The following is a 56,033-nucleotide window of genomic DNA, read 5'->3' on the forward strand; positions in this document are numbered from 1 at the left end:
GCATAACGTGCAGCCAGGCCCTGTCTGGTAAGTCAAATAACTTTAAAAATTAACGAACTGTCGCGTGTATTTCCTGATGGCTTTTCTCTACGGGCTGATTCCGATCATCCACATAAACCACGGTTGGTTTATAGCCCTTTATCTCTTCAGATGACATTTGAGCATAAGATATAATAATGACTACATCCCCAGGCTGCACCAGTCTGGCTGCGGCACCGTTCAGGCAAATCACTCCGCTTCCCCGAGGGCCTGGAATTACGTAGGTTTCCAAGCGGGCGCCATTGTTATTGTTGACGATCTGCACTTTTTCATTTTCCAGCAAATCGGCGGATTCCATTAAATCTTCGTCTATGGTAATGCTGCCAACATAATTTAAATTCGCTTCAGTTACGGTCGCCCGGTGAATCTTGGACTTCATCATTGTTCTATACATGAACAGGCACCTCATTAGAATGTAATAATATATTATCAATTAACCGCGTTCCCCCGAATTTCACAGCAAGTGCCAGCAAGATGGGCTGTGTGAGTTCTTGAATTGCTGTGTTCTCTGCCAGTGGCTCCAGCGAAGGGAAGGATACAATTTCAATATAATCGATCTCGGCCAGCGGTTGGGCTGCAATCAAATCGTGCATACGTCTGCGGATTTCACGGGGTGTTATGGATTCCCCCGAATCGTACCACTTGCGGGCTTCAAATAGCGATCTCGAGAGGACCAGCGCTTCTTCCCGCTGCTCGGCTGTAAGATACACATTCCGTGAGCTGAGCGCAAGTCCGTCAGCTTCTCTTACGATCGGACATGGGACAAGCTCCACATCCATATTGAGGTCCCTAACCATTTGGCTTAGCACGGCCAGCTGCTGCGCATCCTTAAGGCCGAAGTACGCCCTGTCGGGAGAAGCGAGATGAAGCAGCTTGGAAACCACGGTCGTCACCCCATCAAAATGTCCCGGTCTAGCAGCCCCACATAAGCCAGTGGTCAGCTCAGCAACCTGAACTTTAGTCTTCGTTGGCGTAGGATACATATCCTGAGTTCCCGGAGCAAAAATAATATCCACGCCTTCGCGTTTCGCCAAGGCCTGGTCCCGCTCCAAGTCGCGGGGATACCGGTCCAAATCTTCATTCGGTCCGAATTGAATGGGATTCACAAAGATGCTTAGTACAACCAGGTCATTCTCTTCTCTAGCTTTGCGCAGCAGGCTTGCATGACCTTCATGCAGATAGCCCATGGTCGGAACGAGGCCCACCTTCAGCTCTTTGCCCTCTCTTGCGGCCTTAAACCGCTCCTCCTTGATCGCAGAACGCAGTTCTGCTGGATTACTCATCTGAATCATGATGGGTCCCCTTCTTTCTCTTTCTTGGCACCATACAGCGCTTCAATAACGGCTTCCTCGGCCGTGAATACATTCTCCTGGGCCGGGAATGCTCCGGTCTTAACTTCCTGTACATAGGCAGATATGCCGCTCTTAATAAGCGAACCAATGTCGGCATAGGTCTTCACAAATCTCTTCTCACGGTAATCGGACGTATATTTAAGCACATCATGAAAAACAAGCACTTGACCATCACAGTGACGGCCTGCTCCTATTCCAATCGTCGGAATCGACAGCTCGCGAGTGATGAGCTCGGCCACTTCCTCCGTGACCAGCTCCAGTACAATTGCGAATGCTCCAGCCTTCTCAAGGGCCTTGGCATCCTCCATCAGCCGGCGGGCATCCTTCTCATCCTTACCTTGAACGCGGTAGCCGCCAATCTGGTTCACAGACTGCGGGGTTAGGCCAATATGACCAAGCACCGGAACGCCAGCATTTACGATAGCTGCCACCGTATCCGCAATTTCCGCTCCCCCCTCCATCTTAACGGCATGAGCGTGACCTTCCTGCATCAGTCTCCGCACCTCGCGAAGCGTCTCATCCTTACTACCGTGATAAGTCATAAATGGTAAATCAGTGACGATAAATGTCGATGTAGCCCCTCGCGCTACCGCACGGGTGTGGTACACCATATCATCCATCGTAACTGGAATTGTCGTATCATAACCGAGAACCACGTTGCCCAGAGAATCACCAACAAGGAGCATATCCACCCCTGCCTCTTCCGCAAGGCGTGCAGAAGGATAGTCATATGCGGTGATCATCGTAATTGGCACTGCTTCCCGTTTCATTTTTCTCATTTTCAAAATATTTATTGCCTGTTTGGCCGCCACAGCCTTTCCTCCTCTTCATGAATCAAAAGATAGGATTTGCTTCTCGGGCGCACAAAAAAACCTTTTAGCAGTGCGCTAAAAAGGTCCGAAAGTCCAAAAAAGAGTCACTTGGCGTTCGTCCCTTCTGTCTCGGTCCCTTCGGCTCAGAGCAGAATCCAACGTAACCGACAATAGAATCATGACGGTTATTCAATTCAGATCATCAATAATATGTCCATAAGAGTGCGATTCGCATGGTGCGATACCGCCTCTCAAGGACAGTATAACAAAAGACGTCAACGATTTCATCTATCCAAACGAATATCTCCTGAAAATATCGTGAACCTTTCTCCCTGCTCGTCCAGCAGAATTAGGGCGCCTGATTCATCTAGCGACACGGCCTGCCCTTTGACCTCCCCACGGGGAGTGTTCACAATGAGTGTCCGGTTTATGCTGACAGAAAGTGCCTCCCACAAATGGGCTATCGGACGGAAGCCTTCCGCCAGATATAAATCATACAAACCCTCGAGCTCATTCATAACCGTTCCAGCCAGCACGGCGCGGTCCATGGACTTGCCTGCTGCGATTTTGAGTGAGGTCATGATTTCCTGCAAATCTGCAGGCAACTCATCTTGGGTAACATTAACATCAATACCGATGCCAGCAATACAGTATCTGATCCGCTCTTCCTCTGTTACCGACTCCAGCAAAATTCCGCAGGTCTTGCGGCCTTGGATCAGAATATCGTTAGGCCACTTGATCCCGGCGTCCACACCAGCCACGGTCCGGATCGCCTGGCAGACGGCGACCGCTGTAAGCAGCGTCAGCTGAGGGGCTGCGGTAAGAGGAAGGGATGGGCGAAGCAGAACACTCATCCACAGCCCCTTCCCCGGCGGGGAGAACCATTTCCGGCCCATACGGCCGCGCCCTGCTGTCTGCTCCTCTGCGATCACCAGCGCCCCTTCCGAAGCGCCTTGATCTGCTAGCATTCTTGCTTCCTCCTGGGTAGAACCCGTAATCTCTACAACTTTCAAAGCTCGGCCCAAACGCTTGGTCTGTAAGCTTCCAAGCAGAGAAGCTGGGTCTAGACGATCAGGCACTCCTGTCATCAGATACCCTTTTCGTGAGACAGCCTCGAAGCTGTACCCTACTTCTCTAAGCTTATTGATATGCTTCCATACGGCTGTCCGGCTAATTTGAAGTTTCCGGCTGATTTCCTCACCGGATATGTACTCTCCCGGAGCCGAGCGGAACAGCTTAAGCAGTTCTTCACTGTGATTATTCATCATGAACACGTTCCTTTGCTTCCATCAATAATGTCTCCCGCTCATTGGGAATATCTCCAGCAGCAACTGCATGCAGCAGTTCCTTCATTAGCTTGCCCAGCCAAGGGCCTCCCCGCCGCTCAAGAACTGTAAGCACATCGCCTCCCGTAACGGCGAGATCCTTCAATTCCTGCACTTGAACCTGGCGGTACCAGTCCTGTCCCTTCCTTAACAGCAAACTGTGAACATATATAGAAGGCCCAGCCTCAAGTGAATTCCCCCCGTAAATCACCGCTTCTCTTCGCAGCCATAAACCTGCGATGGCTTGTCCATATTCTACCTGAAGCCGAGTCCAGCAGCGCCGCAGCTGGTCGAAGGCGGGATCACTCTCTTCTTCTGCGGATTCTTCAATGATCAGCGAAGCTTGACTAACGATCTGAGCGTCAAAGTCAAGAATAGCTGCAACCGTATCCGCCACAACATTTGGAAATGTCCAGCTCCTCATCAGCTCACGGGCATCATCCCCTGAACACCCCAGAGACTGAAGCAGCAAGGACCATCTCAGCTCTGGAGCTGTGATCGGAAGGCGCTCCAGATAAGTTATTAAAGTGCCTGGCTTATGCCGGGGAACCGGCGCTTTCAAAGCTTGCAGCAAACCGCTGCGGTCAAGAAATGCCAGACCGCGAAGAGGCTGCGGGCCGGCTACAATACGCTCCAATTCGGCCCGAATACGCTCTACGGCAATAAAGGAGAAGCCGTCACGCTGGCTTTGGAGGCCCCTCCACAAGCTCTTAACAAGGCGAAAGCCAAACACCGAAGCAAAACGGATCGCCCGCATCATGCGGAGGGCATCTTCCTCAAAGCGCTCCTCGGCCCGGCCTACGCAGCGAATCCAGCCCCTTTGAATATCACGCTGGCCGCCATAAGGATCTACAATTCTCCCCCGAAGGTCGCGGGCCATGGCATTCATCGTAAAATCCCTTCGGAGCAGGTCCTCTTCTATGCCGTCTACAAATTCAACACCAGCCGGCCGTCGATGATCGACATAGACGGTTTCCTTGCGAAAGGTGGTGACTTCGAACGGATTCCCTTCCAGCACCACAGTAACCGTACCGTGCTGCAAGCCGGTAGGCACGGTACGTTCGAAGATCTCCATCACCTGCTCCGGTCGTGCTGAAGTGGCAATATCCATATCATGCACAGGCCGCCCCATGATTTCATCGCGCACACATCCGCCGACAAAATACGCAGCAAAGCCGGAGTCTTCTAATCGGCGCAACACCTGTTCCCCCTGTGCAAGCATCAGGGGGTCTACCTGAGACCAAGATAAGCTCAAAATCTTATCCTCCTATTCCAAGCAGATCCAAGAGCAGAAGGCATTAAATCGCTTCCTCCTTAATAAATCGGACTAAGCGGAGTTTTCTTGCCTTCAAGAACTCGATAATAGATCTCCTCATACTGCCTTGTAATGCGCTCACTATTGAACTCTGTTCTCGCCCGCTGAAGACAGGCTTCCTTCGTGCGTGTCTCAAGCTGCGGATGGGTCAGCAGATGAATGGCATACTCTGCCATAGCCCGTGTATCCCCGATAGGAGCCAAATAACCGGTCTCTCCATGAGCCACTAGCTCGGGAATCCCTCCTGCTTGCGACCCGATCGTCGGCACACCGCAGGCCATTGCTTCAAGGGCTACAAGACCGAAGCTCTCCTTCTCCGAGGGTAAGAGGAGGACATCGGCCAAGGAAATAATCTGTGCAATTTCATCCTGCTTGCCGAGAAAATGGACGCGGTCCTCCAGACCGAGTTCCTTGATGCGCCACTGAATTTTTGGCAATTCAGGTCCTTCCCCGACAAACAATAGTCTGGAAGGGACATTCCGGCTTACCTGAGCGAATATATCAAGCACATCACTCACGCGCTTAACCGGGCGGAAGTTAGAGATATGCATCAGGATCTTCTCATCTGGAAACGCAAAGTCACTGCGCAGCGATGCGACATCTCTAGGGTAGTAGACCCGCTTATCCACAAAATTGTATGTAAGATCAATGGGTCTGGTGATATCCAGCACTTCCTGGGTTTCCCGCATTAGATCTTTGGACACCGACGTTACGGCATCGCTCTCATTAATCGCCAGACGAATCAAGTCCTTAAGCGATTCATCCTGTGCCAGCACAGTGATGTCCGTTCCGTGCAGAGTAGTTACTACCTTAAGATCCGGACCTACCATTTGCTTGGCTAAAAAGGCGCAAACCGCATGAGGCACCGCATAATGCACATGCAGAATATCCAGCTTCTCCCGCTTCGCGACCTGGGCCATCTTCGTGGCCAGAGACAGGTCATAAGGCGGATATCTAAATACGTAATAATCGTTTACTTCAACTTCGTGATAAAAAATGTTCTTATGAAATGTGCCAAGACGGAAAGGCACGCTATGCGAAATAAAATGAACCTCGTGGCCCAGTTCCGCCAGCAGCTTTCCGAGCTCAGTCGCTACCACTCCCGAACCACCGAGGGAAGGATAGCAGGTAATGCCGATTTTTAGCGAATGGCTCACTTTCGGGCCACCTCTTTTCCAAGTAGTATCCTATACCGAAGTTAACGAGTGGGCAGAAAGCGATCGATCTTGTAAGCCGTCTTGACCGCAAACCCTTCCGCATACGGAATCAGCTTCCGCTGACCTATCAGCGCGTCTCTGGACTTCACACGTTCCACATACCCCTGATTCAGTGGAGTCGCAACCACATCCGATCCAACAGAGGCTTGTCCAAATTGAGACTTATAACAATTGAGCGATCGTTCCTTCAGTTCATATTGTTCCGTTACATCTACGATTAAATCCGGGGTCACCCAGTCATTTATGAAATAGAAGAACAAATCTTCCACCTGTATTGGCGGCTCCTCAGGCATATAGCGCCGAAGCTTGGCGTTGAACACCGCCTCTTCAACCAGCTTGCTGCAGGCAATATGATCCGGATGTCTGTCCTCCCAATAAGGAGCAAAAACAATGCGCGGTGCGAAAGCCCGGATCTGTGCCGTAACTAAGGCTACATTCTCCGGGGTCAGGAATAGACCCCGATCCGGCAAACCGAGGTTACTGCGCACAGTTAGTCCGAGAACCTCTGCAGCGGCGCCAGCTTCTTTTTTTCTCAGCTCCACCGTACCGTTTGATGACATCTCCGCCTGGGTCAAATCACAAATGCCTACCTTGAGGCCTGCTGCTGTATGCTTAGCAATGGTGCCCGCCATGCCGATTTCCGCGTCATCGGCATGGGCTCCGAAAATTAAAATATCCAGCTTCTCGTTCATTTGTTCACTCTCGGCTTATGCTGCTCGACAAGCTCGCGCCATCCAAAGTCGCCGCGGTCAAGAGCGCGAACTAAAATTTCTGCAGATGCCACATTGGTAGCCACCGGAATGCCGTGCACATCGCACAAACGGAGCAGTGCCGTAATATCAGGTTCATGGGGCTGAGCCATTAACGGATCGCGCAGGAAGATCACCAGATCCATTTCATTCTGGGCAATAAGCGAGCCGATTTGCTGGTCGCCTCCCAGCGGTCCGGAAAGGAAACGATGAATTTGCAGTTTGGTTTGTTCCATAATTCGCATACCGGTAGTTCCAGTTGAGTACAGCTTCTTGTCTGCGAAAACATGTTCATAGGCAATGACAAAGTTAACTAGTTCCTCTTTCTTACGATCGTGTGCGATAAATGCTACATTTAACATGCCCGATAACCTCCATCTATTCTACAAAATGCTCAAATCCATATACCATTCCGCTCAAATCTCTAACCTTCTTGACCGCTAGGTTCACACCCGGCATATATCCTGCCCGGTCATACGAATCGTGCCGAATCTTAAGCGTCTGTCCAAATCCGCCAAAAATAACCTCCTGCTGAGCGAATACACCCGGCAGACGCACGCTGTGAATACGAAATCCGTTATAATATCCGCCGCGGGCGCCTTCGATCGTTTCTTCTTCTCTTGGGTTACCCTGCCTTAGCTCCTCACGGTGCTCTGCAATCCATTCTGCGGTCTTAACGGCAGTTCCTGATGGGGCATCCAGCTTCTGATCTCCGTGATATTCAATGATTTCAAGATGCGGAAAATACTTTGCAGCCTGGGCCGCAAATTTCATCATCAGAATGGCGCCAATCGAAAAGTTCGGGGCGATCAGCCCTCCGACTCCCTCTTCCTTGCAAAGCTTGTCCAGATCTTCAATCTGCTCAGGTGTAAACCCTGTCGTGCCCACCACAGGACTTACGCCCAGCCGAATCGCCAGCTCCGTATTGGTATATGCGGATTGAGGGATCGTAAAGTCGACCAGTACTTGAGCGCCGCTTTCTCTCAACGACTTCTCAAGCCCTTCGGTCACCTTTACCCCACAATCCGCAAGTCCAACCAGGGACGAAGCATCGACACCTAATTCGGATCGACTTACCGCTGCGACAAGCTCAAGCTCGGGGTCTTCCAGCACCATCCTTACAACTTCTTTCCCCATTCTTCCGCCCGCTCCTGCAACGGCTACCTTAATTCTGTCTGCCATCATGATCCCTCACAATTCTCTGCTTTGATGTTTGATTCAAATTGTTCTTAAAACGCTGCTCCATCTTCTTAAGCTCGACAGCGGCATAATCATCCTGCAGGAGAGCCGAAGCTTCCCACACACAGGCAAGTGCCTGGTGGAAATGCCCTAGCTCCCCATATGCCAGCGCGAGCCAAACATGTATATTAGCCGATAAAGGATCCAGCTTCACCGCCCTTTCGAGCAGGTCTGCTGCCTCCTGGGCAGTTTGGGTATCATCATCCTGGCGCTGCTGAAGCAAATGTACTGCTCTGCGGGTTAAATCTTTGGCTTCAAGCCGCTGATAATGTAGAATATAAACCTGCTGATTCGGAGAAAGCACTATGGCTCGTGCCGCATGCCGGATCGCCTTATCAAGCTTGTCACTGCGGGCATAGGTAATCGACAAGCGATAATGAAGCTCCCCGTTCTCGGGTTCCTCCTGTATAGCCCGTTTGAACCAGCGAATTGCCTGTTCAAAGTCGTTGGCCAAAATGCTTTGATAAGCCATTTGCATATAGTCTTCCGCTCTCATCTGCCATCCTCCTTTGGGTAGGCTGATGATACAGCATATGAAACCTAATACTAAAGGGTGTCCTTTTTCGTCCAGCGGTCCTTGTCCCGTGTGTTAAATTTATGCATAACCTTGTCGTGCGCTTCCGTCAGATCAATACCTAAGGAATTTGCAAAACAAATCGTTATAAACAGAATATCTCCAAGCTCAAGCTCAATCGAATTGTCAGCTTCGTCCGGTTTTTTGGGCTTTTCACCGTATATGTGATTGACCTCGCGGGCTAATTCCCCGACCTCTTCGCTCATGCGGGCAAGCATGGTCAGCGGGCTGAAGTAGCCTTCTTTGAATTGTGATATGTAAGCGTCCACTTCTCGCTGCAGCTCTGCAAGCGACTTCTCTGCCATGCGTATCCACCCCTTTATATATGTTCTATTTTGTTCCAACCCTATGTTATCGTAAAGCAGATTTGAAAACAAATCCTTTTTTATTCTACGGTAAAAAAGGTATACTAAAAATGCTTTTTGATTTTCCACGAATCACCAGTAACTGAAAAGAGGGAGATTATGATTTCATCAAGGCTGATGAACATGCTGAAAACAGCGGTGCCTATCTTGCTGGGAACCGCTGTCTACGCATTTGGATTGCTATATTTTATTATCCCCAACCAGCTCATGGAAGGCGGTGTGACCGGTATTACCGTCCTGCTCAAATATGCGTTTGGCCTCTCGCCATCCATAACCACACTGGTCCTTAACATTCCGCTATTCATTGTCGGCTGGAAAATGCTCGGAGGCAAACAGATTATATATACCGGCATTGGAATCGGTTCGCTCACTTTTTTCTTATGGTTCTTTGAGGTCCTTATAGAAAAGGGCTGGGTCCAACCATTTCAGACAGAGCATGACTACATTCTCGCATCGCTTTATGCTGGAATAACACTAGGGGCCGGGCTTGGACTGGTCTTCCGCTTTGGCGGCACAACCGGCGGTTCAGACATCATCGCCCGCATTCTCAACCGCAAATTTGGCTGGAGCATGGGTCAAGTCATCCTTACTCTCGATGTGGTGATCATCGGCATTTCTCTGTTTTTTATCCCCCTTGAGAAAATTCTCTACACCCTTGTAGCTGTGTACATTGCTTCGAAGGTCATTGATTTCATTCAAGAAGGGGCTTATGCAGCTAGAGCTTTCACGATAGTAAGCGACCACGCAGAGACGATTGCGGAGCTGATCACCAGCGAGATGGACCGGGGGGTCACACTGATTCCGGCCATTGGCGCTTACTCCAAGCAAGGCAAGCATGTTGTCTACTGCGTTGTATCGAGACAAGAAATCCGCCGGCTAAGCGGGCTGGTTAAATCAGTCGACCCCCGCGCTTTTATGGTGATCAATGATGTGCATGACGTTCAGGGTGAAGGCTTCCGTGAAGAATAGCCGCCTGAAGCAGGCGGCTAGATTGGCCGGATTCTTTTCTCGGCATCATATTTCCGATAGGCTGTATAAGCTAAGGCTATTCCTATTCCCCCTCCAATAAATAAGGTCCAAATCCATGGATTACTGTATCCTTTAATTGGAAGCATCACTGTAGTCTCTTTAGCTTTGCCAAACAAGGCAGCTATCACCCCTGTTCCCTGCTCGGCTATCCCTGTCATCTCATCAGAGCTTCCCTTCTCGAATTGCTCACTCACCGCCTCTAGGCGAGAAACCCAAGCATCCACCATCGAGATTTCTGAAGGTTCCCTTACAATGACAGCAGCCGGACGAATCCGTTCATAATGAAGCTTGAAGGACCGGACCGCACTGGCCACTTTCTCACCGCTTCCTCCCAGACTCGCCTGTCCAATTTTCTCCAGGTCGTCAGTTAGGATCTTATAATATTGCTGCCAGAGCGCTCCCTTGGAATGAGCGAGGCTGTCTGCTGCTAGACGCAGCCGGGCGGATGATTCCTCCAAAGCTTCCATAGAGGGGCTCGCCTTAGTAAGCTCTAACCGCGCATCCATGACGCATTCAGCCAAGGCATGAATCCCCTCCACCTGGGTAAGCCCTTCATAAGACAAGGCTTTGAAATGCTGCAGCACCTTCTGAATTGACTCCAGTGCCTTCACCAAATCTTGGCTTGTCACATGCTGATAAAATTCCTCTGCAGCCTGATCCAAAGCATCTGCTTGGCGCTGCTGTTCCTCTGTTGGTTTCTCCGCTGCGTAGACACTGCCATTTACTGTTACCAGCAGAGAGATCAGCAAAGCTAGCGTAGAAATGGCGGCCCTCCAAAGGCGCCGCCACCATTGATTTCCGTACATGGACATCCCTCCCTAACAGAGTGTATGCAAGCTGTTAAAGGGTTAGAATGCCGCATGCCTTGTCATCTTCTTCTCGCCTGTTTAACTGCAAGCCAAGTCGCGAGAATGCTGAACACTGTGAGTCCGAAAGTAAAATTCTGAACACCGATCAGACGGGATTCCAGTTGGACCGGAAGCCAGGGATATACTCCGTATGTATAATCTACTGTATCATTTAGCAGAGTCCAAAGGCCTGCCGTCATAATCATCCAGCTGCCAACGTGGAAAAAGCGTACAAACAGCAGCGCTTCTATCGCCATAGCCAAATGGGAAATCGTCAGCATTCCATCTTCCCACACTAATACATCCCCGTAATGCTGGCCCGCGAATATAATGGAGACTGCCCAAATTCCATATTTGACACTAGTAACTACTCCAAGGCCCTCAATTAAGGAACGTATGCCATACCAGTGTCCGATCTTGTTTTCAAATAGAAGAAATGCCAGGGAGAGTGTGAAGAACAAGCTGGCAGTAGGACTGTCAGGCACAAATATTACCGTCCATAATGGATAATGAAGTACCGTATCTTTCAGCTGAGATCCATACCAAACATATCCATACACCGTTCCCAATAAATTTGCGCCGAACAGCAGCCAGAGAATAGGCTTGCTTAATAGAAAACGCCTGCTAATTAAATAAGGTGCTCTCATGATCGTCTCCTTCTCTATCTCGCCTACTTACTTTGTCCATTATATAGGCCTTCCAGTAAACAGGCAAAGCTTCCAGGGAGGGACAAAAAAAGAAATGCCTTTTGGCATTTCTTCATGTCTCCAAAGCCTTCAGTTCATCCGTCAGAAGTCGGAAAGCCACCTCGTCGCCTTCTGCCAATGCGTTGTCGATTTCGCCGTATATTTTCTCTGCGCGGTGTTTACGCAAAGCCTCGTCCCAAATCATTTCCGCCGCCAGGGCCAACATCACTTCATAAGTAACTTTCATTTTATCCATAGGATGCACCTCCAAGCTTAATATGGTTATTGCCATCGCTTCTCATAGTTACTTCCTAAAGTCCGGCTCCTGCCGAGCCTGACAAATCACTTCAACCGCAGCCCTTCCGGCTGCAGTCATTCGTACAATCATACCTTCCTGTTCATCTTCCCCTATTCTGATCATTCCCAAATGCAGCATCATCTTGAGGATTCGCTCCTGGAAGATAGATTCAGGTGTATCATAATAGTAGGGATTGATGAACCGCTCCATGGCCACAAACAGCGAATTCGCGGATACCCAGCCTTTGCTGCCTCGATCTATCCAATATACAAGCGATAACAAATTAGGTATGGGCCCTTTATAAAGTCTTAACCAAAAGCGAATTAACTGTATCAATGGTTCCCGTCTTTCTTCTGCAAGAACGGTCTGGCCAGCTGAGGTCACAGCAAGTATACCGCCGCGTTCCTCGATCCATCTCCGGTAAGTAGCGTAATCATACAGAAATGCCAAACGGCTAGGGTAATCCTTAAACTTGCGCCCGTATCCGAACCGCCAGCCTGACCTTCCAAGCAAAGGTTCAGACACATGTAGCTTGTCCATAATCTGGGTCTGATATCTCCGGTACATCGCGCCTTCCGCATTCAGCACAATCTCATGGCGGTGAATATAATCGATCAGCAAGAACAAATCTTCCGAAGCTTGGATGGGCTCCTCGCGATAGGCAGCAGGGGCCTGTACCCGCTTCAAATCCATGAGCATTCGCTGCTCCAAGCCGGTACGAAACCCCATTTTCAGATCTTCCGGAAGCTCGAACAGAAATCGTTCATTTGTAGACCTTCCCGTAAACAGCCAGCCCTTTTGCCGAAAGCGGGTTACAAGATCCCTAGGCCTGATTTGGGTCTTGACATCTTGATCGTCAGCACTCCATTTTGCCTGGCTAGCGCATGCGAGCAGCTCCTCAAGACTGAACTGTTTTCGTCCATCAAACAGCAGCGTGTTAAGAAAGCGCAAATCCTCGGTGCCCAGCTCGTCTAGGAGCTCCTCAAAGTACTCGCGCCTGCCCATTTTCCCCAGAATGGTCTGAATCAGCTCATGCTTTGAATTGGTGTTGCACACGCATTTATAGTGATCTGCAATTTTGGTTAAAACTTCGATATCCGCGAAGGTGAGCATCTCAGCCAAGTTCATCATTCATCGCCTCGCCGTTTTAATACCATTATGGGAATTATTACAACTTTTATTCGGTTCAGGGCAAAAAAATAACCCGGGCAAGGCTGCCCGGGAATTAATTATCCAATATTTCTTCGAGATGACGAGTACAGTTATACAGCTTCAGAGCCCACTGTTCATCATCCTTCTCCAGCAAGGTTAATGACAAATTGCCGATCCGTTCTGTATGCTTATCCTGGTACAAGGCGGTATAGAGCTGTGCCAGCAGACCGCCGTGGCTAACAACCAGCACATTCTTATCATCGAATCGCTCCGCAAGATCAGCCATGAACGAAAGAGCTCTGCTCTGCACTTCAGCATCCTTCTCTTGCCCTATTTCATGCCGAGACCACTCTTTGCCCCACAGCGTTTCTCGCTCCTCAGCCGTCAACCCTTCAGCTTGTCCGAAGGAGCGCTCCAGCAGCCGAGAATCGGGATCATATACAGGAATACCCAGCCTGTCGGCGATGATCTTGCCTGTCTCCTCGGCTCGGGAGAGGCCGCTTGTAATCAGAAAGTCCCAGTGGTAAGGTTCCTTCAGAAGTCTATCTGCGAGTCGGGCAGCTTGTCTGCGTCCCTCATCATTCAGGGGAATATCCGTTCTTCCTTGTATCTTGCCAAGAGCATTCCAATCGGTTAGTCCATGTCTTATTAATCCTACAAGCACCCTATAGCCCTCCAAAATAGTTCACGTTGATAGCCGCCCTCATAGCAAACAAGGACAAACATCCTTCGTCCAGGACGTTTGCCCTCCTATTTAATTCCGTAAACGCCGTACCCGTCTCCAAGCGAATAAGGCAAGCCCCATACCAAGCATGGATACAATCATCCAATACTGCGGATATGCCGGGCCCATTCCAACTACGAACGGTTCAATTATCCCGTTGGATACACTGTTCAAATCAAAGGAAACACCGGTTCCAGAAACGCTTTTCTCACCGGCTACAGCAGTTTGAATCAGCCCTGTCGGCGCAGGCTGATCACCATGTAAAGAAGCAGGGCCTGAAGTGAAGTATACCAGAATACTGCACAGAAATACGGCTAATGAGGCCGCGATCCACACCGCCAGCCGTTTGCGAATGCGTCTGTTCGCAGTTACGGCGTCGCCACCTGGAGCAAGCCAAGGGGATTCGGCATAAATACGGTCCATCACATTGCGGTTCACTCGCTCCGCCTGTTCGTCTGTGATCTGAATAGGCATATCCATCAGGATATTCTGGCTTTCCTGCCAAATCTCATACTCCACCCGGCAAGGCTCGCAGCCAAGAAGATGCCACTCAAGCTGCTGCCGGTCCGGATGGTACTTAGGCAAGTCCCAGACCCATCCAAGTTTATCTTGGGCCTCTTTACAATTCATCTGCTTTTCATCCCTTCAAATTGCTCATAGATCGGTTCATAGAAGTAGGGTTCAAGCTGATTCTTCACACTGCTCCTTGCCCGGAACAGTAGAGATTTCACTGCACTTACGCTCTGTCCCAATATATTGGCAATCTCTTGATAATCCAATTGATCGTATTCTCGTAAAATTAATGCGGATCTTTGCTTCTCCGGAAGATTGTTAATGGCTTCCCGGACCATGACTACACGTTCATTACGCAGAATGGCCTGCTCCGGCACAATATCCGGAGGGGCGACTGGGACGTATCCGCTTTCCTCCAAAGGAACACTCCCGCTGCGATGTTTACGAAGCTCACTGAGCACTGTATTTCTTGCAATAGTATAAAGCCAAGTCGAAAAAGAAGCATCTACTTCACGAAATGAGTGCAAACTGCGAAATGCTTTGTAAAATGTCTCTGAACATAGGTCCTCTGCCATTAACTCCAGGTGGGCACTCTTCAGCATATGGTAGACGAAGGCTAAGATCTTTTTTTGATATCGCCGCATTAACTCAGAATAAAGCTCCGTATTTCCTGCTTTAATCTCACGAATCATTTGGGAATCCGTCATTGAAATGCGATCCTCCTCGCCTATTCCATGTCTTCATCCCGTTCGATTGATTTATATATATTTAGACCGAACAGGATATAAAAAGTTTCGGCAATCGTAAAAATTAATAATAATTTGTTAAAATGGAAGCCGCACGCCAAGCACCCCAGTATTATACCATAAGCCTTGGAAGGAAAAAAAGTGCACATTCGTTTCCCCTTAAGCTTCTACAAGGGATTAAATATTAATAAACCACTCTATTTGGGATAAAACGGTACAAAAGCACCATACAAAAAAAGCCAGGCAAGTGAACTGCACCTCCAACTGCTAGTTGATGTCTAACAATTGGAGACAAGTAGTTCAAACCTAGCTGTCTGCGTCCCTGTCACCTGTTACTGGACGGTCACCGCCCCGTCAATAGGGATGGCTGTACCGTTTACGTAAGGAGCTTCATCCGATAGCAGATAGGCTACCGTGACAGCAACAACCGCTCTATTCCCAATGATTATCTAATCTATGGGCAGTCATCTCCAGTCCCTGAGCTCCCATTCACGGTAGAATTGTTCAAGAAATGCTTCCATGAACGCCTGCCTTTCCAGCGCAAGCCGGCGGCCGGCGGCCGTATTCATAAGCGCTGCAAGCTTCAGAAGCTTCTCATAAAAATGATTTACAGCCGTGCTGTTTCCAGACCGATACTCTTCTCTTGTCATCTGTTCTCTTGGCGGAAGTTCGGGGTCAAAAATCACGGTTCCCTTGCTTCCGGCGTAGACAAAAGTTCGGGCAATGCCGATCGCCCCTAGCGCATCCAGCCTGTCAGCGTCTTGCACTACCTCCCCCTCCAATGTCTTCATAGGCGCACCACCGCCCCCTTGAAACGACATGGTTGATATGATGTCCATAATATGAGCTGTGTCTTCCTCGCTTACGCAATGCCCCTCCAGCCAGTCCGCAATGCTTCTCTGCGCTTCCTGCTTATCAGCAACCAACTTCTCATCAGCCAGATCGTGGAACAGAGCTGCCAGTTCACAAATGTAGCCCTTCGCCTCTTCCTGCTTAGCGAGTTTCCCCGCCAGCTCGGTAACCCGGTGAATATGCCACCAGTCATGGCCTGTGCCCTCACCTGTCATCTGCTCACGCACGTAGCTTCGCGCTTCGTTCAGTATCGCTTCCATGTTCATATCAACGCCTCTCTTATGTACCCTCTTCTTCACACACAAAGTCAATACTGGCTAGTAGAAGCATGATTAAGGATGCCAAGAAGAGAAGGAATGGTATAGTATGTTCTGCGATCTTATTCTACAAAAAAAATCTGAGTGCTGCCATCATGACAACACCGCTGACAACGGTTAATGTTAAGCTTCTAGTTTTGATCGCAACCAAAAGTGTAGGTACGATTGCTGCAATATTGTACCAGTCTGGCGCCAAACTGCCATTCGTCTGCTTAAGACAGCCCTGTACGACCAGCGCTGTAAGTATACATACAGGCACATAAGAAAGCCACTTGAGTACGGGAACAGGCAAATTGAGATTTCTAATCACCAGAAAGGGCATAATTCTTGGAATAACCGTGACTAAAGTACAGCCGGCAATGATGATCAGAATCGTCGCATCTATTCTCATTTCTCCGTCACCACCCCTATCGTTGCTACCACAACCGTAGATACAATAACTGCCAAATGCGAAGGCATAAAGAAAGAGAAAATGATCATGGCCAAGACCATGTAAATCACCAAACGCAGGTAATGCTTGAGTTTTGCAGGAATAACGCTTTCCAGCTGTAAAACAAGTAAAGCCAGGAACATAGCGGTCAAGGTAAAATCCAGGCCAAACTTCTCAGGGCTGCTGATCCACTGCCCGCAAACAGCTCCAACCACACTTGAAAGGACCCAACTAAAGTAAGCCGTTATATTCAGGCCGTTCATCCAGCGATCATTGATTGGATCTCCTTTTAGAATTTTGCTTGAAGCCATCCCGAACGACTCATCGGTAACAAGCGCACCAATCCCAATATTCTTAAGCAGCGAATACTTGGTAAAATGAGGAGCAAGTGCCGCGCTAAGAAGAAAATTGCGTAGGTTAACGATAAAAGCAGTTAAAATAATGGCCGAAGTCGGACTGCCCACGGCCAGTAGAGCACACATCATAAATTGAGCTGCTCCCGCGTAGACAAAAGCAGACATCAGTGTAATCTCAGATACGCTCAAGCCAGAAGCCGTCCCCACAACACCTAATGCAATACCGATACTGACATAACCTAATAAGGTAGGTACACAGTCTCTTACTCCTGCTGAAAAGGTTGGAGAGAGTTGCTGCTGCTGTGTAATTTCGAAAGCTTTTACCGAATTCATATCCATCCCCTTATTTCTGTTATATCAAACATTTGTATGTTATAATAAACTAAAATTGTCCCAAGAACAATAGAAGGAGGTTATTTTATGGAGGATATTCAAGCGGTCATCGCCAGAAACCTGGCTAAGCTAAGAAAAAGCAGAGGCCTTTCGCTTGATCAGACTGCGGAGTTGACCGGGGTTAGCAAAGCCATGCTTGCCCAAATTGAGAAGGGTAAATCCAATCCGACTGTATCCACCTTGTGGAAGATCGCGAACGGTCTGCAGGTATCCTTTTCGCTATTTATGAAGGAAGAGAAGCCTGTAATTAAAACAATCAACATCTCTGAGCTGGATTCTATTGATGATAATGATGGGAAGTATAGAGTCTACCCTTTCTTCCCTTACCATCCTGAGAAGAAATTTGAAATTTACATAGTTACATTAGAGCCGGGATGTGTTCATGGTGAGAAAACACATTTAGGCGAGGAGTATATTCTGATTAAGGAAGGACAGCTTACCATCCAGCTTCAAGGAGAAATTTATGTACTCGGCTCAGGGGACGCCATGCAATTTCCAAGCGGGATTCCCCACAACTACTCTAATCTGACTAAAGAGCAGGCCAGCTTTTTCCTGTTAATGCATTATCCGGAGAGTGACGAAATTTAGCATTATACCGCACTAATTACTTTTTCGGACAAAAAAAGACCGCTTACATAAGCGGTCATTGCTCATTTACAGAGCAATCATTATTGGATAGGAGTGGAGAGAAACCATACTGTACTTTTATTATATGTATACGTTTTCATTATGTCAATACTTTTTTTGAGTAGCGCTTTCATTTTTTTGAAAAAAGTTTATCGGGGGCCTTAAGCTTCGCGCCTGGACCCCGATCCTTAGACATAAACCATATACCCTAAAGCCTGAAGCGGCGCTTTCGCCCGTTCCATCTCCTGCTCATTCCGGAAAGAAAGACGCATTAACCCCGGCACATCCTCCCTGCTCTCAATAATCTGGATATTGCTCAGGTTCACCTGATGCGCTCCAAGCTCGGTCGTAATCTGGCCGATAATCCCCGGATGGTCGGGAACATCGATATAGAGATCGAACAATGGCTGAATAGCACCTTTGCGTCGTTCAGGCAGCTCGCTGCGGAATTCTCCTGCCCGTTTGAAGGCAGCTTCAATTCCGTCTCCATCCTGCCGATTCAACAAATCTCTAAACTGCTGAACCTCCTCTGTCCAATCAGCAAGCAGGTCAAGCAGAACCTCTCGATTGTTGAGCAGGATATCCCTCCACACGACAGGATCGCTGGATGCGATGCGCGTTATATCTCTGAACCCGCCTGCCGCTAGAAGTCGGTACAGGTCATTCTTTTGATGGTACCCGCGCACCTGGTTGACCAATGCGACTGCGATGATGTGAGGTAGATGGCTGATCGCACCCACAATCTCATCATGCAGCTGCGGCTGCACTCGAATGATATGTGACCTCGTATGCTGCAGCAATCCCTCCAGCTTGGCATAGGCCTCCTCTGTAGCGTTCTTCGATGGAGTCAGTACATAGTATGCATTCTCAAAGAGCAGCGACGTCGCTGCTTCCACACCAGAACGTTCCGAGCCCGCCATCGGATGTCCTCCGATAAAGTGCGCCTCTGTCATCGTAAGCGTGTTCGCACAAGCTGCTATTGAGGACTTCGTGCTTCCTACATCTGAAATGATGCAGCCTGGCTTCAGCTTGAGACTGCTAAGCTTCTTCAAATAATACTCAAGTGCGCCTACCGGCACACACAAGAATATAAAGTCGGCATCCTGCGCTGCTTCTTCAATTGAGAGGGTGGCATAATCCACAACATCACGCGCTTTAATCCGCTCCAAAACGTCAGAACGGTGGCTGTAACCAACCACCGTCAAATTCGGCTTTCCTTTAAAACATAGCGCCAAGGATCCACCGATCAAACCAACGCCAAAAATGGCTATTTTTGTTGATGTATTCATCATCTCACTCGACTTCCCAAATAAATAAAATCATATCAATGCTCTGATTAGACCTCACCTTGCTCTTGGCGCAGCGCCTGTTCCAGCACAGCGATAAACCTGCGATTTTGCTCAGCTGATCCTACAGTCACCCGAATGTGGTTCGGGTACTTTCCAAACCCGGCTCTGATAATCACACCCTGTTTCAAGAGAATCTGAAACATCTCTACGGCCAGCACGCGAACATCTACCATAATGAAATTGCCATGGGCCGGAAAATACTTAAGACCCAAACGGTCAAATTCTTTGTTTAAAAATTTGATCTGTTCAGCGTTCTTGTCCCTGCATTCCTTAACATATTCCTGGTCTCCCAATGCCGCTAGGGCCGCCACCTGTCCGAAGCGGGTTGTGTTGAAGGGTTCGCGCACTTGATTAATCAGCTTGATGACCTCGGGCTCACCTACGCCATAGCCAATGCGAAGGGCGGCAAGACCGTATATTTTGGAGAAGGTTCTCAGCACAACGACATTTTTATATTCGCTGGCCAGAGCGATGCCGTCCGGATAAGCGGAATCCGTTACATACTCGGCATAAGCCTCGTCCAGCACAACCATTACATGCTGAGGAACTAGGTCCAGGAAGCTTCTCAGCTCCGCAGAAGAAACGATGGTCCCGGTCGGATTATTCGGATTACAGATCCAGACGATCTTCGTCCGCTCCGATATAGCTTCCAGCATAGCGCTCAAATGATGAATGCCGTCCTTCAAAGGCACTTCAATGCTGACAGCCCCTTCAATATCGGCATTGCTCTTATATACCGAGAAGGTCTGATCCGCCATAACCGTCTCATCACCCGGCATAAGAAAAGCGCGGGTAATGAGTGCAATGATCTCATCCGAGCCGCAGCCGAAGATGACTTGATTCGGATTTACACCAAGGTGGCCGGACAAGACGCGGGTTAATTCGGAAGCCGCTCCATCGGGATAGATATGCATTTGGCTCATTTCCGATTCAATCGCTGCGCGAACCTTGGGAGATGTTCCGTACGGGTTCTCGTTGGATGCGAGCTTAATGACTTCTGTGATGCCTAACTCCCGTTGAACCTCTTCTACGGGCTTACCCGGCTGATAGACCGGGAGATTCACAACTTGCGGTTTAGGTTGCATAGTTAGTTACTCATCCTTTCTTGTCACCGGCTGGTCTTCTGGATGACTTCGTTATTCCTTTAATTGTGCCACAAAGCGATGAATTTGCAAGAGCCCCTCCGCACGGGTATTTGGCTCTGACAGCAACGCTAAATTCTCTTCGACTTTACGCACAATTGCACTGCCTACAACGACACCGTCACAAATTTTAGAGAAACGGCGAACCTGTTCCCCGCTGGAAATCCCAAAACCAACAGCTACAGGAAGCTCGGTCTGCTCCTTGACGGATGCAATGAAGGCATCAACACCCTCGTGAAAAGACGCCCGCTCGCCAGTTACGCCTAATGAAGATACACAATAGATAAAGCCGCGAGCCTGCTTTAGGATGCGATCAATTCTTCCGCTGGAGGTCGGCGCTACAAGGGGAACCAGATGGATGCCCGCACGATCAGCCTGCTTCAGAACCTCCTCTGCTTCTTCCACAGGAAGGTCCGGTATAATGAGTGCGCTGATCCCCCCCTCTTCCATCCGTTGGAAGAAATGGTCCAGCCCCAGCTGAAGTACCGGATTATAATAAGTAAATAGTACAAATGGGAGCTGAACTCCCCGTGCTCTGCACTGGCGTGCCGTTTCGATACACGTCTCTATCGTAATCTGATGCTTCAGTGCCCGTTCGGATGCCCGCTGAATCACTGGACCATCCGCGAGCGGGTCCGAATAGGGAACCCCAAGCTCTACGATGTCCGCTCCAGCCTTTTCCAGCTCAGCAATTAGCTCTACTGTCGTAGAGGGATCAGGATCTCCAACGGTTAGAAATGGAATGAGAGCCGTCTTGCCCTCTTCCTTCAGTCTTGTAAAAACAGCGTCCATTAAGTTCATGACTGTCCGCCTCCCAGGTAAGACATAATGGAATCCACGTCTTTATCGCCTCTTCCAGACAGACAGATCACTACGATTTGGTCGGAGGACAGCTTAGGTGCGCGTTTCACGACCTCTGCAACCGCATGGGCAGATTCCAGCGCCGGGATAATTCCTTCAGTCCTACTGAGGAGCTGAAGCGCCTCAACAGCTTCTACATCAGTGATTGGAACATATTTAGCCCGCTGGATATCCTTAAGATAGGAATGTTCCGGTCCAATTCCCGGATAGTCCAGACCAGCAGAGATAGAATGAGCCGGCTGTACTTGACCGTATTCATCCTGCAGCAGATAGCTCAAGGATCCTTGAAAGACCCCTTTGCTTCCCTTCGTCATGGTGGCTGCATGGAATTCCGTATCCACGCCCCTGCCGGCTGCTTCAACACCGAGAAGCGCTACGGCCGTATCCTCCACGAACGGATAGAACATGCCAATGGCATTGCTTCCCCCTCCGACAGCAGCAACAATAAGGTCCGGCAGTCTGCCTTCGGTCTCCAGGATTTGTCTCCGCGTCTCATCACCGATCACGCGCTGGAAATTGCGGACCATCATGGGATAAGGATGCGGCCCAGTAGCCGAACCTAGAATATAAAAGGTATCATGAACGTTGCTGACCCAATAGCGGAGTGCCTCATTGCATGCATCCTTCAGGGTGCGTGTTCCGGATACCACTGGAACAACCTCAGCGCCAAGCAGGCGCATGCGGAAGACATTTAACTGCTGGCGCTTCATGTCTTCTTCACCCATAAACACCTTGCATTCCAAGCCTAGAAGTGCAGCAACCGTCGCACTTGCCACTCCATGCTGGCCCGCTCCTGTCTCGGCGATCACCTTGGTTTTGCCCATTCTTGTTGCGAGCACACCTTGACCAATGGCATTGTTAATCTTATGTGCCCCGGTATGGTTCAAATCTTCCCGCTTCAGATATATCTTCGCACCACCCAAATGCTCGGTGAGCCGTTCAGCATAGTAAAGCGGAGTCTCTCTTCCGGAATACTGCTTAAGCAAATAAGCGATTTCTTCCTGGAAAGAAGACTCCTCCGCATGCAGCTTATAAGCGTTCTCCAATTCAATGAGCGCATTCATTAGCGTCTCCGGGACATATCTTCCACCAAATTCACCAAATCTTCCTCTTTCGTCCGGAACCTGTGTCATTATCCCTTCACCCTCTCCACAAAAGCTTGAATCTTAACTATATCTTTCACGCCACCGCTCTCAACTCCGCTGGAGACATCCACTCCATCCGGCTCGTAAGCAGTTATCAATTGAGTTACATTATCTGGCGTCAAGCCTCCGGCTACGAGAAGCGGGATATTCTGCTTTCGGGCCCATGTCTGATAGGGCAGAGCTTTGTCCCACGCAAAGGTCCTGCCGCTGCCTCCTCCATATAGGGGATCATAGGTATCCAGGAGCAATGCATCCACAGTTTCCGAGTAGGATTGCAGCTGCTGAAGCGGCTGTGCTTCCGCTTCGTCACTTACTGAGACGGCTTTAATAACCTGCACCCTGAACTTCTCCTTAATCTCCCGGCAGAAGGCAGCACTCTCCTGACCGTGCAGCTGTACAGCATCCAGCGGAACAGCTGCCAGAACTGTTCGCAGCTCCTCGATGCCAGGATTAACAAATACACCTACGCTGAGAGGTGATTGAGGCTGCTGCCATAGATCCAGCACCTGAACAAGCTCAGCAGCTTGAGCTGGAGTAACCTGCCTTTTGCTTTTGGCAAAGACGAATCCGATATAATCCACAGGGAATTGTAACATAGATTTTAACACTTCAACGCTTTGAAGTCCACAAATTTTTACGAGCGGTTTATTCATGATGCGTTTCCCCCATACGAAGGAACAGGGCCTAGAAGATCTATTACTGCCTCAATAACATTGTCCCTGCGCATGAACGTCTCTCCAATCAGGACACCCTGTGCCCCATTGAGAGCTAAGTAGTCAATATCAGCAGGACCTGTTATTCCGCTCTCGCTGATTAGTGTGATACTTGCCGGAACGCTTCTCGATAGCTCGGCGGTTACTTTAATATCCGTCTCAAATGTATGCAAATTCCGGTTATTCACCCCGATGAGCTGTACACCGTTAATCTTAAGAACACGCTCCAGCTCCTCATAGCTGTGAACCTCCACAAGAGCATCGAGCCCGATAGAAGCTGCCAAAGCAAAGTACTGTTCAAGCTGCTCATCACTTAGAATCGCGGCGATCAACAGCACTGCATCCGCTCCCAGTAGACGGGCTTCATAAATCTGAAGCGGGTCTATAATAAAATCCTTACGCAGAAGCGGAACCTGAACAGCCTGCCGGATCTCACTCAAATATGTCTTACTTCCCTGAAAATAAGTCTCATCTGTCAAGACGGAGATGCAGTCCGTACCTGCCTGTTCATAAGCCACGGCGAGTTCTACCGGATGGAAATCCGGGCGGATGAGGCCTTTGGATGGTGAGGCCTTCTTGACCTCGGCGATCAGGCCCAGCTGCCGCTTACGTCTGCTGGATAAGGCTTTGTAGAACCCCAGTGTAGGCTCCAGAGCTGCAATCTGCTGCTCGGCCGTCTCCTTTTGCAGGCTTTTAGCGAGAAGCTGAACCTCTTCTTTTTTGGTCTCTACAATACGATCAAGATACATAGCTGAATTCCTCCGTTGTTTGAATAAGCTGTTCTAGCTTTCTTGCCGCCTGTCCGGAATCAATGGCTTCTGCCGCCGCCTCTACCCCTTGTCTGATGCTGTCAGCTAGGCCTGCCACATAAATACAAGCTCCTGCATTGGCAAGGACGACATCCCGGTAAGCCCCCGACTTGCCCTGCAGAACACCACGGATAATCTCCGCATTCTGTTGGGCGTCTCCGCCCATCATCTCCTGCAGCGAGTAGCTCGTAAGACCCAGCTCTTCCGGATTAAGATCATAGGTCCGAATCTCTCCATTCTTCAGCTCAGAAACTCTTGTTGGTGAGGAAATGCTGATCTCATCCAGTCCTTCGTGACTGGTTACAACGAGTGCCCTCTTGGACCCAAGCTCCTTAAGAACCTTCGCGATGGTCTCCGTCCGCTTAAGATCATAAATCCCCAGCACCTGCCGGTCGGCTCCTGCCGGATTGGTAAGGGGACCAAGCATATTGAACACAGTCCGAATGCCCAGCTCTTTGCGCGGAGCTGCTGCATGCCTCATCGATGGATGATACACCTGAGCAAACAGGAAGCAAATGCCTATATCCTCAAGGCACCGTTCTGCCTGCTCAGGGGACAAATGAATATTGACGCCCAAGGCTTCAAGCACATCTGCGCTGCCGGCTCTGCCCGAGGCAGAACGGTTGCCGTGCTTCGCAACTTTGACCGAGACGGATGAAGCGACAATAGCTGCCGTTGTCGAAATGTTGAATTTGTGGATTCCCGAACCTCCGGTACCGCAGGTATCCAGCAGCTGCGAGCTATCAAGGGCAAGTCTTCCAGCATGACCGCGCATCGCCTCAGCAAAGCCGGTAATCTCATCCACGGTCTCCCCCTTGATCCGTAATGCTGTAAGGAGAGCGCCGATCTGTGCTGAAGTAGCTTCACCTCTCATAATGACATCCATCAGACTTCTCGCTTCCTGACGTCCAAGATGCTCCCCTTCAATCAGCCGGCCGAGCCCCTGCTGCAATAGTTGATGTCCGTTCATAAGATCTCTCCTCCTTCATTACAATTGGGTTTGTGTGTATTCATATAAATAATCTTGATTCGCCATGCTGCTCACCGGCAGCGGCTTGGCTTTTGCCGGAAACATAGCTTCCGCCGTACGAATCGCTTTCAGTAGCGCCTTTGCTTTATTGACGGTTTCCTCATATTCCTTCTCCGGTTCAGAGTCCCATACAATCCCCGCCCCGGCCTGCACGTAGGCTTTACCTTGCTTAAATAAAATCGTGCGAATGGTGATGCAGGAATCCATATTTCCCGAGAAGCCCAGATAGCCAATAGCTCCGGCATACGGACCGCGCGCCTCCTGCTCCAGCTCCGCGATAATCTGCATTGCTCTAAGCTTCGGAGCACCGGATACAGTTCCTGCCGGAAGACAAGAGAGGAAAGCATCGAAGAAATCCTTATCCTGCCTTAAACGACCAGCCACCGCAGATACAATATGCATGACGTGGGAGTATCTCTCAATCTCCATAAATTGCTCGCATTTCACCGTCCCAAACTCCGCCACACGTCCAAGGTCATTTCGCCCTAAATCCACTAACATTAAGTGCTCTGCCCGTTCCTTCTCATCCTGCAGCAGCTCCTCTTCAAGCCGCCGGTCTTCTTCTTCTGTAGCTCCCCTCGGACGGGTCCCGGCAATCGGACGGGTTTCGATGCGGCCATTCTCCACCTTGACCAGCGCTTCCGGCGAAGTTCCGACGATAACCTCATCATCCATTTTCAGATAATACATATAAGGAGAGGGATTCATCGTTCTCAGCACACGATAAACCTGGAGCGGAGAAACTTCGGTCTCAATATGGAATCGCTGGGACAATACGACCTGGAAAATATCCCCGGACCGGATGTACTCCTTCGCCTGGTCCACATTAGCCATATACTGCTGCTTTGTCAGGTTGGATGCAATGGGTCCAAGCTCTACATCGGTTGGGAAAACTAAGGCGCTAAACGGCTCCCCGCTATGTTCTTCCGCCAGCATACCCGCAGCATGATTGAGCCTAGAAACGGCAGCATCATAAGCCGCGCGAATCTCCTCATCCGTCGCTCCTGGAGCGATATGCACATTCGACACAAGCAGGATGCGCTGCTTGACATGGTCAAATACAATGACCTGATCACAGAACATAAACTTGATATCATCCATCTGCAGATCATCAAGCGCATGCGCCGGCAGTTTCTCATAATATTGAAGCAGGTCATAACCGAAATAACCGATCGCTCCTCCTGTAAATGGAGGAAGCTCAGGAACTTTGGGGCTGCGATACTGTCTTAAGACCGCCTTCAGCTCCTCAATCGGATTCCCGCCCAGCTGACGCTCTTCCCCGCCTTGCTCCAATACAACCCGGCCGTTTTTGGCCGATATTAAGAGGAATGGGTCCGTGCCGATAAAGGAATATCTGGCCCACTGAACCCCGCCTTCCACACTTTCTAACAAAAAGGCCCGCTGCTTAGCAGCAAAACGCTGAAAAACCCGAATGGGTGTCTCCATATCTGCCATAATGGGACGGGCAATCGGTATTAAGTTATAGTCCTTTGCCATGGCGATGACCTGTTCAATCTGGGGGGTTGTCATATCATTCACTCCTTCTTCACATGGGTCTTTCGCTGGTCTTTTGAGCAACAAAAAAACCTCTACCGAAGTAGAGGTTGATGATATGCAGAAGGGAATATAGACGGACCTGTTTTATTAGCATGATCTTCAGATGTAAGCAAATAGACCACACAAGGCACCTGCAATCGCTAAAAAAGGATATACAACAGTGCTGATCCCTCTGCCGAAGACCATTCTCAATAAAAATTCCGCTCGACTATACTCTGCTCGACTCAACTCAGCTCAACTCTACTCAGCTCTTACTCAAATCTCTCAACTGTTCACTCTTCACAGGAGCACCTTGTGCTGCTGTTCATTAACTAACATCACTATAAACGATCTTTGTCACATTAGCAACCGGCCATGTAACATTTCTCGCTTTAAATTTACTCTTTTGCAGCTACAAGGTCTGGACGGAGAAGCTGCGCATCGTTCAAATACACATGCTTCATTTCCCGCTGTCCCTTCTCCGTGTTAACCTGGATCATAAAGCGGATGCAACGCGGCAGGCTTCCCTGAACAGGAATTTCTGTCGAACACATCAGAGGTACCATGTCCCAGCCTTCGAGCTGGCGAATAGCCTTGGCCGGGAAGGCTGCATCCAAATCAGCCGTCATGGTAATCCAAACACTGCAGATATCTTCAGGCTCAATCTCATTACGATCAACAATTTCCTGAAGAAGGACAGCCGTGGCTTCGAGAATCTCCTGCTCGTTGTTCTTCGTTACTGTCGTTGCTCCGCGTATTCCCCGATTATACATGGTCTTCCTCCCGTTCTTTAAGGTATCTAATAACCTCACGCACTTCCTGAAGCTGAATATCCGGGGCAACCTTCACCTTGCCAATCGCTTCAGGAAGGATGAATACGATCTGATTCTCCTTAAATTTCTTATCATGCATCATTGCTGCCAAAATATGCTCATCATCCATAGTATGCGGAATGGACGTTGGCAGTTCAAAGCGCTGAAGTATTCTTATCGTCTCGTCCAGCAGCATGGGCTCCACACCACGGTTCACAGCCAGCTTCGCTGCCCCGACCATGCCGATGGCAATCGCTTCTCCATGGAGCAGCTTGCCGTATCCGCCAATTGCCTCAAGTGCATGACCAATCGTATGGCCTAGGTTCAGAATGGCGCGCAGCCCATGCTCCTGCTCATCATGCGAGACCACTTCGGCCTTGATGGAGCAGCCCCGCTCTAGGGCAACCCCGAGCGCCTCTGCATCCAAGGACAGCAAGGCTTCCGCCTGCTTGTCACACCAGGATGCAAAGCCTGCATCCCAGATCAGGCCTTCCTTCAACACCTCCGACAAGCCAGCCCGCACCTCGCGGGCTGGCAGCGTCTGAAGAGTGTTCAGATCATACAGCACCAGGGTGGGCTGATGGAAGGAACCGATCATATTTTTGGCGAGCGGATGGTTCACAGCCACCTTCCCGCCTACGCTGCTGTCATGAGCAAGAATCGTTGTCGGCATTTGAACGAATTTAATCCCCCGCATATAGGTAGCCGCCACGAACCCGGCGAGGTCGCCTACAACACCACCGCCCAAAGCGATAACAGAGGAACTCCGGTCAAGCCCTGCCTGTATCGCTGTCGTCATGACCTCTTCATAAGTCTTAAGTGACTTCGAGGCTTCACCAGCCTCGATAATATGAGAACAAGTCCGATATCCCTCAGTCTGTAAGGCTGTCTCCAGTACTTGGAGATACAGAGGAGCCACATGGCTGTCCGTCACAATCAGCAGAGGGCTTCCGTTCTTAAGACCTTGAGCCTTCAAGAATTCACCTGCACGCTGCAGCAAGCCTTCTCCAATATGAATCGGGTAAGAGCGTTCACCTAATTCAACAGTTATCGTTCTCATCAGTAGTTCTCCAGCTGAGCCAGGTATGCATGGTAGTTGCGTTCCACTTCACCGATGGAATCGCCGCCGAATTTCTCCAAGAAGGCTTTGGCGATTTCCCATGCCACCACATTCTCCAGAACAACGCTCGCCGCAGGTACGGCGCAAGCATCTGAGCGTTCCACCTGGGCGGTGAACGGTTCTTTCGTGTCAATATCTACGCTTTGAAGAGGCTTATACAGCGTAGGAATAGGCTTCATTACTCCGCGTACAACCACTGGCATACCGTTGGTCATGCCGCCTTCGAAGCCGCCAAGCCGATTGCTTGCGCGATGGTATCCGCGCTCCTCGTTATACAGGATCTCATCATGAACCTGAGAGCCGCGGAGTATGCCAGCTTCAAAGCCGATCCCAATCTCCACGCCTTTGAAGGCATTGATGGACATCACAGCTTGGGCAATCCGGCCATCCAGCTTGCGGTCATATTGCACATGACTGCCTAGCCCGACAGGTACTCCCTCCACCACACATTCAACGATTCCGCCGATAGAGTCGCCTTCCTGTTTAATTTGATCGATGTAGGCCTCCATCTTCTTCTCGGTCTCCTTGTCTACAACGCGGACAGAGGATTCTTCCGTAATTCTAGCCAGTTCGTCCAGCGGCAGCGAGTTGGCCGGAGCCTCGATCTCCCCGATGCGAATGACCTGCCCTGCAATCTTAATGCCGAAATGCCCCAGGAGCTGGCGGGCCACGGCGCCGCAGGCTACCCGGATCGCAGTCTCCCGTGCGCTTGAACGTTCAAGAACATTGCGAAGATCCTTCAGATCATACTTCAATCCACCGTTCAGGTCGGCGTGACCGGGACGAGGCCGGTGTACCCGCCGCTTCTCTTCATCCGAACCTTCGATCGGTTCGATGTTCATTATTTTCTGCCAATGCTTCCAATCATTATTAGCTACAACGAGAGCTACAGGGGCGCCTGTCGTATAGCCATGTCTCACGCCGCCCACTATCTGCGCTGTATCCCGTTCTATTTGCATCCGCCGACCGCGGCCATACCCTTTCTGACGCCGCTGCAGCTGGAAGTTAAGCTCCTCAAAATTCAATTCCAAATTGCTCGGCAAACCTTCAATAATGGCAGTCAGCTGGGGACCGTGCGTCTCCCCTGCTGTTAAATAGCGCAAACTCATGCCGCGTTCCCCCTTTAAACTGTTAAACTGTAAAGAGCTAAAATCCGATGATTTCTTTGCTCATTATAGTATAGGTTACGTGCTTTGACAAGAAATCCGCTGAGATCCAAAATAAGCATGCATTATAAAAAACGGCCATGCTCCCCAAAACAAGTTTGAGGGCATGGCCAGAAATGTAACTTCCTATAAATGATCCAGAGCGTTCGAGGAACTGCTTGGTGGATGCTGCAAGCTTCCTTCATGCAGCTCATGATCCAAATATCTGATTAGCTGCACTCGTTCTACGCCGAGCACCTGCGCACATTCTTGTACGGTCAGCAGTCCCCGTTGATAAGCATTAATCACCTTTCGTTTGTCCATGCTTGCTTAAAACCCTCCAAAGTTCTGGTCTATGTATCCAGTATCGGAGAAGTTCTATTACTTTATACTGCAGTATAAGTTCAAGGCTTCTTGCGATAAAAAAACGTCTCGGCTGCTTCCAGCCCAAATGTTCCAGGCGAGAAGATTTGCTCTGTGCTGCCTACGAATAGTACGCCTCCAGGGCGAAGCGCATTAGCAAACTTATGGTATAAGGCCTGCTTAGCTTCCTCGGTAAAGTAGATCATAACGTTGCGGCAGACAATGAGGTCATAGCCTTCCTCGAACGGATCAAGCAGCAAATTCTGCTTCTTGAACCGGACTGCCTTCTTAAGGTTCTCATCAATATGGAGCATCGGTCCATCGGCTGTGAAATAACGCTTGGCAACATCCGGCGGAACATCCTTAATCGAACGCTCTAAGTATAATCCCTTAGCAGCTTTGGCTAGAGCCCCATCATCAATATCGGTTGCATGCAGCGTGCTGCTGGCCAGTATCCCTTTATCTGACAGTATCATAGCCAGGGTATATGGTTCCTCTCCTGTTGAGCAGGCTGCACTCCATACCTTAAGACCTCGCTTCGATCCGAGCAGCTCAGGGATGATGCTATCGCGCAAAACCTCCCAGCGATTAGGGTTGCGCCAAAACTCTGAGACGTTAATTGTCATCTTGTCCAAAAACTCATAAAACAGGTTCTTGTCCTTCAGCATGGCCGCGAAGAAATCTGCAAACGTCGAGTAGCCATGCTTGTTCCGAAGCGTTGTCAGCCGCCGCTTCATCTGCGCTTCTTTATATTGTGCAAGGTCAATGCCTGTGTTCTGCTTCACATTCTTAATGAAACCATTGTAGTCAGGGTCCTGTTCCCCCGCTATGTCCTCCGTCGCGCTGCTTCTAAGTTGAATTCGGTTCATATCCATGGGCTAATCGTCTTGTCGTAACGAAGCAGTTCATGAGCTTCAAAGAAATTTGCAATTTCTCGTTCTGCGCTCTCGATTGCATCGGAACCATGTATCAGATTAAATGGGGTATGCGCGGCGAAATCCCCACGGATTGTCCCCGGCTGCGCCTCAGTAACTTTCGTCTTGCCGATTACTGCGCGAGAGAGTGCTACGATATCGTCGCCTTCCCATACCATTGCAAATACCGGGCCGGAAGTAATAAAGTCGACCAGCTCACCGAAAAACGGCTTGCCTACATGCTCTGCATAATGCCGCTCGGCCTGCTCATCTGTTACCTGGATAAACTTCCCTGCGATCATCTTGAACCCTTTGTCTTCCAGGCGGCTGATAATGCGGCCCATCAATCCCCGCTGTACGCCGTCTGGCTTAACCATCAAAAACGTTCTTTCCATAGGTCCCCTCCCGCTTAGTTGCCGCTCCTTCAATATGGAGGGCGGATTGCGATTTCACCCGTATTTTAGCAGAAAACCTAGACAAGTTAAACGACTAATATGTTCTCCGGTTCACAAAATGCGCAATATCCTGCAAATTTTTTCGCGCTTTGTTCTCAGGAAGCTGCTTCAGCGCATCCAGAGCCTTCTGAATGTAGCGGTCGGCCAGCTGTTCAGCTTTGTGAATCCCTTGACTGTGACGGATCATTTCTATAGCAGACGAAGTATCCTTGCGTCCATCAAGCTCATGAATCTCTTGAATTTCATATAGGAGCAGCTCTCTGAGCTCTGGCTCCTGAAGAGCATAAAGAACCGGAAGAGTAATATTCCCCTGCCTCATATCACTGCCAGGAGGCTTGCCAATTTGCTTCTCCGTGCCGAACAAATCAAGCAAGTCATCCCGAATTTGAAAAGCCATACCCACGTTATATCCATACCGGTATAACAAGGAACTGACAGGCGCAGGAGCACCCGCAGCAATGGCTCCAAGCTGACAGCTGATCGCAATCAGCAGCGCTGTCTTGCGTCTGATGCGCAGCAAATAGTTCCGTACAGTCTGATCTGTATTGAAGAAGTCTCGCAGCTGCTCCATTTCTCCAATAGACATCTGCACCATCGCCTTAGAGAGAATCCGGTGAATTTCCGGATTTGTAAGCTGGGTTGCCAGCATAAGTGCTTTTGCATATATGTAATCCCCGGTATACATCGCAATCCGGTTATCCCACTTAGATTTGACCGTCGGCTTACCTCTGCGGGTGTCAGCATCATCGATGACATCATCATGAACCAAGGAAGCGGAGTGAATCAGCTCGAGAGGCACGGCCACATATTGCAGCTTCTCCAGCTCATAATCCCCGAATTTTCCGCCCAGCAGTACAAAGACAGGTCGGAGGCGTTTGCCGCCGGCCTTCAAGAGATGCAATGATGTTTCGCCCAGCAGCTCCTCTTCCCCTTCTATACTGCGATAAAGCTGTTGTTCGATAAAATCCATATCCTTTTTCAGTGAACCGAATATGTCCAATAGTTTCATTATTTCACCCGCATCAGCTTAGTATCATTCCATATTCTCATATCAACCGGCTTGTTTAAGAGCCCCATTTCGTATGCATATTTGTAATATAAAGCCAAGCCTTCCTGCTGTCTGTCTGATAAATCATGCCGCAGTGTTCTAAAGTAATTCATCCAATAGGCTTCCGTCCCCCCGATTTCGGCACATGCCTGCTGGGACAGAGGTCGTAAATCCTGAAGGCTTCTCCGCTTGCTGTCCTGGAAAGCCGCAACAATCTCACCGAGGAGTTCAGCATTCCGCTCTGCAAAATCTTCTTGTACAGCCCATACAGCAAACGTCATGCCCAGGCCTGTCCATTCCTTCCACACCTGACCTAGGTCGGTCACATAGTATCCATGATCGGTCCAAGAAGCTCTTATCGCATGATCGCCAATGAGCAGCGCCGCATCACTCTTCTCCATCATCTGATCAAGCGTGGGCTCGCTGTTCCAGTAGGTCGGTTTGCCGCCAAAAGCCTTCTCTACAATAATCTTAAGCAAATTGACCGAGGTAGCAGAAGTGTTCGTTAAAGCGATCACCCCGTTCACAGTTTCCTTAAAAGGCTTGCGTGAGAATACAAGAATAGAATTGACCGGCCCATCAGAACTTACCGACAATCCAGGCAGCAGTTTCAACGAATCGCTCCCCGTGCCATAGGCGAAGGAAGAAACCGGTGATAGGTCCAACTCTCCCGCCAGAAGGGCGCGATTTAGCACTGCCGGAACCTCAGTTACCATCTGAATAGATGGACTGATCATCTCCGGATGAAAATGGTGGAAAACCGGCCAAACATTCGTATACACAATTTTCCCCATTCTGGTTAAATTAGCTTCGTTCTGTGTCAAGCTCCTGCTCCCCCCATCTGGTGAATAATTGATGTTCAATTCTCAGGCTGTCAAGGACTTTCCCCACCAGGAAAGAGACAAGATCATCCATGGTCTGTGGTCCAAAATAAAAAGCAGGCATTGCTGGAACGATCTTCACGCCAAGGCGGGCTAGCTTCAGCATATTCTCCAGGTGGATGGCATGCAGAGGCGTTTCGCGCGGCACCAGCACCAGAGGCCTTGCCTCCTTAAGCATGACATCCGCAGCCCGTGTAAGCAAATTGTCTGACGAACCGTGCGCAATGCCGGACAACGTACCCATCGAGCAAGGCATGACAATCATGCCCTCGACCTGGTATGAGCCGCTCGCAATGGAGGCTCCGATATTACCGATAGGGTGATAGGTGAATTTGCCGGGAAAAGACCCAAATTTCTCTTCAAGCAGCTTATCCCGATCCGTTGTATTCCAATTTAGTTCTTCACGGATCACTCTCCAGCCCGCATTCGTAATGACGAGATGCACATGATATTCCAGCTGCAGCAGCGTCTCGATTAGCTTTATGGCATAGACAGATCCGCTTGCTCCTGTGATCCCTACTACATAGGCTCTTTTACGCTGGTTATCCATCAGTATTGGTACACCACCAAATCAATAAAAGTGAAGATAAAGACCGCTATGCTCAGCACCCCATTCATAGTGAAGAAGGCCGTTTGCAGACGACTAAGATCTTTCGGTGTTACGATATGATGCTCATAGAAGAGGATCACGAATGAAAGAATCATACCCGCGATATACCACCAGCCAAGATCTGTCATGACGAGCAGCGCTACAAAGCCAGCCGCGGTTACAATGTGAAAGCACTTAGCGATGATCAAGGAACGCGCTACTCCAAAACGAACCGGAATCGAGTAAAGCCCTTCCTTCGTGTCAAATTCCACATCCTGACAAGAATAAATAATATCAAAGCCAGCAACCCAAAAAGCAATCGCGACAAAAAACACCATAGCGGTCCAGTTCACCTGTCCCGTGACTGCAACCCATCCGCCAAGCGGAGCCAGCGCAATTGTGAAGCCTAGAACAACGTGACATAGCCAGGTGAATCGCTTGGTGTATGAATATAGCACAAGCATAAACACGGCGATCGGCAGCAGCTTCATTGCGAGTGAATTCAGCTCCCAGGCCGCCCAGAATAAAAGAACAAATGAGGCGATAATAAAGATGACAACTTCGCTTATTTTGAGCAGACCCGCAGGGATTGCTCTTCCCGCTGTACGAGGGTTCTTCTTGTCACTGACTCGGTCGATCAGCCGGTTCAGTCCCATGGCTGCGCTGCGCGCACCGAACATGGCGAGCAGAATCCAGCCAATTTCAGCCCAACTAGGAAATGTTCCTCGAAGCGAAACAGATCCAAGCAATGCTCCCATAAAGGCAAAGGGCAATGCGAATACTGTATGTTCAAACTTAATCATTTGTAAAAAGATGCCGATTTTCTTAAACATGCTGCTGCGTCTCCTTAATTCCGATGTGTAATGCGGCAATACCGCCCGTTAAAGGATACGCTTTAACCTTCTCCAATCCGACTTCACGAAAAATCTCCGCAAGCTCGTCGCGGCCCGGGAATTGTACTAGAGAATCGGGCAGCCACTTGTACTGCTCATAACGCTTTGCGAACAGCTTTCCCAATCGCGGGAGAACTTTCTCAAAGTAGAAATAATAAATGCCCTTGAAAGGCTGCCAAGTTGGCTTGGACAGCTCCAGACAGACCACCATGCCGCCAGGCTTGACCACGCGTTTCATTTCGGACAGCACCTTGCGCAAATCCGGTACATTCCGGAGTCCGAAGCCGATCGTTGCATAGTCAAATTTCCCATCTTCAAATGGAAGCTCCATCGCGTTCCCCTGCACAAGGCTGATTTGGCCTTCAAGGCTTCGCTGTGTAACTTTGGAGCGGCCTACCTGCAGCATATTCTCGCTGAAATCAAGCCCAACGATTTCCCCGCCGCTTGCTTCTGCCATGCTGATTGTCCAATCGCATGTACCGCAGCACAAATCTATGGCCGTATCGCCCTTAGACATCTGCATACGGTCCATAGTGAACTTCCGCCAGGCTTTATGCCGGCGGAAGCTTAAAATGTCGTTCATCCTGTCATATTTGGGAGCAATGCTCTCAAAAACTTCATGGACAAACTGCTCTTTTGGTTTTGAAGATTGACTGTCCACCGTAATGTTTCACCTTACCCTTCATTCAAAGCGGAACGGGACTTTCCTAGCAGAGCCGAGAACGGCTCCAAAATTCCGGACAGCTCCCTCTGCATCCATTCGCCCGCCCCCTCCTGGAGTAGCTCTTGCACCCGGGCAACGGAATGATGCAGCTTGCTAGCAAGCTGTTCCTTCACGTTATACTTCACAAGCAAAGCAGACCATTCCCGTTCTGAAACTCTGCTTTTGGCCAGTAATTGCTTATCCTCGGCTGTTCCCGTCTCCATAATACTCAAATAGGCGTAGCCGCGGTATTCTTCAGGAATTCCCCCGCTTTTACGAATCTCTTCGGCCAGCACCTCACAGCGGCTGATTTCGCTAAGCAGATACCGCCATAAATTCTGTACAGCCTTGTCCAACATAGGCGTAAAAAAGTGGAACAGCCCCATCTTCACCTGAGAGCTTTCCTTAAGATATTCGTCCCGGCTCAGCAGCATCCGCTTCATCCGGCTGTAGAATCCGGCCTTAAGCCGATTGACCTCGCAAACAGCAGAAGCTAGAAGCGCGATCATATCCACCTGACCTGCTTTGGCTAACAGCTCATAGAATGTGCCGCTAAAATAGTCGCCAGCGAGTACCTTCATCTGTCTTGAGCGCATCTGCTTCTCTTCCTTGCGTTCAGGCTCCGGATCGATGAGGTCATGTGTGTCCATTGCCAGCTGCACCAGAAATGTAGCCAAAGCACTGGTCTCCAGGGCCCGTTCATCTTCCGGCTTCTGAACCTTTAGAAAAGTGTATAGTAAGCGAACACGGGGGTCCGGGAAGTTCGGAAGCTCCGTATGCGCCTTAATCATGTCATACTCGACATATTTTTTTGCCAATTCTGGAACACGGTAAAATTTCATGCCAAAGCCTCCGAGCCGATCTGGAATCTCATTGAAACGGGTTAGTCACAATGTTGTATATTATATCACAAGTTGATATCCCGCGCACACGGTCGTTATGAGATAAACGGCATAATGATTTACTGACCGATGCGGATAGAATCTTGGTCTAAGAAGGGTCTTTTGGAGTTGTAAAGTTCCTTCTGTAGAGACCTGTCTCCATCAACCGGATCTCCTGCTTAAGATTTTCTTCTAGTCCCTTATTGCCAGCACTCATCAGCCGCTCGGCGGTAGAGACCGAGAATTCTCCTCTGCGCAGATCGGCAGCCAGCAGCAGTGGACTTGTTCCGAGCCAGCGATCTTCTGCAATGATGCGAATTCTTAATTGCTTCAAGTTTGTTGTTCGCTCCATTGCAAATAGTCCAAGCTCGGCTATGTCTTCATAAATAACTGCCGCACCTACGCTTGCATCTGATATTTTTAGATCGATATCTAAAACACCTTGTTCTAAATTAACCCTGGAAAGACGATTGTGAAGCGGTATCGCCGCAAGAAGATCCACCAGGTTATGCTGTGTAAGCTGCAGGTCGTCTTGATGCACAAGCACTTCCTGTGTAGCCCGGGCACCGTTCCCCTCCGCGAGGCCCTGCCAATGAAATAGCGCTGCTGTCACCACAGAAGTTATCAACGTTGCTGATAGAGTCCAAAAAACGATTTTCCACCGAAACATGAGCAGCCCCTCTTTTCTGTGCTTGGCCAAAACGGTGTTTGCGCCGCACAATAAGGTCTTTATCTCATTTTACAATGAAAAAAAGCAGGCTATGCCTGCAAATCGTTTATTCTTCCGTGTCGATGACACCATGTTTTGTCATAACAATGGCCTTGCCTCTCACCTTAACTGCAGAGGTGTTCTCAGTAAACTGGGCGATGAGCACCTCTCCCTTGTCCAGCTTCTCTGTATGATGAAAGCGGGTATCCTTCCCCCGGGTCAATCCAAACACCTGCACTCCCTGTTCCTTGGCTTTCACGACAAAATACTCACCGCTACCCACCAACTTCTCATCATGATCCATCACCAGTAACCTCCGTTCACTCTCATTTGCATGATCAAAAGAAAAGGGCCGTGAACCTATGCTCACGGACCTCGGTACGGAAAATATGTAGAAATCTTTATTTAATTCCGTCTTTGAGCGCCTTACCTGGTTTGAAAGCAGGGATTTTGCTCGCAGGGATTTCGATTTCCTCTCCGGTTTGCGGATTACGGCCTTTACGTGCGGAGCGTTCACGAACTTCGAAGTTGCCGAAGCCCACCAGCTGCACCTTGTCTCCGTTTTGCAGCGCCTCAGAAATAGCTTCAAAAACAGCGTCTACTGCTTTTGTTACATCCTTCTTAGAAAGCTCTGTGCTTTCGGATACCTGTGCGATCAGGTCAGATTTATTCATAATATTCACCTCCCCGGACAGGAATTACCTTGCTCTTGCTATCCTTTGTTTCCGTTTTGCCAGAAATTATACGCAAAATACGGCAGTATTGCGATGATAAGGTGGATATGGGCAAATTATGCCTATATCCGCCCTGATCCGCTAGGCAAGAACAAACCTATAGTAATACACCCTATCTGGAATTTCAAGTTAAATTAGGTTCGCGACCGGTTTAAAACATAGAATGTTACGGAAAGAGCCAGAACAAGCACTCCCCCTTTGATGATATCATGCGTAAAATAAGGGACGTTCATCATCGTCAGCCCGTTGACCAGCACCCCAATAAGCACAGAGCCGATAAAGGTGCCAACAATGTTGGGCTTGCCTGCTCCAAATACCGAGAAGCCGACAAAAACAGCTGCAACAGCCTCCATCAAGAGTGGAGAACCTGCATCAATTTGCCCTGAGCCTACTCTGGAGGCATACAGAATACCCCCAATAGCGGCAAATATGCCAGAAGCCATATAAGCATAAGTTCGCACCTTTTTAACCTTGATACCAGACAGTCTTGCCGCTTCTTCATTCCCACCGGTGACATACATTTGGCGCCCATATTTGGTACGGTTTAAAAAAATATGCACCAAAACAACCGCTATGACAAGTAAAATCACTGATATCGGAATACCAAGCCACTCCCCTTGGCCCAGCTGAAGAAATGTCTTATTCATTTCACCGGGCGCTTTGGTCCCATCCTGAAACTGCATATGGTTATAAATGTTATAGCCTTGAGTGTAGGTCTTGTGAATCCCGCTGACAATATACATTATGGTCAAGGTTGCCAGTAGATCTGGAATTCTCATCTTAACAATTAGAAATGCGTTCAATAGTCCGATCAGCGCACCGATAATTAACGGTACAATAATCACGACATAAAGAGGCATTTCATACCAGATCATCAGCGAAGCGGTCACGACAGTAGTCAGCGAAACTGTAGCACCTACCGAGAGATCAAACCCGTCAACCACTAGGGATAGCGTAACACCGATTGCCACAAAGGTTACAATTGAAATGGAGCGCAATATATCCGCGGCATTGTCATAGGTGAAGAAATAGGGCAGTCGAAACGAAAAAAAAGCAATAACTCCAATCACTACAATGACCGCCCCATACCGGAACAAAAAATTCAAAGTTTTATCTTTCATAACTCCTCCTGGCCTCCGCTGGCGTATAGTAATAGTTTCTCTTGACTGGCCTGCCCGCGCTCAAAGGTCTTAACGATTTGGCCATCATACATCACCGCAATACGGTCCCCAATTCCAATTCCCTCGTCAAGTTCACTGGTCAAGTATAAGATGCCCTTCCCAGCAGCTGCCAACTGTCCGATGATTCTGAAAATATCACTTTTGGCGCCTACATCGACCCCTTTGGTCGGCTCATCGAAGATGAATATATCAGCATCAGCCTGCAGCCATTTGCCGATAGCCACCTTCTGCTGGTTGCCTCCGCTTAAATACTGAACAAGCTGGTTCAGCGAAGCTAATTTAATTCCGAGACGGTCTGCAATCTGGCCTCCCGTTTGCTTTTCTCGCTGCCGGTTGACAAATCCAAAACGGCTCAGCTTATCAAGAACAGGCAGGCTTAAATTCGTAGCTACAGATTCTTGGATGAATATTCCTTGCTTGCGCCTTTCTTCGGGAACTGAGACAATTCCTGCGTGCACGGCATCAGCAGGCTGCCTCAGCCGCAGGCTTCGTCCACCTACCTTAACATCTCCGGCTTCCAGAGGGTCCGCACCGCTAAGCAGTCTCGCAAGCTCTGTCTTACCGGCACCGACAAGCCCAACAACCGACAGAATCTCCCCTCGTCTGAGTGAGAGGTCTACTCCTTTGACCCTTACTCCCCGCGCAGCATTACGTACCTCCAATATGTTCTCGCCAATTTCAGCGGGAATCTTAGGGAACTCTTCTTCAAACGTCTTTCCCAGCATATGCGCAATAATACCCTTTGCCTTAATCTCACGTGCACTGCCTTCATGAACCATCTTCCCATCTCTCATAATGGTCACGATATCTGCGTGCTCTATCACCTCTGACAACCGATGAGTAATGAGAATACAAGCCACACCGCTATTCTTTAGGTCATGCATAATTTTGAACAAAATTTCTGTCTCCGTTACACTAAGTGGAGCTGTTGGCTCGTCAAATATGATGACCTTGGCCTCCTGAGACATAATTCTTGCAAGCAGCGTCATCTGCTTCTCTGCAATGCTAAGTTCTGCCACCTTGCGACGAACAGAAATCCCGGAGTGCAGCCTCTCTAGAAGAGCCTTAGCCCGCTGTTCAAGCTCCTTGGGGCGTGTAAACCAGCCGCTCTTCGTCTTGCTTAAGTCATCAAGCATGATATTCTCGGCTACGGACAGCTGTGGAACGAGTGCCGCATCTACCTCCTGATATACACAGTGGATGCCAAGCCCCTTGGCATCCGCTGGAGATGCAATGCTAACCTCGCTACCGTTGATTCGAATGGCTCCTTGATCGGCTTGATACGCCCCAGATAGAATTTTCATGAGTGTGCTTTTCCCTGCTCCATTTGCACCTAGGAGCGCATGAATTTCACCGCCGCGAATGGTGATGTTTACATCCTGAAGAGCCGGATTGCCAGCAAAACTCTTAGAAATACTCGTAGTCTCCAGCTGAAAAGCAGCTTCTGTCATCATCATCCCCCCTGATGGAAGAGGCGCGCCTTAGCGGCGCGCCCCATGAACATTGTGCACTTTAAGGCTTATTCGACACCGTAATCCTTCATCCAATCAGCAATCCCCTGCTTGGATTCTCCCCAGCCCTTTACGTATTGGGATAGTTCATCGGTAGAGATTTGTTTATCCGGCAAGCTGTCTTGGGAGACAAGTACGGATTTCAGTACAACACTGTCTTCCGTCTGATCCCCGTGAAGCTTCTGGTAAGCATAGCGTACCTGAATCCGTCCGATGTCTTTCGGATCAACGGCTGCGGAAGCGACCCAAGGGTTATTTTTATCCTGAATCATTTGCAGGTCTTCGTCGCTCATATCAATGCCATATAGTTTGATCTCGTTACGTCCTGCTTGCTGAATCGCCCGGGCAGCTCCCTTAGCGAATTCATCCCATGCGGTCCACACCGCCGCAATCTGCCCCTTAGGATATTGCTTCAGCACGGCCTCCATCTGAGACTGAGCGTCAAGCGCAGGATTCTCTGCCGTTCCGAAAGTTGCAATTTCCTTAATATCCGGATTCTCGGACATAAACTTTGCATATTCCGTCTGGCGGCGTTCCATTGGAGCAAAGCCTGCAACCCAAACCTTAACGATATTTCCTTTACCGCCTACATCTTTTTTCAGCTGATCCAATGTTACTTTAGCCATACTTGCATCATCCTGGGACAATACGGTTACACCCGGAATCTGGATATCCGCATCGAAAACAACGACCGGAATTTTGCGCTCGACTGCTTTTTGAATTCCGTTCTGCAGCACATCCGCAGTTCCGTGGTCTGTCAAGATCACATCAAAATGCTGATTCACAGCGGATTCGAGCAAGGAAGCCATCTTCTCCTTCTTATTCTCTGCCACAAAGGTAGTTAATTCCCCGCCGAACTTCTTCACTTCCTCTGTAACCCCTTGTACATACTGCTGAGAGAAGGTTCCTGTATTGAATTCCATAATTAAAGCAATGCGTTTGCCAGCAAGCGGCTTATTCGGATCAGCAGGCGCAGTTGCAGCCCCTCCTTTATTCTGTCCGCAGGCACTCAGCAGAAGCATAACGCTTGCTACAATCAATACAAAAACTGTTCTCGAACTTCTCCAAAAAGTGCTCATTTCTCTCGTCTCCCCCTGATTCATATCTCAAAATTAAAATGATTAATTAACAATATAACGCCTAAATCCAAGTATGTAAATTGGTTTTAGTAATTTTATTTTTTAACGGATTAAAACGATAACGCCTAGCAATAAAAAAATGCAAAAAAAGCCGAGAAACATAGCGTTTCTCGGCTTTTCAAATAACTATTTTTACTTAAAGGATTATCGCAATCAAACCACCCGAACCTTCGTTGATGATACGTCCCAGCGTCTCCTGCAGCTTATACCGGGCATTATCCGGCATGAGCGCAATCTTGCCCTGGATACCTTCCCTGACAATCGAATGCAGGGAGCGGCCAAATATATCGGATTCCCAAATTTTAATTGGATCATTCTCAAAATCCTGCATCAAGTAGCGTACGAGCTCTTCGCTCTGCTTCTCAGTTCCAATAATCGGGGCAAATTCGGATTCCACATCGACGCGGATCATATGAATCGAAGGAGCTGTTGCCTTCAGTCTAACCCCAAATCTGGAGCCTTGGCGGATCAATTCCGGCTCATCCAGCGCCATCTCAGCTAGCGATGGAGCTGCAATACCATAGCCCGTCGTCTTCACCATTTCCAGGGCCTCGGCAAACCGATCATATTCCCGCTTGGCATGTGTAAATTCCTGCATCAATTGCAGCAAGTGGTCCTTCCCTCGAATCTCAACCCCGACCACTTCGGTCAGAATCCGATCATATAAATCATCCGGCGCATAAAGATCAATTTCCGCAACGCCTTGCCCCATATTCAAACCACTCAAGCCTGCATGGTCGATGAAATCATATTCCATAAAGCTTCCGACTACCCGCTCCACATCGCGCAAACGCCGGATATCCTTCACAGTGTCTCGCACAGAATTCTCATAATTACTGCGCAGCCAGTGATTATCGTTTAGCACCATGACCCAACTTGGCAGATTGACATTAACCTCGTGCACAGGGAACTCATACAGCACTTCGCGGAGTACGCCAGTTACGTCTTCTTCACTCATTGTAGCCGCACTTAAGGTCAGCACAGGAATATCGTACTTCGCCGCAAGCTCACTGCGAAGCTGAAGTGCCTCCTCACTGCGCGGTTTGGCTGAGTTGATGACAAGCACGAACGGCTTGCCAACCTCCTTTAATTCATTAACAACCCGTTCCTCCGACTCTACATATGAATATCGGGGAATGTCGGCAACTGTACCGTCTGTAGTGATCACAACACCCAGTGTAGAATGCTCCTGGATGACCTTGCGCGTACCAATCTCAGCAGCTTCTTGGAACGGGATCGGCTCTTCAAACCAAGGTGTAGAGATCATTCTTGGCCCATTCTCGTCCTCATAGCCTTTAGCTCCCTCGACGGCATATCCTACACAATCAACCAGCCGAACATTCACCTCAAGTCCTTCTGCAACCTTAATTTGAACTGCATTGTTCGGAACGAATTTGGGCTCTGTAGTCATAATTGTCTTACCTGCCGCGCTTTGCGGCAGCTCATCTACTGCCCGGACCCGGTCAGCTTCACTAGAAATATTAGGAAGTACCACCGTTTCCATAAACCGCTTAATAAATGTTGACTTGCCTGTGCGAACCGCTCCAACTACGCCCAGATAAATATCTCCTCCGGTACGTTCGGCAATGTCTTTAAAAATGTCTACTTTCTCCAATACCAATGATATCCCCTCCTCAAATTTGCCGAAGGATAAATGCCTTGAGAGCATCCGCCTCGCTTTTGGACCCTGAGCCTTTCAACCTGTGCAGGCGGCAGAGCAGCTGTCTACCCCGCCCGCGTCCGCCGCCGAGAGAACGTGTCGACTTTCGATGGAACGAAGCGGCGTAAACTCGTACATGCATTTGGACTAGTATCATCATATGTACCGGATGAAGATTTATGACGGAATTTTAGCGGTCATCAAAGAGCAACAGGTTACTTCCTGCATACCGCCACAAAGCTTCAACGGTCCGAAGACGAACAGCATTTGGGTGCCGTATTACATATTTATGTTCACCTGCAAAAAAGTATGACTTACGCTTGAAGTCCGCTATCAAAATACACATAAGCAGCACAAATAACCGTCCGGAACACCGGACGGTTATCTTACACACGGGTCAGCTGTATTCGTTGTAAATCTGACCTACCAGAGCAAATCATCTTCTTCCTGTTGCTCTAGCTGCCGGCGAATAGCCGCCTTTAGACGATCTTCTGGAAGCCTTACAGTTGCAGTCCCCTGAAGCTTAGCCTGGCAGGCCAGCCTAACCCCCTGGCCAGCCAGCGAGCCGAGCTTACGCTCTTCCGCAGCCGTAAGCGCAGCCAAGCCATTCTGTGCACCCGGCTCTGTATGTACCTTGCACATCATACATGAAGCCTTCCCCCCGCAGCGAGTTGCAATATGAATTCTAGCAAGCCTTGCAGCAGACAGCACTGTCGTTCCCTGTTTCACTTTAACTGTCTTCCCTTGAGGCAGAAAAGTAATTTGTACATCCAATAGAATCACCTCCTAAGCCCCTTCTCCCATACCACAACAAGCTGCGGAGCCCTCAGAACTTCTCCCAGTTTAAGAATCTGATCTTTTGTCCATCGGTTAGCCGAACTTAGTAGCAGACTGGATATAAGCGGCAAATGTACATCCAGCTGCCTGCTCATATGTTCAGCTATCGGGAGATAGCGGTCTTTCCGCTCACGAAGAATATTGAACATTAATTCGTGAGGCAGCGGCATCAGTTTTAGGTTCGGCACCACTTCCGGAGCGTACGGGTACAGCAGCGCTTCAATTTGAACCTGGTACATCCCTCCATCAGCAGATACCTCGAAGCCTCCTACCAACTCTATAGGCTTACTCATAAGCACATAGTGGCTCAGTAATGAGCGATATAGTCCGCTTGTATCCATTACCGGCTTATCTATAGAATATTTCGCTAATTTGTTATGCAGCAGATTCGCATCTGAAAGATCGCAATAAATATCAATATCTCTAGGCTCACTAGACAACTGCACACCTTGAAGCCATAGACTTGAGCTTCCACCTAGCAGCCAGGATGCTTCCTCCTGTGCAAGGAGCCGGGCTAGCTCGTCCAGCACCATACCCAGTTCGGGATGTCCGGTTAGGCCATTCGATTGAACATACTGATTTAAGGTCATCATCGCTATTCTTTCTTCGCCGGGTAATGTTCTCTAGCAGCCTCCAATCTCAATCGAGCGCTCCTTTGTTCCGGCGGCCCTTTCCTTGAAAATATGCTTCACATTATAACATTCTAACAGGCCTTGAGCCACGCCTGATTTTATAACAATGAACCCTTCAACCACGTAAGCGGCGAAGGGCTCATGTAAGAAAAAACTATTTTTTTATCATCATTTTCATCAAAGATTCCATACTGTGCGGATTCATGCCGCTCTTCTTCACAGCAACGATGATTTCATTGATGGTCTGCTCCGACACGGGCACATTAGCCATAGAAGATACCTGCTTAATAAGCTGGCGCAATTGAGTCTCACTTTGTAACGTAGATGGCTTGACTGTGCTAGCTAATTTTTTTACAGCATTTTCACTGATGTTTTTTCCAGTTTTCTTGTTAATGGCATTCAGTGCATCCTTGGAAATATTTTTACTCATGCTCATCCCTCCTCCGGCAGTGCTCTATGGCAGTGTATGCCAAAGGAGGAGGAATGGTGAATTCAATCGATCAGGTATGCCACTGCTCCCAAGTTTCGAGTGACATGACCTCCATCTCTGTCTTAGGGTCACGTCCCATTAGAGCCTCAACGGCAGTACGCACCTGAAGTCCCTCAAATAGAACGTGATAGAGCTGACGAGCAATCGGCATCTGGACCCCATACTGCTCAGAAATTTCATGGGCCGCCTTGGTCGTGCGAATTCCCTCGACAACCATTCCCATGGATTCAAGCACCTCATCCAGCGGTTTACCTTGGCCTAGAAGGTAGCCAGCGCGCCAATTCCGGCTGTGCTGGCTTGTAGCTGTAACGACAAGGTCGCCCACCCCAGCCAATCCCGCAAACGTTAAAGGATTGGCACCCATTTCGACGCCGATCCGGGTAATTTCAGCAAGCCCGCGGGTAAGCAAAGCAGCTTTGGCATTATCCCCAAAGCCCAGCCCATCCGACATGCCTGCACCTAGTGCAATGATATTCTTCAAGGCGCCTGCAAGCTCAACACCTATCACATCACGATTCGTATAAACACGAAAGTATGAATTCATAAATAATTCCTGAGCACGCTTAGCTTGGATCTCCTCCTGCGATGCTACAACTACAGTAGTGGGACATCGCTTAACCACTTCTTCAGCATGGCTGGGACCGGACAATACAACGATCTGGCCCTCTGGACAGTCCAATTCTTCAGAAATAACCGTAGAAATCCGCTTCATACTTTCTGTTTCGAAGCCTTTTGTTGCGTGAAGAACAAGCATATCTGGCTGCCAATACTTCTTCAGCTCCCTGGAGACCGACCTAACAGCAGAAGATGGGGCCACCATTACGACGGCTTCAGCCCCCTTCAGCGCCTCTCCCATATCGGTTGTCGCATGAATATTGGGCGACAATGTTACTCCAGGCAAATAATGCTCATTCCGATGCTCATGATTTACTTGTTCTGCCTGATTCTTATTCCGGGTCCATAAAGCCACCTCAACGCCGTTATCTGCCAGTACGCTTGCCAGAGCCGTACCCCAGCTACCTGCTACCAAAACAGCTGCCTTATTAAACAACCCGTTTCCCTCCTTTGGATCCCAGTTTGTTCTCACGACCCTGAATCAGCTTTACGATATTACTGCGATGCCGCCAGAAGGCAAACACGCAGATAATGAGACTGGTCCATAAATATGGCCCGTGTTCACCGGTAAATAGAAGGAAAACCGGCGTCAACAACACAAAGATCAAGGAACCAAGCGAGACGAATCGTGTAAACACGATGGATAGAATCGCAATAATCCCGGCGTATAAGGCTGGGAAGAAGAAAAGGGTTGCCATCACACCTATAGTTGAGGCAATGCCCTTTCCGCCGCGGAACCGGAAATACACCGGCCAGTTATGGCCGATGATTACAGCGATTCCACAAAGCGCTGGCACCCATTCAGATCCATTGCCAAGCCAGATCCCCAGCCATACACCTGCAATTCCTTTTAGAATATCGAGCATAAGGACAAGAACTGCAGGCCCTTTTCCTAGTGTTCGCAGCGTATTCGTAGCTCCCGCATTTCCACTGCCGTGCTGGCGAATATCAATTCCCTTAAGCGCTTTGGCCAACAGAACACTGAAGCTGATGGAACCCAGCAGATAACTGATGACCACAGCCAATATTGAAAAAATAACCATGTTATCCCCTAACCTTCATCAGACTTGCGCCGAGTGAACAATCGGATCGGTGTCCCGTCAAAATCAAATGCGGCGCGAATTTTGTTCTCTAAATAGCGTTCATAAGAGAAGTGCATCAACTCCGGATCATTCACGAAAACGACGATCGTCGGAGGCTTCACCGCAACCTGGGTTACATAGTTAATACGCAGCCGCCGTCCTTTATCTGTAGGCGGTGGGTTGATTGCAACTGCATCCGACACGACATCATTGAGCAGATGTGTCTGAACGCGCTTCGCATGCTGCTCCGATACATGCTGGACAACTGGAAGTAGCTTATGAAGACGTTGTTTGGTCTTCGCGGATAGGAACACCACAGGGGCATAGGTCATAAACAGGAAATGATCCCGAATCTTGCGTTCAAATTCCTGCATGGTCTTGTCATTCTTCTCTACAACATCCCACTTATTCACAACAAACAGAGACGCTTTCCCAGCCTCATATGCGTAACCGGCGATATGCTTGTCCTGCTCAATAATGCCTTCCTCGCCGTTAATCACGACCAAGACAACATCAGAGCGTTCAATCGCCTTCAATGCCCGCATCACGCTGTATTTCTCTGTCGTCTCATAGACCTTACCGCGCTTGCGCATGCCTGCCGTATCGATGAGCACATATCGCTGCCCGTCCTTCTCAAATGGGGTATCGATCGCATCCCTCGTAGTTCCCGCGATGTCGCTTACGATTACTCGCTCTTCGCCAAGAATGGCGTTGACTAGCGAGGACTTCCCTACATTCGGGCGGCCGATAAGTGCGACACGAATCACATCTTCATCATATTCTTCTTCTTCAATTACTGGAAGATTGTCTACAATAGCGTCCAGCAAATCTCCAACGCCAGTTCCATGGCTTCCTGACACAGCGATAGGATCACCAAAGCCCAGGTTGTAGAACTCATAAATGTGATCAACCCGATTTAAATTATCCACTTTATTAACAGCCATGAGAACCGGTTTTCCCGACCGATACAGCAGGGTTGCAACTTCCTCATCGGATTGGGTAACACCGGCCTTTGCGTCACACATAAAGATAATGACGTCGGCTTCTTCAATAGCGAGCTCAGCCTGTGCACGAATCGATTTCAGAATCGTATCCTCACCGTCAATCTCAATCCCTCCCGTGTCAATAATGCTGAAGGGCTTGCCGTTCCATTCTGCAATACCATAAATTCTATCCCGGGTTATTCCCGGCTTGTCTTCTACAATGGCTAATCTGTCGCCGATAATGCGGTTAAAGATCGTAGATTTCCCCACATTAGGTCGGCCGACAATGGCCACTACCGGTCTTGCCATACTCATTCCTCCTATACTTGAACAACCATGCAACTTCAGATTAACTTTTGTCTCCAAATTCATTGAAAAAGGGATACTATCTTAACCTATATCCACCTGAACATACGAATTCGTCTTAAAGAATCAATCATACTCTTACCCTTTGTCTTCCGTTACTCATCATAGCAAAAAAAGCCGCAATTGGCGAACATTCCGCCAAGCCACCCTAGATTTACAAATCCGTCCATTTGTATTATATCCAATCTGTAATCACTCAATCGTTCAATAAAAAACGGCGAACCCTTAATCGAGTTCGCCGCTAATCGCCAACTTACAATGGTAGCTTATTTCAATTTGCTCAGCTTATCACCAAAGCGCTCACCAAGGGTAATGCTCATTCCTTGATTGCTGAGAGAAACATTTGGATTGTTCAGCTCTTCGCGTGCAGAGTGGCCCTTATTGCTGGTTCTTTCTGCTTTAGGAGCTGGAGCCGGAGCTTCTTCTGTTTCCTTGATGCTCAAGCTAACACGCTTCTCAGAAGGATTCACGTCAAGGATTTTAACTTGAACGGATTGACCTTCTTTAAGCACTTCATGCGGTGTTCCGATATGTTTATGAGAAATTTGGGAAATATGAACGAGTCCTTCTACCCCTGGAGCAATCTCTACGAATGCGCCGAAGTTCACCAGACGCTTAACTTCACCGGTAACGATGTCACCTGTATTGAATTGATCCGCAGCCGTCTCCCAAGGACCTGGTTGAGCGGCTTTAATGCTCAGGCTGATTTTGCCCTTCTCAGGGTCAACTTTAAGCACTTTAACTTTCACTTGATCTCCTTCAGACAGAGCGTCAGATGGCTTATCGACATGGCTCCAAGCAATTTCAGACACGTGAACCAGTCCGTCCACACCGCCTACATCAACAAATGCCCCGAATTGGGTCAGACGCTGAACTGTTCCTTCGATCACTTGGCCTTCTTGGAGTTCTGCCATTATCTTTTGTTTGTTAACTTCGAACTCTTCATCCAGAACATCCTTCTGGGACAGAATCACTTTGTTGTTCTCGCGGTCGAGTTCTTTAACTTTTACGCGAAGTGTGCGACCTTTGTAATCGCTGAAATCTTCTACAAAGTGACGTTCAACCATAGATGCAGGAATAAAACCACGAACGCCAACATCAACTACAATGCCGCCTTTAACAACGTCTTTAACGACAACTTCAAATGTTTCTTGGCTGTCAAAGCGCTTTTGCAGCTCATCCCAAGCATTCTCACTGTCGATCGCACGTTTGGAGAGAACAAGGCTTTCCTTCTCATCATTGATGCTAACGACTTTTGCCTCTACTTCTTGTCCTACTTGAACAGCTTCAGCAGCGGAATCCAGCTGAACTGAAGACAACTCACGAATAGGAATAACGCCGTCATATTTATATCCGATGCTTACATAAGCCTGATTATCTTCGACTTTGACGATCGTTCCTCTGACGGTGTCCCCTTTTTTCAAGGATACGATTTGCTCCAATTCATCTTGATTTGTCGCTTCTACAGTTTCTTGCTGATCTTTCATTTCTTCCGACATCTCAATACCCTCCTCAGTTCAAAAAACCCATTTATTTAAACCCGCCGCGAAAGCGAAGTTCAAAACATTTCTTTCATGTCATAGCTTGCCAAATCCACTCTGGGTTATGCACAATATCAGCAGCTTTATGTAAGCTAACGATTATTGGATTTGAGCTTAACAATCTCTGACATGATCCTTGCTGTCGCAAGTTCGGCCGCATCTGTGCCGGGATTCTCACGAAATTCATCAAGATCTACTGGCGGTCCATAAACCACTTTCATCTTGCGGAACAGCTTATAGCTGCCCATAATCGCTACAGGAATTACAACCGCATCACTACGTAGAGCAAAGGTTGCTGCACCTTTGTTGCCTTCACCAATCTCGCCGGTTCTGGAACGTGTGCCTTCTGGGAATATCCCAATGATTTCTCCGCCCCGCAGTAATTTGAGCGTGGTCTTAATAGACTCCTTGCTGACTCCGCCACGTTTGACGGGAAACGCACCAAGCTCCCTAAATAACCAGCCAAGCACTGGAATGTTGAACAACTCCGCCTTAGCCATAAAGTGAACCTTGCGCTTCAGTAAAATACCAATCGTTGGCGGATCAAAATTGCTGATGTGATTGGAACAGAGCAGAACACCACCCTCACGGGGCACATGATGTAATCCATGGCCTTCCAACCGAAACAACAATTTATACAAGACTCTTAATAGACCGCGACCAAAATTGTAAATCATCCTTTGCTTCTCTCCATCCCATACAATCTGCACATGGATACAATTGCCTCAGCAACCTCTTCGATTGACATCTGAGTGGTATCCAGAAGTGTAGCATCGTCTGCTTGACGGAGAGGCGAGATCTCCCGCCCAGCATCCAAACGATCCCGTTCGGTGATATCGCGTTCCAGCTGTTCAAGTGATACATTCGTCGTATCCTTAAGTTCAAGGTAGCGTCTTCTTGCGCGTTCAGCTGCATCCGCGGTCATAAAGACCTTCACTTCCGCATCTGGAAGCACCGTAGTACCGATATCGCGTCCATCCATCACGACGCCTTTGCGCAAAGCCATTTGCCGCTGGAGGGTAACCATCAGACTTCGCAGCCCCTCGATTTGCGCATATCGGGACACTTGGGAACTTACCTCTAAAGATCTGATTTCACGGGTAACTTCCTTACCATCCACCAGAACCTTTTGCCCTTCTTCTGATGGTATTAAATCAATAACCAGATTTTGAGCAGTTTGAAGCACTTGTTGTTCATCTTCAGGGGAAATGCCTGACTTAAGCATTACCCATGTGACTGCTCGGTACATAGCACCGGTATCGACATACACATAAGATAGAGCTTTGGCGACCATACGAGCTACCGTACTCTTACCCGCCCCCGCGGGTCCGTCGATCGCAATGTTGATTTTCTCGTTAAGATGCCTCGATTGACTCACCAAAGGGGCATTCCTCCTCAACCTACAAGCCTCAAGAAAAAAGCAGGCATTGCCTGCGACGTGAAAATTATACCACACAACCAGAACCGATGCAAAATCGTTCATTTCCCGGAAAATCAGTCAGTTGCTTCCGTCCTATAGTCTGTTCGATACCCTTCATAGCGATCAGTGGGCGAGAGCAGATTGCGCACTGTAGGAATGGTAAGCAGTAATTGGCTGATCGCCAGCAGCATAGCAAGCGTAATCAGCAATCTGCTCATCAAACGCTGGGCACGATCGCTAAAGGAGATAAATATCTCCTCATAGTCCTCTTCTCTGGATCGATTGCTCACCAAATGCACCTCCTGGTAATTATTGATTAGTTTTACCCAGGAGATGACCTAGCCATTCTCATCGATTCCTAAAATCAAACTGTCTTTCAAAGCAGTATCTGATTAATTTCTGTCTTTCAAAATCAGTGATCCCGATAAATTTAAGCATAACTAGCTCTCGCCCAGACTCCAACTTCTTCTTGCGGACAACCTCCGCTTCAAAAGGAACATGCTCAAGAGATCCGTTCTTATAAGGAATTAAGAGCCAGCAGTCCATCAAATCTCCTTCTGCAATCACATAATTACTGTCCACATAAAAGGACACTCCACCGCCGCCGACATCCTCGGTGCGAGTAACGAAGCGGGTGTCGTCCTTTAGCTTAACAGCGATTTCAAGTTCAGCAACTACCCTAAGGAAATCTCTGCGCTGGACCTTCGTAATCGATCCCGGCTCGGGCTTACGGATGCGAACCTGTTTCACTACATCATTCGTAAAGCCAAGCACATACGTATTAAAGTAATTCTTGACCCCCTCTTCAGTGAGGAAGTAAACGGAAAGTTCATCCCCTATGTACAGCCGTTTAAGTCGGTTCTTTCCGACCTCCATGGGAACCTCCATGAGAAAGGCGTCCTCCTCCGTATCAGAAATACGAGACTTATATTCCACCTTTCCCTCCTGCTCTTCCCGGGATGCTACTTGAATATATACAAAATCGTTAATTTTCGGATACAACCTCTGTCACCGCCAACTTTAATTATTATGTGTCTAAAAGCTATTATAGCATGGCTCCTTGTTCCATGAGCTTCCGAGTAAGAAAAAATAAAACAGCCAAAACGGTCCAAAGACAGTTAAGGCTGTTTCCAAATGTATTTATCCTTGAGCTAGTCTGCCAGATTGACGGACTTCTTCTATTTTCTCTTCTTCACCGGTATCACCATTTAAGAAAATTTTGTATACCGAACCATTAATTCTTCCTCCGAACTCATAAGCAGCTATACGCTGAGAGGCGTCATTATCGATCACCACTGTTCGATGATAGCTCTCTTTGAAATCCGGATTCAAGTGCTTTCTTGCTTCGGCAAGCGACATGTTTGGCTTCGGAGTAGTTTTGCTAGTGTGCTGTTCATACACATAATCACTGCATTGCATTCCTGTCACTTCCCCATTATCCAGCGCCATGCGCAAGGACAGTTTCTCAGGGTAAATCAGCGTTCCCTTGTCAGACCGGACATAGGTCAAGCTGCCAATGTTATCATACTCGTCATAAGTGACCGCCTTCATATTGGAAAAACCTTTGCTCTCCAAAAACTTTTCCGCTTTTTGTCTTGCTTCAGCCGCACTTACTTTGCGTGGGCCAACCTCTCTCGAATTGTGGAATGAGATGAGGTCTCCACCGTTGCGGGTAAAGTCAAGAGTAACCGCAGGCTGGCCTTTCTTGCCTTGCCCTTTGTATACTGCTGTATAAGAGGCCCAATCCGTGCCGGTTCCATTTTCGTTAACTTGAAGGATTGACGGATTTGGGAGAGAAAGGAACCGCGCGGCTTTAGACTGAATTTCCTTGACCGTCGCCGGTTTTTCACCAAGCTGTTTTACGCTTCTTTTGTGATAAACACTGAGGACGGAAGGGCCATAGTCAAGCTCGGGATACTGACTCACTTGTTTATCCACAGTCTTGAAACCGTCAATGATCGTATTGTCTTTAGGTTCTGCTTCGGTAGCCAAGGCATTATCGACTTCCATCCAGCGAAGCCGGTTGGTAATGACTTTATCCTGTACCTGCTGGAGGCCCTTGGAGATTTGCTCAGAACTTTTATACAATTCCTTGAGGTTGTTCTTCTCCTTCTCAGTTAACGGCTGTTTCGTAAGATCGCGCGCCGCGGTTTGATAAGAGAATTTGGAGATACGGGATAGAAACTCTTCCGTCTGATTAAATGGAAGCAGGGTCAAAGGCAGCTGATTGATCTCACTTTGCGCCTCACTCGTAATCCGCCACACATTCATCAGTCCTTTACGATGAACGCCTGAAGAATTTGAATGGACAGCCAGCGTATTGCCAAGCTCACCATGCAGGCGATCCACATGATAGGATAGATCATGGAAGGCCCTCTGGTACTGGTTCTCTGCCTTAATTTGAATCGAATTTCTGGTCTGGCTTTCTTGGTAACCCCAGATCAGAGCACCGACGAGAAGAACCACTGCCACCGGAAACAAAACACCGCTTATTCGCGTATACATGGAATTTGCGTACTCCTTTCTTCAATTACTGCCATTAGTTTGACAAGAAGAAAGGCTCTTTATTCATAGCCCATTAGCACGTTCTATAATCAAGGTAAATTCTCTTCAATATCGAATGCATTGCTGTTATCGCATAAGCATTGCTTGAAGCCTGTTTCGATCCGTCCGCTTTCTTTCTTTCCACGAAGAATGTAACGTTCTCCGCAGTTTTTACAGGTAATCCTTACTTTGATCCGCATAGAAAAAAGCACCCCTTGCTTAGGAATTAGCTGAAAACAGCATAACTGCTAAGCTTAGGATGCCCAGTAAACATGTAACTTAGTCTCTTGTTCTCGCTTCCGTCAGTCGGAAAGGCGAACGATTGTTGGCTCTATATATTTTGCCGATACCTCCGTACCATAAAAATGCCATCAGAGGAACAATGTACCAAATCCAATATTGAGCTAAATTGTTTAGAATCCAATCGTATACACCGTGCCAAAAGATAGGAAGGATAAGAGAGTAAGCAAGGAAACGGCGGCTCTTGCCGGAAACGGAGAACTTAGCCCGGCCGAAATAATACCCCATCATGACTCCGAACATGGCATGACCGGATACAGGGAGTAGTGCCCGGATTAACAGAGAGCCGATACTTGCTTGATGAGCAAGCGCAAAAATGATGTTCTCCACCGTGGCAAATCCTAAGGATACAGCCGCGGCGTATACGATCCCATCGTAAGGCTCATCGAACTCCGTATGGTTATAAATCATATGATACAATACGAACCATTTGACCAGTTCCTCTACGCCTGCTGAGATAGCAAAAGCATACAGGAAGGAATTATCTCCAAACCACATGATCAAACCGCGCTGCAGAATCATGATCGGGAGAACGATCAGAAAGCCGAGAAAGAAGATTTTGGCTACCATATGCAGCGGCTCAGTATCATATTTGTCTTTCAAATAAAAGTATGTCAACAGGGCGATCCCCGGAGCGATCGCCGCAGTAGCGATAGAAAACAAAAACAACGGCAATCCTCCTTCTACGCCCTCGCTAGTATAACTTAGCTAATTTCAATTGAATTCTTGAACATCAAGACAAAGGTCCGCTGACCGCTCAGGTTGAGAGGCGCGGACCACCCTTGATTAGGACTGGCGTTTGAAATGGGAGCAAATCAAACTAATCGCATGCTCCGGCATAATCACTTTCCCGTATTCCTCAAGAACCGCCGGGGTAACGGAGGTAGCTTCACCGAACTCTGCCAAAATTGCGATTAGCAGAGGGTGCTTGGATTCTTCAACATCTTCCGGCTCTAAATGCAGAACCCACTTACCTTTATAGTTATACAGCCTTCCGGCTCCAGTCATTGATTGATTCAGTACATGGGCTGCTTCGATAAGCACTTCAAAATCGTCAAAGGCATAAACAATGGAATCGCTAAGCTCCAGCGTAACTTCCATCTCATAAACATCATCCGCAAGCTCCTCTTCGTTCAAGGATCCAAACGGATGGTTACGGTCATATTTGCCCCGAGTCACAATGACGACCATACCTTGAGCGGGAAGCGCAAATACTTCAACTGCTAGAGGTCCGGTGGCATCAAAGCCTACTTCATTGTAAGCCTGATCCATCATTTCAGTGAACAGGTCTTGTACCTTCGGAATTTCCTGCCACATATCCTCTTTCTGAATGCCGCGCTCGCTCAGATCATCAAATGTGAGGAAAATCCGTACCTTATCGTGGCCCAGTCTTTCTATCTTCATACAGGATCCTCCTCTCCAAGCCATGTAATGGCAGATCAGACAGCCATCTGCCTATAATGCTGGATATGGTGCTACATAGTTATGTTATCATTTCTGAGAGCTAATTGCACGCAATAAAATAGACAAAAAAAAAGAATCATGCTCTCAAAAGGCAATCGCCCTTTAGAGAACATGATTCTTAGATGAAATTTCAGGTTACAAACCAGGTATAACTGTATGCGTCTCTTTTAAAATCTGCTCCACTTCTCTTCGCACGTCGGGATTCCCTTTAATAAAATCCTTAATCGCGCTTAGATTGGAATCTTTCGAATGGGTCTGATGCGCTGCTTCGGAAGAATGTGAAGACGATTTGACACTGCTTGCGAGTGAGGTTGCATCGCTGCCTTTTGACTCACTTTTGGGAAAAGTACCATCGTTTTTGCTTTTGGACAGGTCAGCAAACTTCAACATGGATCCAGCCTGGCCAGCCGCGGACATCAATCCGTTTTTTCGCTTGGATGCCCACACAGTCGCTGCAGCCCCAAGGGCAGCCCCGAAT

Annotated in this window: 66 protein-coding genes (1 of these 66 cut by a window edge); 2 read left to right on the top strand and 64 right to left on the bottom strand. The window is 48.7% G+C overall.

All coding sequences use genetic code 11. The features are described from left to right. Positions 1 to 49: 49 nt before the first annotated feature. The 11 genes from panD to DCC85_RS12665 all read right to left on the bottom strand — a co-directional run bounded on the left by panD (position 50) and on the right by DCC85_RS12665 (position 8,927). Positions 50 to 433, bottom strand: a complete 384-nt coding sequence (gene panD, locus DCC85_RS12615; RefSeq protein WP_108465912.1) for an aspartate 1-decarboxylase — start codon at positions 431 to 433, stop codon at positions 50 to 52. Then, entirely contained in the window at positions 426 to 1,331 is a 906-nt protein-coding gene (gene panC, locus DCC85_RS12620) for a pantoate--beta-alanine ligase (protein WP_108465913.1), read from the bottom strand. The genes panD and panC overlap by 8 nt, the downstream gene beginning before the upstream one ends. After that, entirely contained in the window at positions 1,328 to 2,203 is an 876-nt protein-coding gene (gene panB, locus DCC85_RS12625) for a 3-methyl-2-oxobutanoate hydroxymethyltransferase (RefSeq protein WP_108465914.1), read from the bottom strand. Before panB ends, panC begins: the two co-directional genes overlap by 4 nt. Positions 2,204 to 2,487: 284 nt before the next feature. Further along, positions 2,488 to 3,468, bottom strand: coding sequence for a biotin--[acetyl-CoA-carboxylase] ligase (locus DCC85_RS12630; RefSeq protein ID WP_108465915.1), 981 nt, complete (start codon positions 3,466 to 3,468; stop codon positions 2,488 to 2,490). Next, on the bottom strand, positions 3,461 to 4,783 hold the full coding sequence (locus DCC85_RS12635) for a CCA tRNA nucleotidyltransferase (protein WP_234414159.1): 1,323 nt from the start codon (positions 4,781 to 4,783) through the stop codon (positions 3,461 to 3,463). Before DCC85_RS12635 ends, DCC85_RS12630 begins: the two co-directional genes overlap by 8 nt. Positions 4,784 to 4,842: 59 nt before the next feature. Next, a complete protein-coding gene (bshA, locus tag DCC85_RS12640) occupies positions 4,843 to 6,000 on the bottom strand; it encodes an N-acetyl-alpha-D-glucosaminyl L-malate synthase BshA (RefSeq protein ID WP_108465916.1) in 1,158 nt (385 codons plus the stop codon). A gap of 41 nt (positions 6,001 to 6,041) precedes the next feature. After that, positions 6,042 to 6,752: a bacillithiol biosynthesis deacetylase BshB1 gene (bshB1, locus tag DCC85_RS12645; RefSeq protein WP_108465917.1), complete on the bottom strand. Its 711-nt coding sequence runs from the start codon at positions 6,750 to 6,752 to the stop codon at positions 6,042 to 6,044. Next, positions 6,749 to 7,171, bottom strand: coding sequence for a methylglyoxal synthase (gene mgsA, locus DCC85_RS12650; RefSeq protein WP_108465918.1), 423 nt, complete (start codon positions 7,169 to 7,171; stop codon positions 6,749 to 6,751). The genes bshB1 and mgsA overlap by 4 nt, the downstream gene beginning before the upstream one ends. Positions 7,172 to 7,187: 16 nt before the next feature. After that, entirely contained in the window at positions 7,188 to 7,991 is an 804-nt protein-coding gene (dapB, locus tag DCC85_RS12655; protein ID WP_108465919.1) for a 4-hydroxy-tetrahydrodipicolinate reductase, read from the bottom strand. Next, the gene (locus DCC85_RS12660) at positions 7,975 to 8,544 is read right to left on the bottom strand and encodes a tetratricopeptide repeat protein (protein WP_108465920.1); all 570 of its coding nucleotides are present in this window, start codon (positions 8,542 to 8,544) and stop codon (positions 7,975 to 7,977) included. The genes dapB and DCC85_RS12660 overlap by 17 nt, the downstream gene beginning before the upstream one ends. Positions 8,545 to 8,594: 50 nt before the next feature. Continuing rightward, positions 8,595 to 8,927 (bottom strand): nucleotide pyrophosphohydrolase, encoded by a 333-nt coding sequence (locus tag DCC85_RS12665; RefSeq protein ID WP_108465921.1) that lies wholly within the window; start codon positions 8,925 to 8,927, stop codon positions 8,595 to 8,597. Positions 8,928 to 9,086: 159 nt separating this feature from the next. On the opposite strand from DCC85_RS12665, the gene DCC85_RS12670 reads away from it, so the two are divergent. Next, entirely contained in the window at positions 9,087 to 9,956 is an 870-nt protein-coding gene (locus tag DCC85_RS12670) for a YitT family protein (protein WP_108465922.1), read from the top strand. Between the two features lie 17 nt (positions 9,957 to 9,973). Here DCC85_RS12670 and DCC85_RS12675 read toward each other — a convergent pair whose 3' ends face one another. The 10 genes from DCC85_RS12675 to DCC85_RS12720 form a co-directional block, all read right to left on the bottom strand. Further along, positions 9,974 to 10,822, bottom strand: coding sequence for a sporulation protein YpjB (locus DCC85_RS12675; protein WP_159081872.1), 849 nt, complete (start codon positions 10,820 to 10,822; stop codon positions 9,974 to 9,976). Positions 10,823 to 10,884: 62 nt separating this feature from the next. Next, positions 10,885 to 11,511, bottom strand: coding sequence for a DUF1405 domain-containing protein (locus tag DCC85_RS12680; RefSeq protein ID WP_108465924.1), 627 nt, complete (start codon positions 11,509 to 11,511; stop codon positions 10,885 to 10,887). A 112-nt stretch (positions 11,512 to 11,623) separates the two neighbouring features. Beyond that, positions 11,624 to 11,806, bottom strand: a complete 183-nt coding sequence (locus DCC85_RS12685) for an IDEAL domain-containing protein (protein WP_108465925.1) — start codon at positions 11,804 to 11,806, stop codon at positions 11,624 to 11,626. A gap of 48 nt (positions 11,807 to 11,854) precedes the next feature. Continuing rightward, complete coding sequence (locus DCC85_RS12690; RefSeq protein ID WP_325048373.1) at positions 11,855 to 12,979, bottom strand: hypothetical protein; 1,125 nt, start codon at positions 12,977 to 12,979, stop codon at positions 11,855 to 11,857. A gap of 94 nt (positions 12,980 to 13,073) precedes the next feature. Further along, positions 13,074 to 13,664, bottom strand: a complete 591-nt coding sequence (locus tag DCC85_RS12695; RefSeq protein WP_108465927.1) for a histidine phosphatase family protein — start codon at positions 13,662 to 13,664, stop codon at positions 13,074 to 13,076. A 90-nt stretch (positions 13,665 to 13,754) separates the two neighbouring features. Beyond that, positions 13,755 to 14,354 carry a zf-HC2 domain-containing protein gene (locus DCC85_RS12700; RefSeq protein ID WP_108465928.1) on the bottom strand — a complete coding sequence of 200 codons (600 nt, stop codon included), beginning with the start codon at positions 14,352 to 14,354 and terminating at the stop codon, positions 13,755 to 13,757. Beyond that, positions 14,351 to 14,944 (bottom strand): RNA polymerase sigma factor, encoded by a 594-nt coding sequence (locus tag DCC85_RS12705; protein ID WP_108465929.1) that lies wholly within the window; start codon positions 14,942 to 14,944, stop codon positions 14,351 to 14,353. Before DCC85_RS12705 ends, DCC85_RS12700 begins: the two co-directional genes overlap by 4 nt. Positions 14,945 to 15,447: 503 nt before the next feature. Beyond that, positions 15,448 to 16,101 (bottom strand): HD domain-containing protein, encoded by a 654-nt coding sequence (locus tag DCC85_RS12710; RefSeq protein ID WP_108465930.1) that lies wholly within the window; start codon positions 16,099 to 16,101, stop codon positions 15,448 to 15,450. A gap of 118 nt (positions 16,102 to 16,219) precedes the next feature. Next, on the bottom strand, positions 16,220 to 16,543 hold the full coding sequence (locus DCC85_RS12715; RefSeq protein WP_108465931.1) for an AzlD domain-containing protein: 324 nt from the start codon (positions 16,541 to 16,543) through the stop codon (positions 16,220 to 16,222). Beyond that, positions 16,540 to 17,271 carry an AzlC family ABC transporter permease gene (locus DCC85_RS12720; protein WP_108465932.1) on the bottom strand — a complete coding sequence of 244 codons (732 nt, stop codon included), beginning with the start codon at positions 17,269 to 17,271 and terminating at the stop codon, positions 16,540 to 16,542. The genes DCC85_RS12715 and DCC85_RS12720 overlap by 4 nt, the downstream gene beginning before the upstream one ends. Positions 17,272 to 17,358: 87 nt before the next feature. Between DCC85_RS12720 and DCC85_RS12725 the strand changes: the two genes are divergently transcribed. Next, positions 17,359 to 17,919 (top strand): helix-turn-helix domain-containing protein, encoded by a 561-nt coding sequence (locus tag DCC85_RS12725; protein WP_108465933.1) that lies wholly within the window; start codon positions 17,359 to 17,361, stop codon positions 17,917 to 17,919. A gap of 227 nt (positions 17,920 to 18,146) precedes the next feature. Here DCC85_RS12725 and DCC85_RS12730 read toward each other — a convergent pair whose 3' ends face one another. The 43 genes from DCC85_RS12730 to DCC85_RS12930 form a co-directional block, all read right to left on the bottom strand. Further along, positions 18,147 to 19,250 (bottom strand): prephenate dehydrogenase, encoded by a 1,104-nt coding sequence (locus DCC85_RS12730; protein ID WP_234414160.1) that lies wholly within the window; start codon positions 19,248 to 19,250, stop codon positions 18,147 to 18,149. A gap of 44 nt (positions 19,251 to 19,294) precedes the next feature. After that, entirely contained in the window at positions 19,295 to 20,392 is a 1,098-nt protein-coding gene (hisC, locus tag DCC85_RS12735) for a histidinol-phosphate transaminase (protein WP_108465934.1), read from the bottom strand. A gap of 51 nt (positions 20,393 to 20,443) precedes the next feature. After that, positions 20,444 to 21,250 (bottom strand): tryptophan synthase subunit alpha, encoded by an 807-nt coding sequence (trpA, locus tag DCC85_RS12740; protein WP_108465935.1) that lies wholly within the window; start codon positions 21,248 to 21,250, stop codon positions 20,444 to 20,446. Further along, positions 21,247 to 22,443, bottom strand: a complete 1,197-nt coding sequence (trpB, locus tag DCC85_RS12745) for a tryptophan synthase subunit beta (protein WP_108465936.1) — start codon at positions 22,441 to 22,443, stop codon at positions 21,247 to 21,249. The genes trpA and trpB overlap by 4 nt, the downstream gene beginning before the upstream one ends. Then, the gene (locus DCC85_RS12750; RefSeq protein WP_108465937.1) at positions 22,443 to 23,108 is read right to left on the bottom strand and encodes a phosphoribosylanthranilate isomerase; all 666 of its coding nucleotides are present in this window, start codon (positions 23,106 to 23,108) and stop codon (positions 22,443 to 22,445) included. The genes trpB and DCC85_RS12750 overlap by 1 nt, the downstream gene beginning before the upstream one ends. Next, positions 23,105 to 23,917, bottom strand: a complete 813-nt coding sequence (gene trpC / locus DCC85_RS12755) for an indole-3-glycerol phosphate synthase TrpC (protein ID WP_108465938.1) — start codon at positions 23,915 to 23,917, stop codon at positions 23,105 to 23,107. The genes DCC85_RS12750 and trpC overlap by 4 nt, the downstream gene beginning before the upstream one ends. Further along, positions 23,907 to 24,947, bottom strand: coding sequence for an anthranilate phosphoribosyltransferase (gene trpD / locus DCC85_RS12760; protein WP_108465939.1), 1,041 nt, complete (start codon positions 24,945 to 24,947; stop codon positions 23,907 to 23,909). The genes trpC and trpD overlap by 11 nt, the downstream gene beginning before the upstream one ends. A gap of 18 nt (positions 24,948 to 24,965) precedes the next feature. Further along, on the bottom strand, positions 24,966 to 26,537 hold the full coding sequence (trpE, locus tag DCC85_RS12765) for an anthranilate synthase component I (protein ID WP_108465940.1): 1,572 nt from the start codon (positions 26,535 to 26,537) through the stop codon (positions 24,966 to 24,968). Between the two features lie 404 nt (positions 26,538 to 26,941). After that, a complete protein-coding gene (gene aroH / locus DCC85_RS12770) occupies positions 26,942 to 27,316 on the bottom strand; it encodes a chorismate mutase (RefSeq protein ID WP_108465941.1) in 375 nt (124 codons plus the stop codon). Further along, a complete protein-coding gene (gene aroB, locus DCC85_RS12775; RefSeq protein WP_108465942.1) occupies positions 27,309 to 28,415 on the bottom strand; it encodes a 3-dehydroquinate synthase in 1,107 nt (368 codons plus the stop codon). The genes aroH and aroB overlap by 8 nt, the downstream gene beginning before the upstream one ends. Next, complete coding sequence (gene aroC / locus DCC85_RS12780; RefSeq protein ID WP_108465943.1) at positions 28,415 to 29,584, bottom strand: chorismate synthase; 1,170 nt, start codon at positions 29,582 to 29,584, stop codon at positions 28,415 to 28,417. Before aroC ends, aroB begins: the two co-directional genes overlap by 1 nt. 183 nt (positions 29,585 to 29,767) lie before the next feature. Then, positions 29,768 to 29,944, bottom strand: coding sequence for a hypothetical protein (locus DCC85_RS22995; protein ID WP_159081873.1), 177 nt, complete (start codon positions 29,942 to 29,944; stop codon positions 29,768 to 29,770). Positions 29,945 to 30,024: 80 nt separating this feature from the next. Next, entirely contained in the window at positions 30,025 to 30,858 is an 834-nt protein-coding gene (locus DCC85_RS12785) for a CheR family methyltransferase (RefSeq protein WP_442789490.1), read from the bottom strand. Next, entirely contained in the window at positions 30,849 to 31,292 is a 444-nt protein-coding gene (gene ndk, locus DCC85_RS12790; RefSeq protein WP_108465944.1) for a nucleoside-diphosphate kinase, read from the bottom strand. The genes DCC85_RS12785 and ndk overlap by 10 nt, the downstream gene beginning before the upstream one ends. Positions 31,293 to 31,386: 94 nt before the next feature. Then, positions 31,387 to 32,361 (bottom strand): polyprenyl synthetase family protein, encoded by a 975-nt coding sequence (locus DCC85_RS12795; RefSeq protein WP_108465945.1) that lies wholly within the window; start codon positions 32,359 to 32,361, stop codon positions 31,387 to 31,389. Next, on the bottom strand, positions 32,361 to 33,194 hold the full coding sequence (locus DCC85_RS12800) for a menaquinone biosynthesis protein (protein WP_108467852.1): 834 nt from the start codon (positions 33,192 to 33,194) through the stop codon (positions 32,361 to 32,363). Before DCC85_RS12800 ends, DCC85_RS12795 begins: the two co-directional genes overlap by 1 nt. A gap of 10 nt (positions 33,195 to 33,204) precedes the next feature. Then, a complete protein-coding gene (locus DCC85_RS12805) occupies positions 33,205 to 33,831 on the bottom strand; it encodes a UbiX family flavin prenyltransferase (RefSeq protein WP_108465946.1) in 627 nt (208 codons plus the stop codon). Continuing rightward, positions 33,831 to 34,703, bottom strand: coding sequence for a UbiA-like polyprenyltransferase (locus DCC85_RS12810; protein ID WP_108465947.1), 873 nt, complete (start codon positions 34,701 to 34,703; stop codon positions 33,831 to 33,833). The genes DCC85_RS12805 and DCC85_RS12810 overlap by 1 nt, the downstream gene beginning before the upstream one ends. Then, positions 34,696 to 35,424: a demethylmenaquinone methyltransferase gene (locus DCC85_RS12815; RefSeq protein WP_108465948.1), complete on the bottom strand. Its 729-nt coding sequence runs from the start codon at positions 35,422 to 35,424 to the stop codon at positions 34,696 to 34,698. The genes DCC85_RS12810 and DCC85_RS12815 overlap by 8 nt, the downstream gene beginning before the upstream one ends. Positions 35,425 to 35,438: 14 nt before the next feature. Further along, positions 35,439 to 36,308: a heptaprenyl diphosphate synthase component 1 gene (locus tag DCC85_RS12820; RefSeq protein WP_108465949.1), complete on the bottom strand. Its 870-nt coding sequence runs from the start codon at positions 36,306 to 36,308 to the stop codon at positions 35,439 to 35,441. A 148-nt stretch (positions 36,309 to 36,456) separates the two neighbouring features. Further along, positions 36,457 to 37,017 (bottom strand): hypothetical protein, encoded by a 561-nt coding sequence (locus DCC85_RS12825; protein ID WP_108465950.1) that lies wholly within the window; start codon positions 37,015 to 37,017, stop codon positions 36,457 to 36,459. Positions 37,018 to 37,123: 106 nt separating this feature from the next. Beyond that, the gene (gene mtrB, locus DCC85_RS12830; protein ID WP_108465951.1) at positions 37,124 to 37,360 is read right to left on the bottom strand and encodes a trp RNA-binding attenuation protein MtrB; all 237 of its coding nucleotides are present in this window, start codon (positions 37,358 to 37,360) and stop codon (positions 37,124 to 37,126) included. Between the two features lie 97 nt (positions 37,361 to 37,457). Next, on the bottom strand, positions 37,458 to 37,730 hold the full coding sequence (locus DCC85_RS12835) for an HU family DNA-binding protein (protein ID WP_068617082.1): 273 nt from the start codon (positions 37,728 to 37,730) through the stop codon (positions 37,458 to 37,460). A gap of 194 nt (positions 37,731 to 37,924) precedes the next feature. Beyond that, positions 37,925 to 38,911 (bottom strand): ABC transporter permease, encoded by a 987-nt coding sequence (locus DCC85_RS12840; RefSeq protein ID WP_108465952.1) that lies wholly within the window; start codon positions 38,909 to 38,911, stop codon positions 37,925 to 37,927. Then, positions 38,908 to 40,422 carry a sugar ABC transporter ATP-binding protein gene (locus DCC85_RS12845; RefSeq protein WP_108465953.1) on the bottom strand — a complete coding sequence of 505 codons (1,515 nt, stop codon included), beginning with the start codon at positions 40,420 to 40,422 and terminating at the stop codon, positions 38,908 to 38,910. The genes DCC85_RS12840 and DCC85_RS12845 overlap by 4 nt, the downstream gene beginning before the upstream one ends. Positions 40,423 to 40,490: 68 nt before the next feature. Next, positions 40,491 to 41,561 (bottom strand): sugar ABC transporter substrate-binding protein, encoded by a 1,071-nt coding sequence (locus DCC85_RS12850; protein ID WP_234414161.1) that lies wholly within the window; start codon positions 41,559 to 41,561, stop codon positions 40,491 to 40,493. A 196-nt stretch (positions 41,562 to 41,757) separates the two neighbouring features. Next, positions 41,758 to 43,236, bottom strand: coding sequence for a stage IV sporulation protein A (gene spoIVA / locus DCC85_RS12855; protein ID WP_108467853.1), 1,479 nt, complete (start codon positions 43,234 to 43,236; stop codon positions 41,758 to 41,760). Between the two features lie 19 nt (positions 43,237 to 43,255). Beyond that, on the bottom strand, positions 43,256 to 43,441 hold the full coding sequence (locus DCC85_RS23000) for a hypothetical protein (RefSeq protein WP_159081874.1): 186 nt from the start codon (positions 43,439 to 43,441) through the stop codon (positions 43,256 to 43,258). A 263-nt stretch (positions 43,442 to 43,704) separates the two neighbouring features. Beyond that, a complete protein-coding gene (locus tag DCC85_RS12860; protein ID WP_108465955.1) occupies positions 43,705 to 44,055 on the bottom strand; it encodes a 2Fe-2S iron-sulfur cluster-binding protein in 351 nt (116 codons plus the stop codon). Positions 44,056 to 44,060: 5 nt separating this feature from the next. After that, positions 44,061 to 44,711: a hypothetical protein gene (locus tag DCC85_RS12865; protein ID WP_108465956.1), complete on the bottom strand. Its 651-nt coding sequence runs from the start codon at positions 44,709 to 44,711 to the stop codon at positions 44,061 to 44,063. Positions 44,712 to 44,904: 193 nt separating this feature from the next. Further along, a complete protein-coding gene (locus tag DCC85_RS12870) occupies positions 44,905 to 45,180 on the bottom strand; it encodes a stage VI sporulation protein F (protein ID WP_108465957.1) in 276 nt (91 codons plus the stop codon). A 70-nt stretch (positions 45,181 to 45,250) separates the two neighbouring features. Further along, the gene (locus tag DCC85_RS12875; protein ID WP_108465958.1) at positions 45,251 to 46,291 is read right to left on the bottom strand and encodes an NAD(P)H-dependent glycerol-3-phosphate dehydrogenase; all 1,041 of its coding nucleotides are present in this window, start codon (positions 46,289 to 46,291) and stop codon (positions 45,251 to 45,253) included. Further along, a complete protein-coding gene (gene plsY / locus DCC85_RS12880) occupies positions 46,284 to 46,898 on the bottom strand; it encodes a glycerol-3-phosphate 1-O-acyltransferase PlsY (protein ID WP_108465959.1) in 615 nt (204 codons plus the stop codon). Before plsY ends, DCC85_RS12875 begins: the two co-directional genes overlap by 8 nt. 8 nt (positions 46,899 to 46,906) lie before the next feature. Continuing rightward, on the bottom strand, positions 46,907 to 48,229 hold the full coding sequence (der, locus tag DCC85_RS12885; protein ID WP_108465960.1) for a ribosome biogenesis GTPase Der: 1,323 nt from the start codon (positions 48,227 to 48,229) through the stop codon (positions 46,907 to 46,909). A 323-nt stretch (positions 48,230 to 48,552) separates the two neighbouring features. Then, on the bottom strand, positions 48,553 to 49,785 hold the full coding sequence (gene rpsA / locus DCC85_RS12890) for a 30S ribosomal protein S1 (RefSeq protein ID WP_108465961.1): 1,233 nt from the start codon (positions 49,783 to 49,785) through the stop codon (positions 48,553 to 48,555). A gap of 134 nt (positions 49,786 to 49,919) precedes the next feature. Further along, the gene (locus tag DCC85_RS12895; RefSeq protein ID WP_108465962.1) at positions 49,920 to 50,504 is read right to left on the bottom strand and encodes a lysophospholipid acyltransferase family protein; all 585 of its coding nucleotides are present in this window, start codon (positions 50,502 to 50,504) and stop codon (positions 49,920 to 49,922) included. Then, on the bottom strand, positions 50,501 to 51,208 hold the full coding sequence (gene cmk / locus DCC85_RS12900; protein WP_234414162.1) for a (d)CMP kinase: 708 nt from the start codon (positions 51,206 to 51,208) through the stop codon (positions 50,501 to 50,503). Before cmk ends, DCC85_RS12895 begins: the two co-directional genes overlap by 4 nt. Positions 51,209 to 51,321: 113 nt before the next feature. Beyond that, entirely contained in the window at positions 51,322 to 51,537 is a 216-nt protein-coding gene (locus DCC85_RS12905) for a hypothetical protein (protein WP_108465964.1), read from the bottom strand. A 58-nt stretch (positions 51,538 to 51,595) separates the two neighbouring features. Beyond that, positions 51,596 to 52,249 (bottom strand): flagellar brake protein, encoded by a 654-nt coding sequence (locus tag DCC85_RS12910; RefSeq protein ID WP_108465965.1) that lies wholly within the window; start codon positions 52,247 to 52,249, stop codon positions 51,596 to 51,598. Between the two features lie 138 nt (positions 52,250 to 52,387). After that, positions 52,388 to 53,752: a germination protein YpeB gene (ypeB, locus tag DCC85_RS12915; RefSeq protein ID WP_108465966.1), complete on the bottom strand. Its 1,365-nt coding sequence runs from the start codon at positions 53,750 to 53,752 to the stop codon at positions 52,388 to 52,390. A 318-nt stretch (positions 53,753 to 54,070) separates the two neighbouring features. Beyond that, positions 54,071 to 54,760, bottom strand: coding sequence for a glutamic-type intramembrane protease PrsW (prsW, locus tag DCC85_RS12920; protein WP_108465967.1), 690 nt, complete (start codon positions 54,758 to 54,760; stop codon positions 54,071 to 54,073). 117 nt (positions 54,761 to 54,877) lie between these two features. Beyond that, complete coding sequence (locus DCC85_RS12925) at positions 54,878 to 55,495, bottom strand: genetic competence negative regulator (RefSeq protein WP_108465968.1); 618 nt, start codon at positions 55,493 to 55,495, stop codon at positions 54,878 to 54,880. Between the two features lie 195 nt (positions 55,496 to 55,690). Further along, positions 55,691 to 56,033, bottom strand: the 3' portion of a protein-coding gene (locus tag DCC85_RS12930; RefSeq protein WP_108465969.1) for a hypothetical protein. The gene runs 20 nt beyond the window's last position; the window shows 343 of its 363 coding nt (coding positions 21-363); its start codon lies off the right edge, out of view; its stop codon occupies positions 55,691 to 55,693.

The organism is Paenibacillus sp. CAA11, from assembly GCF_003060825.1.
Taxonomy (GTDB): domain Bacteria; phylum Bacillota; class Bacilli; order Paenibacillales; family Paenibacillaceae; genus Fontibacillus.

What these genes read in the sequence shown, in the direction of transcription:
- DCC85_RS12865 (WP_108465956.1), bottom strand. Translation starts at nt 44,711, where the DNA reads ATGATGACCTTAAATCAGTATGTTCAATCGAATGGCCTAACCGGACAT.
- trpB (WP_108465936.1), bottom strand. Translation starts at nt 22,443, where the DNA reads ATGACACAGGTTCCGGACGAAAGAGGAAGATTTGGTGAATTTGGTGGA.
- DCC85_RS12810 (WP_108465947.1), bottom strand. Translation starts at nt 34,703, where the DNA reads ATGTTTAAGAAAATCGGCATCTTTTTACAAATGATTAAGTTTGAACAT.
- DCC85_RS12700 (WP_108465928.1), bottom strand. Translation starts at nt 14,354, where the DNA reads ATGAATTGTAAAGAGGCCCAAGATAAACTTGGATGGGTCTGGGACTTG.
- DCC85_RS12725 (WP_108465933.1), top strand. Translation starts at nt 17,359, where the DNA reads ATGGAGGATATTCAAGCGGTCATCGCCAGAAACCTGGCTAAGCTAAGA.
- trpE (WP_108465940.1), bottom strand. Translation starts at nt 26,537, where the DNA reads ATGACAACCCCCCAGATTGAACAGGTCATCGCCATGGCAAAGGACTAT.
- DCC85_RS12685 (WP_108465925.1), bottom strand. Translation starts at nt 11,806, where the DNA reads ATGGATAAAATGAAAGTTACTTATGAAGTGATGTTGGCCCTGGCGGCG.
- panC (WP_108465913.1), bottom strand. Translation starts at nt 1,331, where the DNA reads ATGATTCAGATGAGTAATCCAGCAGAACTGCGTTCTGCGATCAAGGAG.
- DCC85_RS12710 (WP_108465930.1), bottom strand. Translation starts at nt 16,101, where the DNA reads ATGAACATGGAAGCGATACTGAACGAAGCGCGAAGCTACGTGCGTGAG.
- ypeB (WP_108465966.1), bottom strand. Translation starts at nt 53,752, where the DNA reads ATGTATACGCGAATAAGCGGTGTTTTGTTTCCGGTGGCAGTGGTTCTT.
- panD (WP_108465912.1), bottom strand. Translation starts at nt 433, where the DNA reads ATGTATAGAACAATGATGAAGTCCAAGATTCACCGGGCGACCGTAACT.
- DCC85_RS12845 (WP_108465953.1), bottom strand. Translation starts at nt 40,422, where the DNA reads ATGACAGAAGCTGCTTTTCAGCTGGAGACTACGAGTATTTCTAAGAGT.
- DCC85_RS12820 (WP_108465949.1), bottom strand. Translation starts at nt 36,308, where the DNA reads ATGAAATTTTACCGTGTTCCAGAATTGGCAAAAAAATATGTCGAGTAT.
- trpD (WP_108465939.1), bottom strand. Translation starts at nt 24,947, where the DNA reads ATGAACGGACATCAACTATTGCAGCAGGGGCTCGGCCGGCTGATTGAA.
- DCC85_RS12690 (WP_325048373.1), bottom strand. Translation starts at nt 12,979, where the DNA reads ATGATGAACTTGGCTGAGATGCTCACCTTCGCGGATATCGAAGTTTTA.
- DCC85_RS12795 (WP_108465945.1), bottom strand. Translation starts at nt 32,361, where the DNA reads ATGAAACTATTGGACATATTCGGTTCACTGAAAAAGGATATGGATTTT.
- DCC85_RS12665 (WP_108465921.1), bottom strand. Translation starts at nt 8,927, where the DNA reads ATGGCAGAGAAGTCGCTTGCAGAGCTGCAGCGAGAAGTGGACGCTTAC.
- DCC85_RS12785 (WP_442789490.1), bottom strand. Translation starts at nt 30,858, where the DNA reads ATGGATATGAACCGAATTCAACTTAGAAGCAGCGCGACGGAGGACATA.
- DCC85_RS12840 (WP_108465952.1), bottom strand. Translation starts at nt 38,911, where the DNA reads ATGAAAGATAAAACTTTGAATTTTTTGTTCCGGTATGGGGCGGTCATT.
- DCC85_RS12720 (WP_108465932.1), bottom strand. Translation starts at nt 17,271, where the DNA reads ATGAATTCGGTAAAAGCTTTCGAAATTACACAGCAGCAGCAACTCTCT.
- DCC85_RS12805 (WP_108465946.1), bottom strand. Translation starts at nt 33,831, where the DNA reads ATGGATAACCAGCGTAAAAGAGCCTATGTAGTAGGGATCACAGGAGCA.
- dapB (WP_108465919.1), bottom strand. Translation starts at nt 7,991, where the DNA reads ATGGCAGACAGAATTAAGGTAGCCGTTGCAGGAGCGGGCGGAAGAATG.
- DCC85_RS12705 (WP_108465929.1), bottom strand. Translation starts at nt 14,944, where the DNA reads ATGACGGATTCCCAAATGATTCGTGAGATTAAAGCAGGAAATACGGAG.
- DCC85_RS12835 (WP_068617082.1), bottom strand. Translation starts at nt 37,730, where the DNA reads ATGAATAAATCTGACCTGATCGCACAGGTATCCGAAAGCACAGAGCTT.
- DCC85_RS12680 (WP_108465924.1), bottom strand. Translation starts at nt 11,511, where the DNA reads ATGAGAGCACCTTATTTAATTAGCAGGCGTTTTCTATTAAGCAAGCCT.
- der (WP_108465960.1), bottom strand. Translation starts at nt 48,229, where the DNA reads ATGGCAAGACCGGTAGTGGCCATTGTCGGCCGACCTAATGTGGGGAAA.
- DCC85_RS12675 (WP_159081872.1), bottom strand. Translation starts at nt 10,822, where the DNA reads ATGTACGGAAATCAATGGTGGCGGCGCCTTTGGAGGGCCGCCATTTCT.
- rpsA (WP_108465961.1), bottom strand. Translation starts at nt 49,785, where the DNA reads ATGTCGGAAGAAATGAAAGATCAGCAAGAAACTGTAGAAGCGACAAAT.
- aroB (WP_108465942.1), bottom strand. Translation starts at nt 28,415, where the DNA reads ATGAGAACGATAACTGTTGAATTAGGTGAACGCTCTTACCCGATTCAT.
- mtrB (WP_108465951.1), bottom strand. Translation starts at nt 37,360, where the DNA reads ATGGATCATGATGAGAAGTTGGTGGGTAGCGGTGAGTATTTTGTCGTG.
- bshB1 (WP_108465917.1), bottom strand. Translation starts at nt 6,752, where the DNA reads ATGAACGAGAAGCTGGATATTTTAATTTTCGGAGCCCATGCCGATGAC.
- DCC85_RS22995 (WP_159081873.1), bottom strand. Translation starts at nt 29,944, where the DNA reads ATGGACAAACGAAAGGTGATTAATGCTTATCAACGGGGACTGCTGACC.
- DCC85_RS12825 (WP_108465950.1), bottom strand. Translation starts at nt 37,017, where the DNA reads ATGTTTCGGTGGAAAATCGTTTTTTGGACTCTATCAGCAACGTTGATA.
- trpC (WP_108465938.1), bottom strand. Translation starts at nt 23,917, where the DNA reads ATGTATCTTGATCGTATTGTAGAGACCAAAAAAGAAGAGGTTCAGCTT.
- aroH (WP_108465941.1), bottom strand. Translation starts at nt 27,316, where the DNA reads ATGTATAATCGGGGAATACGCGGAGCAACGACAGTAACGAAGAACAAC.
- DCC85_RS12800 (WP_108467852.1), bottom strand. Translation starts at nt 33,194, where the DNA reads ATGGGGAAAATTGTGTATACGAATGTTTGGCCGGTTTTCCACCATTTT.
- DCC85_RS12870 (WP_108465957.1), bottom strand. Translation starts at nt 45,180, where the DNA reads ATGAGTAAAAATATTTCCAAGGATGCACTGAATGCCATTAACAAGAAA.
- DCC85_RS12660 (WP_108465920.1), bottom strand. Translation starts at nt 8,544, where the DNA reads ATGAGAGCGGAAGACTATATGCAAATGGCTTATCAAAGCATTTTGGCC.
- DCC85_RS12750 (WP_108465937.1), bottom strand. Translation starts at nt 23,108, where the DNA reads ATGAATAAACCGCTCGTAAAAATTTGTGGACTTCAAAGCGTTGAAGTG.
- plsY (WP_108465959.1), bottom strand. Translation starts at nt 46,898, where the DNA reads ATGGTTATTTTTTCAATATTGGCTGTGGTCATCAGTTATCTGCTGGGT.
- aroC (WP_108465943.1), bottom strand. Translation starts at nt 29,584, where the DNA reads ATGAGTTTGCGCTATTTAACAGCAGGGGAGACGCACGGTCCCCAGCTG.
- DCC85_RS12670 (WP_108465922.1), top strand. Translation starts at nt 9,087, where the DNA reads ATGATTTCATCAAGGCTGATGAACATGCTGAAAACAGCGGTGCCTATC.
- DCC85_RS12925 (WP_108465968.1), bottom strand. Translation starts at nt 55,495, where the DNA reads ATGAAGATAGAAAGACTGGGCCACGATAAGGTACGGATTTTCCTCACA.
- ndk (WP_108465944.1), bottom strand. Translation starts at nt 31,292, where the DNA reads ATGGAAAGAACGTTTTTGATGGTTAAGCCAGACGGCGTACAGCGGGGA.
- DCC85_RS12630 (WP_108465915.1), bottom strand. Translation starts at nt 3,468, where the DNA reads ATGAATAATCACAGTGAAGAACTGCTTAAGCTGTTCCGCTCGGCTCCG.
- DCC85_RS12730 (WP_234414160.1), bottom strand. Translation starts at nt 19,250, where the DNA reads ATGATGAATACATCAACAAAAATAGCCATTTTTGGCGTTGGTTTGATC.
- DCC85_RS12850 (WP_234414161.1), bottom strand. Translation starts at nt 41,561, where the DNA reads ATGAGCACTTTTTGGAGAAGTTCGAGAACAGTTTTTGTATTGATTGTA.
- hisC (WP_108465934.1), bottom strand. Translation starts at nt 20,392, where the DNA reads ATGCAACCTAAACCGCAAGTTGTGAATCTCCCGGTCTATCAGCCGGGT.
- mgsA (WP_108465918.1), bottom strand. Translation starts at nt 7,171, where the DNA reads ATGTTAAATGTAGCATTTATCGCACACGATCGTAAGAAAGAGGAACTA.
- DCC85_RS12715 (WP_108465931.1), bottom strand. Translation starts at nt 16,543, where the DNA reads ATGAGAATAGATGCGACGATTCTGATCATCATTGCCGGCTGTACTTTA.
- trpA (WP_108465935.1), bottom strand. Translation starts at nt 21,250, where the DNA reads ATGAACTTAATGGACGCTGTTTTTACAAGACTGAAGGAAGAGGGCAAG.
- DCC85_RS12895 (WP_108465962.1), bottom strand. Translation starts at nt 50,504, where the DNA reads ATGATTTACAATTTTGGTCGCGGTCTATTAAGAGTCTTGTATAAATTG.
- DCC85_RS23000 (WP_159081874.1), bottom strand. Translation starts at nt 43,441, where the DNA reads ATGATGATACTAGTCCAAATGCATGTACGAGTTTACGCCGCTTCGTTC.